Genomic DNA, 57,671 nt, shown 5'->3' with positions numbered 1-57,671 from the left:
GGTCAGAGCGCGGGTCAGGACGCGGGAGGGAGCGCGGCGGGCCGGTCAGGGGCGAACCCGTCCGGCGCGCTCCGCACGGGCAGGACCTGGTCCCTACGCGGCGTAACCCGTTCTGTGCGGGGAGTAGTCGTGTCCTCTCGTGCCCTCTCGTGCTCTCCCGTGATTCCTCGTGATCCGGGCGTACCGCGGTCATCGCCGGTCGTCCGCCCCGACGGCATCACGTCCGCGGGGCCTTTAGACCTATTGGTGCCCGGTGTCAAGTAACGAGATTCAGCGGCATGACGCGAAGGGTGCCGGCCCGGTCCACTGGAGGGGCGGGCGTCAGGAATTCCGCTGTGAAAAACCCGGCGCCACCACGGGTGGAAAAGCCCCCATCCGCGATCACACCGATCACACCGACGACACCGGAGCTCACATGGCCGGGAATTCCACCGATATCCGAGCTGCCGCACCGCCCGGCACTTCCCTGCACCCCGACGAAAACGGCTGCGACAGGACCGACGACAAGTCCGCTGACCAGTGCGCCGACCCGAAGGCTCGTGCCGTGCGGCTCCTGGCGGAGGTCCTGGCCGACGTCGTGGGCGTGGAGCAGGTGTCGGCGGACCACCATTTCTTCCATGATCTGGGCGCGGATTCGCTCGTGATGGCCCGGTTCTGCGCACGCGTCCGCAAGCGGGCGGATCTGCCGTCCGTGTCGATGAAGGACATCTACCGGCATCCCACGGTCGGGAGCCTGGCCGCCGCGCTCACCGGACCCGACGCCGCGGCCCCGGCACCCGCGGCCCCCACGGCCGCCACCGGCGCGGCGACCACGGACGGCACGCCCACGCCCGGCGCCTCGACGGCCACCGTGCCGCCGAGCGGCGCGCCCGCTTCCGCTTCCGTTTCCGTGCCGTCCGGTCCGGCGTCCACCGAGGCATCCGGTCCGGTGTCCGGTCCGGCCTCCGCCGGGGCTTCCGCTCCGGCGGAGGCCGCGGACGTCACCCGGGCGGCGGACGAGGGGCCGGCGCGGGCGGGCACACGGCAGTACCTGCTCTGCGGACTGCTGCAGTTCCTGTTCTTCCTCGGGTACTCCTACCTGACCGCCCTGGCCGCGGTCCGCGGCTACGAGTGGATCAGCGGGGCCTCTTCCCTGACGGACCGCTATGCGCGTTCCGTACTGGTCGGTGGCATCGGCTTCATCAGCCTGTCCGTCATGCCCATCCTGGCCAAATGGACGCTCATCGGCCGGTTCACGCCAGGCCGGTTCCCCGTGTGGAGCCTTGCCTATGTGCGCTGGTGGGTCGTGAAGACCCTGATCCGTACGAGCCCTATGCGCATGTTCACCGCGTCACCGCTGTACGTGCTGTATCTGCGGGCGCTGGGCGCCCGTATCGGACGCAACGTCGCGATCTTCTCCACCCACATTCCCGTGTGCGCCGATCTGCTGACGATCGGAGACGGGACGGTCATCCGCAAGGACGCGCTGTTCTCCTGTTACCGCGCCCATGCCGGTTTCATCCAGACCGGCCCGGTCACGCTCGGCAAGGACGTCGTCGTCGGTGAACAGACCGTCCTCGACATCGGCACCTCCATGGGTGACGCATCCCAGCTCGGACATGCCTCCGCCCTGTACGCCGGGCAGTCCGTGCCCGCCCGGGAGCGCCGGCACGGATCACCGGCGGAGGCCACCACCACGGACTTCCGCGCGGTGGAGGCCGCCGACTGCTCCACCGCCAGGAAGGTCTGCTACAGCGTCGGGCAGCTGCTGGCCCTGCTGCTGGGCTGGCTGCCGCTGACCACGGCCGGCGTGACCCTGCTGCTTGCCGCGGCACCGCAGCTGAACGTGTCCCTCGGCTCCGGGGCGTCGCTGTTCACCGGCTGGACCTTCTGGCTCGGCGCCCTGATCGTGTCCTTCGTGGTGTTCTTCGGCGCCATGCTCGCCGGGCTTCTCCTCCAGGGCATGGTGCCGCGCCTGCTCCACCTGGCCCTCAAGCCGGACAAGGTCTATCCCCTCTACGGCTTCCCCTACGGCCTGCAGAGGGCCATCGCCTTCCTGACCAACAGGAAGTTCTTCCCCACGCTGTTCGGCGACAGCTCGGCGATCGTCCACTACCTGCGCTACATCGGCTACGACCTGCGCCGGGTCGTGCAGACCGGCTCGAACTTCGGCATCGAAGTGAAGCACGACAACCCGTTCTTGAGCGCGGTGGGCAGCGGCACGATGGTCGCCGACGGCCTGTCGGTCATCAACGCCCGCTTCTCCAACTCCTCGTTCTCGCTCTCCCAGGCCTCGGTCGGAGCGCGCAGTTTCCTCGGAAACCAGGTCGTCTATCCGTCGCAGGCCAGGACCGGCGACAACTGCCTGCTGGCCACGAAGGTCATGGTGCCCATCGACGGAGAGGTACGGGAGAACACCGGTCTGCTGGGGTCGCCGCCCTTCGCCATTCCCCGGACGGTGCTGCGGGACACCCGGCTGAGCCACCTCGAGAGCAGTGGTGCGCTGCGCCGCCGGCTCGTCGCCAAGAACCGGCACAACGCCGCCACCGCGGTGCTGTATCTGCTGGCGCGGTGGTTCCACGTCTTCGTCCTCACCCTGCTGACCCTGGGAGTCAAAACCCTCTACCCCGTCGTCGGTGTGCCGGTGATCACGTCGGCCGTCGTCCTCTCCCTCGTCTTCTCCGTCTGCTACTTCGCGCTCCTCGAGCGGGCCGCCGCCGGTTTCAAGGCCCAGAAGCCCCTGAACTGCTCCATCTACGACCCGTCCTTCTGGCGGCACGAACGCTTCTGGAAGATGGCGTCGGTCGAGCCGACCCCGTTCTTCAACGGAACCCCGTTCAAGAACGTGGTCCTGCGGCTGCTGGGTGCCCGTGTCGGCAAGCGGGTCTTCGACGACGGCTCCGTCTTCCCCGAGCGGACGATGGTGACGATCGGGGACGACTGCACCCTCAACGCGGGCACGGTGATCCAGTGCCACTCGCAGGAGGACGGCGCCTTCAAGGCCGACCGCACCACGATCGGCGCCGGCTGCACCCTCGGCGTCGGCGCACTCGTCCACTACGGCGTGACCATGGGCGACCACGTCGACCTCGCCTGCGACTCCTTCCTCATGAAGGGCGAGTACGTCCCGTCGTACGCCCGCTGGGGCGGAAACCCGGCCCGTCAGCTGCCCGACCCCACCCCTCACCCGCACACCTTCGCGGCGGCCCGCGCCTGAGGCCCCGCACACATGCCCCGCCCCCTCATAACCCGAACACTCCGAGCACCCCGAACAACCCGAGCATCCCGAACAACCCGAGCACCCCGAACAACCCGGGCATCCCGAGCACCCCGAGCACAAGGACGGACCCAGATGCCGCTCAACACCCCCCTCGACCGCGACGTCCACCACGATGTCCCGACCGCCTCCGGAGGCTTCACGCCCCTTCCGCGCTGGACCCGCAACCCGGTGGCCGGACTGGCCGAGCACCACGCGCCGATCCCCGCCGACCACGTGACAGCCCTGCGCCGCCTGGCGGACGACCTGGCCCTGCCGCTGAGCTCCGTGCTCCTGGCGGCGCACGCCAAGGTGCTGGCCGCGCTGACCGGCGAACGCGACATCACCACCGGCTGCGTCGCCGCGGACGGCACCCGGCCGCTTCCGTGCCGGCTGACGACGGCTGCCGGCTCATGGCGGGCCCTGCTGACGGACACCCACAAGGCCGTCGCGCAGCTGCTCACCCCTCGCCCCTCCCTGGGGGACGGCCTCGGGTACGGACGCGTTCCGACCGGGCCGCCGTGCGACACCGTGCTCAATGCGACCGGTGTCGACGGCGACCCCGTCGGCACCGGCGACGAGTCGGCGGCCGACCGCGTGGAGCAGGCCCCGGAGACAGTGCTGCGGGTGGCCGTCGTACGCCACGGAGACGGCCGGCTCATGCTGCGGCTGCGCTACCGCACCGACGCCCTCGACGCCGACGGCGCCGCCCGCATCGCCGGCTACCACCTCACCGCGCTCTCCCTCATCGCCGCCGACCCGGACGCGGACCACGCACGGCAGAGCCTGCTGTCGGACGAGGAGCTGCGCTTCCAGATCGAGGGACTCGCCGGGCCGCACCGCCCCCTGCCCGACGCCCGGGTCCATGAGCTGTTCGAGCAGCGCGTACGGCAGCACCCGTACGCGGTCGCGGTCGTGCACGGCGGACAGCAGTGGACGTACCGGGAGCTCAATGCCCGCGCCAACCGGCTGGCCCGCGCGCTGCTGGCGCGAGGACTCGGCCGCGAGGACGTCGTCGCGGTGGTCACGGACAGGAACCTGGACTGGGCGGCCGCCGTTCTGGCGGTCCTCAAGGCGGGCGGCGTGTACCTCCCCGTCGAGCCGCATCTGCCGGCCGAACGGATCAAGGCCATGCTCGCCCGCTCCGGGTGCCGGCTCGTGCTCACCGGCACCGTCGGCAGCGGCACCCTCCGGGCGGCCCTCGCGTCGATGCCCGCGGTCCGGACTCTGCTCACCGACACCGCCTACGAGGAGGGTCACGCCCCGTGCGACCTCGGCATGACCGTCACGCCCGGCCAGTCGGCGTACGTCTACTTCACCTCCGGCTCCACCGGTGAACCCAAGGGCGCCGTGTGCGAGCACGCGGGCATGCTCAACCACCTCTGCGCCAAGATCGACGACCTGGAGATCACCGAGGGGCAGGTGGTCGCCCAGACCGCGCCCCAGTGCTTCGACATCTCGCTGTGGCAACTGCTCTCCGCCCTGCTCGTCGGCGGGCGGACGCTGCTGGTCGAGCAGGAGGTGATCCTCGACGTGGCGCGGTTCGTCGACAAGATCGTCCGCAGCCGGGTCGCCGTCCTGCAGGTCGTGCCCTCGTACCTGGAAGTCGTCCTGACGTATCTGGAGCAGCACCCGCGCGCACTGCCCGACCTGCGGTACGTATCGGTGACCGGCGAGGCGCTGAAGAAGGAACTCGCCCAGCGCTGGTTCGCCGCCCAGCCCGGCATCAGGCTGGTCAACGCCTACGGCCTGACCGAGACCTCCGACGACACCAACCACGAGATCATGGACCGTGCACCGGACGGCGACCGGGTTCCGCTCGGCCGGCCGGTCGGCAATGTGCACCTCTATGTCGTCGACCGGCATCTGAACCCGGTGCCGCTCGGCGCACCGGGCGTGATCGCCTTCTCCGGGATCTGCGTCGGCCGCGGCTATGTCAACGACCCGGAGCGCACCAGCTCCGTCTACCTGCGCGATCCCCACCACGAAGGCCGTCGTCTCTACCTCAGCGGCGATGTCGGCCGCTGGCTGCCCGACGGCAGGCTGGAGTTCCTCGGCCGCCGTGACACCCAGGTCAAGATCCGCGGGTTCAGGATCGAGCTCGGAGAGATCGAGAACACCCTGCTCCGGGTGCCCGGTGTCCGCGACAGCGCCGTGGTGGTCGTCGAACGCCCCGACCGCAGCACCCATCTGGTGGCCTTCTACGCGTCCGCGCGGCCCCTCGACACCGGCGCCCTGCTGGGCCGGCTCGGCGCCGCCCTGCCCGCGTACATGGTCCCCTCGGCCGTCCACTGGAGCGAGAGCCTTCCGCTGACCGCCAACGGCAAGATCGACCGGAAGACCCTGACGGCCCTGGCCACCCGGCTCCACGCCGCCGAGGACACCGAGAATGCCGGGAACGCCGAGGACGCCGAGGACGGCGCCCGGCCGCCCGGTGCACCCGGTACGCCCGCCGAACGGCGGCTGGCGGCGGCATGGGCGGGCGTGCTCGGCATCCCCCAGGACCGGATCGGACGCCACGACCACTTCTTCGACCTGGGCGGCACCTCGCTGACGGCCGTGAAACTCGCCATCAGCCTGGACCGCGCGGTGTCCCTGGCGGACATCACCCGCCACCCCGTCCTCATGGACCTGGCCGGGCTTCTGGAAGCCCCCTCCGGCCGGCAGCCGACCGCACCGTCGCACTCGGCCTGACCGAGGACCGAGGTCCGAGGGCCTTCCCACCCGGGCCCTCTCCCTTCAGACCCTTCTCCCTCAGCCCCTTCTCACCACCACGGAAATCCCACCCCCACCGAAAGGACAAGGACGATGGCGTTCCCCGCCTCCGCCGACCCCAACCCCATCACCCCCGTCACCCCCACGTCCGCCGCCGCACGGCCCGGGACGGACCCGGGCGGGCACCACGGCAGGCTCCCCCTCCTGCACGCCCACCTCCGCGCCCCCGAGGACGCGCCGGGCTGGGCGGCCGAACACCGCCACGCCCTCCGCGGCCTCGTCACCGAACACGGCGCGCTCCTCGTCCGCGGCCTCGGTCTGCGCGACACCGACCAGGTCCGCGCCGTCTTCCAGCACCTGGCTCCCGCCCTCATGACCGAGAGGGAGGCCTTCGCCCCCCGCCACACCCATGCACCGGGCGTCCACTCCTCCACGCCCTGGCCGGCCAACCAGCCCATGTGCATGCACCATGAGCTCAGCTACACCCACGCACCGCCCGGCCTGCTGCTCCTGGCCTGTCTGACACCGCCCCGCACCGGCGGAGCCACCGCCCTCGCCGACGCCTCCGCCGTCCTTGACGCGCTCCCGCCCCGGCTGGTGCGGCGGTTCGAGGAGGAGGGCTGGCTGCTCATACGGACGTACCACGACGAGATAGGGGCCTCCTGGGAGGAGGCGTTCGGCACCGACGACAAAGCCGCCGTCGAGGACTACTGCCGCGCCCACGCGATCGACTTCCGCTGGCAGCCCGACGGGAGCCTGCGCACCCGCCAGCACCGTCGCGCCGTGGTGCGTCACCCGGTCACCGGCCGGCGCTGCTGGTTCAACCAGATCGCGTTCCTGAACGAGTGGACCATGGCTCCGGAGGTACGGGAGTACCTCGTCGACCTCTACGGCCCCGACGGACTGCCCTTCACCACCCGCTTCGGGAACGGCGACCCGGTCGGCGAGGACATCGTCCAGCTGATCAACACGGTGTACGACGACCACACCGTGCGCGAGCCGTGGCAGGCGGGGGACCTGATGCTCGTGGACAACGTCCGCACGGCCCACAACCGGGAGCCCTTCGAGCCACCCCGCGACATCGTCGTCGCCATGGCCGAGCCGCTGCCCCCGTCCCTCTGCACGCCGGCCCCCGAGAGGAGCGCCCGATGACCTTCCACCGCTTTGACGCCCACGCCACGAAGCCCGCAGTGCCCGAGGCATCCGCAGTGCCCGAGGCACCCGCGGTGTCCGAGGTGTCCGAGGTGTCCGCAGTATCCGCGGTGTCCGAGCCGGGCACCGCACCATCGCCGCTCACCGTGCCGCCGTTCGCGGTGATCCCCGGCATCCAGGTCCAGCAGGTCCTGCAAGGCCGGGAACGGCAGATCGTGGACCTTGTCGAGGACACCTACCGGCTGCACGCCGCCGGGGACTCGGTCAACCCGCCGTCGTACTTCCTGCGCTTCCCCGACCGGCCCACGGCGCGGATCATCGCCCTGCCCGCCTCGATCGGCGGCCGGACGCGGGTGGACGGCGTGAAGTGGATCTCCAGCTTCCCCGGCAATGTGCAGGCCGGCATCGCGCGTGCCTCGGCCGTCCTCATCCTCAACGACCATGACACCGGCTATCCGTTCGCCTGTCTGGAGGGCTCCGTCATCAGCGCCGGCAGGACGGCCGCGATGGCCGCGTCGGCGGCCGACCGGCTCAGCCGCCACCGCCGGCGCCCCACCCGCGTCGGATTCTTCGGAACGGGCCTGATCGCCCGGTACATCCACACCTACCTGACCGCGACCGGCTGGTCCTTCGACCAGATCGGCGTGCACGACCTGTCCGCCGACAGCGCGGCCGGCTTCCGCGCCTGCCTGCAACGGACCGCCACGGGCCGGATCACCGTGCACACCAGTCCCGAGCAGCTGATCCGCTCCAGCGACCTGGTCGTCTTCGCCACCGTCGCCGGACGGCCCCATGTCACGGACCCGGCCTGGTTCGACCACAACCCCCTGGTGCTGCACGTGTCGCTGCGCGACCTCGCCCCCGAGATCGTGCTCGCCTCGGCGAACGTCGTCGACGACGTCGACCACTGCCTCAGGGCCGACACCTCACCGCACCTGGCCGAACGGCTCACCGGCAACCGGGACTTCCTCACCGGAACGCTGGACGACGTCATGGCCGGCCGGGTGTCGCTGCCGGACGACCGGCCCGTGGTGTTCTCCCCCTTCGGCCTCGGGGTGCTCGACCTCGCCGTGGGCAAGTACGTGTACGACGAGGTGGCCGGTGCCGGGCAGCTGCACGTCGTCGACGACTTCTTCCACGAGCTGCGCCGCCATGGATGAGGGGCGGCCGGGCGCGGTGGACGGATGCGCCGGACGGGTGCGGCGGCCGGATGCGCCGGGCGGGCATCCGGCCGGAGGCCGCGGGCCCGCGCAGGACGCCAGGGGTACGCGGCTGCCGGCCGGCGGGACGTGCCCCGTCCGGGATCTGTTCACGTCGATTCTCCCCGGAGTGCACCGACCCGGCAGGGAATGTCGACGAGGCGTGTTCTCATGGAGGCATGATCGAAGAGACGGAGACCTGGAGGTCCTCTTTGGACGAAAGACTGGTGGGAGACTTTCTCGGGCGTCACTCGGCCGATGTGGAAGAGGAGATCCGCAAGGCGGCCGCGGTCGAGATCATGCCCCGTTTCCGCAGGCTGGCGGAGCACGAGGTGGACCAGAAGTCCGGGCCGCACGACCTGGTGACGGATGCCGACCGGCTGGCCGAGCGGCACCTCACGAACGCGCTCGGTGCCCTGCTGCCCGGCTCCGTCGTGGTCGGCGAGGAGGCGGTGCACGCCAACCCGCTGGTCTACGAGGCGCTTCAGGGAGAATCCCCCGTCTGGATCATCGACCCCGTGGACGGCACACGGCAGTTCGTGCACGGCGACCCCGGCTTCTGCACCCTGGTCGCCCTCGCCCACCGGGGAGTCGTCCTGGCCTCCTGGACCTACGCACCGGCGCACGACCAACTCGCCACGGCGGTACGGGGCCAGGGCGCCTTCCTCGACGGCACGCGCCTGCGCTCCGGCGCCCCCGAGCCGGACCGTCCCCTCGAAGTCGCCGTTTCCCACCCGGACTTCACGACCGACGAGCAGAAGCGCGCCCTGCTCGGCCTGTGGACCGACGGTGTCGCACCGCGTTCCTGCGGCTCGGCCGGCCTGGAGTATCTCGCCGTCGCCCGTGGTGAGGTGGACGCCACGGCCTTCTCGTGGGAGGCGGCGTGGGACCACGCGGCGGGCCTGCTGCTGGTCGAGGAGGCCGGCGGCGCCCAGCTGACCCTGACCGGCGCTCCGTTCCGCATCACGGGCGGCAACTCCCTGCCGTTCACGGCGGCCCGGGACGCGGCGACGGCACAGAAGGTGGCCGGGCTGCTGTCCGGCACGGCGGGCCCCGGCCCGCACCCCGGGACAGGAGACCCGGCCCCGGCCTCCTGAGCCGGGCCGCCGGACGCCGGCGCCTCCGGCCTCCGCGTCCCTCCCGCGTCCCTCCCCGCTCCGGCCCGTGTCCGGCGTCGGACCACCCGGCTCCGGGCGCCGGGCTCCCGGCCGTCCAGGCGTCCGGCCTCCGGAGTGTCGGTCTCGCGGCATATCCTGACCCTGAGTGGCCATCGGCTGACGAAGGGGTCCGAAGGTGCCGTCGATGCTCGATGCGGTCGTGGTGGGTGCGGGACCGAACGGCCTGACGGCCGCCGTGGAACTCGCCCGCCGCGGCTTCTCCGTCGCCGTGTTCGAGGCGCGTGACACCGTGGGCGGCGGCGCCCGCACCGAGGAGCTCACCCTGCCCGGCTTCCGGCACGACCCGTGCTCCGCCGCGCACCCCCTCGGCATCAACTCACCCGCGTTCCGCGCCCTGCCCCTGGAGCGCTACGGCCTGCAGTGGCTGCACGCCCCGCTGCCCATGGCCCACCCCTTCCCGGACGGCACCGCGGCCGTGCTGTCCCGGTCGGTCGCCGAGACGGCCGCCTCCTTCGGGCCGCGCGACGCGGGGGCGTACCGCAGGCTGGTCGAGCCGTTCCTGCCCCGGTGGGACACCCTGGTCCGCGACTTCATGTCGCTGCCCCTGACCGCGCTGCCCCGCGACCCGGTCACCCTCGCCCGCTTCGGCCTGGTCGGCCTGCCCCCGTCCACCTGGCTGATGCGACGCTTCCGCGACGAGCGTGCCAAGACCCTCTTCGCCGGTCTCGTCGCGCACGTCATTTCCCCGCTCAGCGGCTTCGCCACCAGCGCGATCGGCCTGGTCTTCGCGCTGGCCGCGCACGCCCGCGGCTGGCCGGTCGCCCGCGGCGGCTCCCAGGCGATCTCCGACGCGCTCGCCGCCTACCTGAAGGACCTCGGCGGCGCCCTGCACACCGACTACGAGGTCAAACGCCTCGACGACCTGCCGCCCGCACGGGCGTACGTCTTCGACACCTCGCCCACCGCGCTGGCCCGCATCGCCGGCCTCGGCCGGTACTACGACGGCTACCGCTACGGCGCCGCCGTCTTCAAGATCGACTACGCGCTGGACGGGCCGGTCCCGTGGACCGCGGAGGAGCCCCGCAGCGCCGGCACCGTGCAGATCGGCGCGAACAGCGCCGAGATCGGCGCCGCGCTGCGTGCCGCCTCCCGCGAGGGCCGCGCACCCGACCGGCCCTTCCTCATCACGGTCCAGCCCAGCGTCGCCGACCCCACCCGCGCACCCGCCGGGAAGCAGGTCTTCTGGGTGTACGGCCATGTCCCCAACGGCTGGACCGGGGACCTCACCGACGCCGTGGAACGCCAGCTGGAACGCTACGCCCCCGGCTTCCGCGACCGTGTCCTCGCCCGTGCCGTCGCCGGCCCGCCCGAGATCGCCGCCCGCAACGCCAACTACGTCGGCGGCGACATCGCCACCGGCGCGGCCTCGGGGCTTCAGCTCCTGCTGCGTCCCAAGCCGTCCCTCTTCCCGTACAGCACTCCGCACCCGGCCGTCTTCCTCTGCTCCTCGGCCACCCCGCCGGGCCCCGGAGTGCACGGCATGTCGGGGCACAACGCGGCGAAGGCCGTCTGGCGGAGGCTGCGGCAGTCATGACGTCCACCACCCTCACCCTCGTCCAGGGCGACATCACCCGGCAGCGCGTCGACGCGATCGTCAACGCCGCCAACTCCTCCCTTCTCGGCGGCGGAGGCGTCGACGGCGCCATCCACCGCCGCGGCGGCCCCGCGATCCTCCAGGAGTGCCGTGCCCTGCGCGCCTCCCGCTACGGCAAGGGCCTGCCCACCGGCCAGGCGGTCGCCACGACGGCCGGTGACCTGGACGCCCGATGGGTGATCCACACCGTCGGTCCCGTCCACAGCCGCACCGAGGACCGCTCGCACCTGCTGGCCTCCTGCTACCGCGAGTCCCTTCGCGTCGCCGACGAGCTCGGCGCACGGACGGTCGCCTTCCCGGCCATCTCCACCGGCGTCCACCGCTGGCCGCTGGACGACGCGGCCCGGATCGCGGTGGAGACCGTCCGGCGGACCGGGACCGCCGTCGAGGAGGTGCGATTCGTGCTCTTCGACGACACGGCGTACAGGGCGTTCGCCGCACGGATCGGCTGACCCCGGCCGGCCGTGTGCCGGATGCGTCAGCCGTCGGCGCGGACCGGGGAAGCGGTGTCGGCCCGCAGGAACGCGGACAGCTCCTCCGGGGTGCGCGGAGCGGCCGCGGCATCCGTCAACAGGCCCTGCGCGAGCAGCAGTTCCGCCGCCGCGACGCCCCACGGCAGCCGCAGCCCCGCCTGCCGGAGCAGATCCGTACGGGCCAGCATCGCCGCCGCCGGACCGGTCCGCACCCCGTCCGGGGTGAGCAGGGCCGCGTCGTCGGCCCAGCGCAGGGCGAGGTCGACGTCGTGGGTGGCCATGACGACCGTGGTGCCGCCCGCCCGCAGCTCGCCGAGGGTGACGAGCAGCCGCTCCTGCCCGTCCGGGTCGAGGCCGGCGGTCGGTTCGTCGAGGATGAGCACACGGGGCCGCATGGCAATCGCACCGGCGATGGCGGTGCGTTTGCGCTGCCCGTAGGAGAGCAGATGGGTGGGCCGGTCGGCCAGATGGGTGATGCCGAGGGCGCCGAGGGCCTCGTCGACCCGGGCCCGGACCTCGGTGTCCGGCAGGCCGAGGTTGAGCGGCCCGAACGACACGTCCTGGGCGACGGAGGCGGCGAAGAGCTGGTCGTCGGGGTCCTGGACGACCAGCTGGACGGTGGTCCGCAGCCGGGTCAGCCCCTTGCGGTCGTACGTCACCGGCCGTCCCTCGACGGTCAGCCGGCCGGTGCGGGGCCTCAGCCCCCCGCTGAGCAGCCGCAGCAGGGTGGTCTTGCCGCTGCCGTTGCGGCCGAGCAGAACGAGCGCGCGTCCCTCGCGGATGTCGAAGTCGAGGCCGTCGAGGACGGTGGGGCCGTCCTCGTAGGCGAAGGACGCCCCCCGCAGGGCGACGAGCACCTGCTCACCTGGCTCACTCATGACAAGGGCCCTTTCAGCACGAAGGTGAGAGCGGCGACGCAGCCGAGGAGCACGACGCTGCCGAGGGTGAACCGGACGGAGACCCGGGCCTCGGGCACCAGCACCCGCAGGGTGCCGTCGTAGCCGCGTCCGGCGAGTCCGGCCTGGAGCCGGGAGGCCCGGTCGAAGGCGCGGACGAAGGCGGTGGCGCCGAGTCCGGCCAGGGAGCGCCAGGTCGCGGCCCGGGTGGTGTGCCCGAGCCGGGCGGCCTGGGCCGCACGGACCCGGCGGATCGAGTCCAGCAGCAGAGAGCTCATGCGGTAGGTCACCAGGGCGACGTCCACGACCGGGTCGGGCACCCCGGCCCTGATCAGCCGGGGCAGCAGGTCGGACATCGGGGTGGTGAAGGCGAACAGCAGCACACCGAGGGAGGCGGCCGAGGTGCGCAGCAGCAGTTCACCGGCGCGGCGCGGTCCGTCGTCGGCGAGGGACAGCACTCCCTCCGGGCCGCCGACCTGGACGAGGAGGGTGGCGGCTCCGGTGACGCAGAAGCCCAGAGGCACCCGGTAGGCACGCCACAGCCGCCGGCCCGGCACTCCCGCCGGGCCCAGCAGCACCACGAGGGTGGTGAGGAGCACCAGGGCCGCGCCCGGCCAGGGCGGCAGGGCGATCGCCAGGGCGGTCAGGCCCAGTCCGAGCACGGCCTTGTCCACGGGATGGCGGCAGCGCCAGCGACTGCTGTGCGCCGCCGTGTCGATCGGCAGCACGGGACTCAGGACCCCTGGACCTCGGACTTCTCGGCGGTGCTCCCGGCGTCCTCGGCGGCGGCCTGCCGTGCGCGGGCCCGCTGCTCACCCTGCCGGCGGCCCCGGCGGAGACCGAAGTAGTAGGCGAGCACGCCCGAGCCGAGGGCGGCCTGCACGGCGAACAGCGCAGACTCGATCTCCCCGGAGGGCGGTTCGTACAGCGGGGAGAACCACGGCTCGTAGTCCGGTTCGAGCTCGGTGATCACCGTCTCCGCCTCGGCGTCGGCGCCGGTGAACGGCTCCTCCTTGTGGTCGCCGAGGCCGAGCACCAGGGGCAGCACGGCGAGCGCGACCACGGCGAGCAGCAGCAGGAGGTTGGTCCTCGTGTTCTTCCTCATCACGCCACCGCCCCGGTGCCGGTCGCCTTCGCCTCGGTCCGCCCGCCGGTCACGAGCACCCCCAGCCGGGTCAGTTCACCCTTGCTGGACTGCACCAGCAGCCGCATCACGAGCACCGTGAGCAGCCCCTCGCTCACTGCGAGCGGGATCTGCGTCACGGCGAAGACCGAACCGAACTTGCCGAGCGCTCCCAGGAATCCGCTGCCCGGGTCGGGGAAGGCGAGCGCCAGCTGCACGGAGGTGACGCAGTAGGTGGACAGATCGGCGGCGAACGCGCCGAAGAACACCGCGACCATCAGCGGCACGTCACAGCGGCGCAGCAGCCGGTGGACGCCGTACCCCACCCAGGGCCCGACGACCGCCATGGAGAAGACGTTGGCGCCGAGCGTGGTCAGCCCGCCGTGGGCCAGCAGCAGCGCCTGGAAGAGCAGCGTGATGGTGCCCAGCACCGCCATGACCGGCGGCCGGAACAGGATGGCACCCAGCCCGGTGCCGGTCGGATGGGAACAACTCCCGGTGACCGACGGCAGTTTCAGAGCGGACAGGACGAAGGTGAAGGCACCGGAGGCGCCGAGGAGCAGTGTGCTCTCCGGGTGCTTCCTGACCTCACGGGTGAGTGTCCGTACTCCGTGGACGACGAACGGCGCGGACGCGACGCCCCAGGCGACCGCGTGCGCCGGAGGCAGAAAGCCCTCGGCTATGTGCATGGCTCGGCAGACCCTCTCCAGCACCTCGTGGATGGTTGACGCGCCTCGGCCGGTCTCCTGGCTGACGGGTGAGAGCGCCCGGACTCCGCCTTCCCAGGCCCGCGAAGGCCCAGTGGCTGCCCGCGAGGGGCCGGAGCCGGACTTCCCGATCACAGTGGCGAGGGCCGCACCGGCATCACACCGGATTTCCCGTTCACCGAAGCATGGTGAGCGTAGTGCCCGGCGGAAGCCGCTGACAAGCACGGCGGGAGAGCGCACACGAGCACGGCGGGAGAGCGCGCGAGCGCACCGGAGCCGTCGGCCTCCCGCTGCCGCGTGTCCGCGCCGCCGTCGAGGAGACGCGGTTCGTGCCCCCGGGCGGCGGGGCGTACGAGGCGTTCGCCGCGCGGGCCGGCCGGATCAGTCGACGACGTCGACGCCGTACCGACGGGCGAGGGCGTCCAGACCGTGGTCGTAGCCCTGGCCGACGACGCGAAGCCGCCAGCGGGGGCCGCGACGGTAGATCTCGGTGAGCAGCATGGTGCGCTCGGTGGTCGCGGCGTCCACGGTGGCCTGGACGAACGGCGCGGCACTGGTGCCGGGACCGGAGCTGATCTGGATGGCGCCGACGTCGCCGAAGGTGGGCGTGCCGTCGATGGCGGCCGCGACGACGACGCGCCGGGCCGACGGCGGCAGCGTGGCGAGGTCGATGCTGATGGTCTGCTCGGTCGGTCCGTCGCTGAGCAGCCGTACCGTCCCACCGGGGTTCTCCGGGGCACCGTAGAAGACGAAGTCCTCGTCGAAGGCCACCTGTTCGTCCTCATCGAGCACGAACGCGACCACGTCGATCTCACACGTCGTCTGCTGCGCCCAGGAGGCCGTGACGGTCCACGGGGACGCCGGGGTCCGCTCGTCCGGACCGGGAAGGTCGACGACGCCGCCGCGCGGCAGCACCTGAGGGGCCGGGCGCCGGTCGTCGGCGGCCTGCTCGAGGACCGGGGCGTCGAGCCAGGCCGCGTCGTGCGTGGGCACGGCGAGCGAGGTGATGCGCCGCATACGGCGGTCGGTCTCACCCCTGGGGAGCAGGACGACATCGGTGACGCTCGCGGACAGGTTGATGGCGGCGGCGCCCCCGAGTTCGACGATGCGCGCACGGGCCCTTGCGGCCTGGGGGTGCGTGCCGCCCAGGACGAGCACACGTCGCCCCGCCAGGGGACCGTTCGGTCGCGCGCGGCGCCGGGCAGGCTTCGGTTGGTGCTCCGGCTCGTCGGGGCCGGGCCGTGTTCCTGACCCCGTGGCGGGAGAGGGAGCGGAAACGGGGGCCGGAGGCCGGGGAGCGACGGCATCGACCCGGTCGGGTGACCGCTGCGCGGGCACGGTAGGCGGCTGCGCGGGCGTGCCCGGGGGAGCCGGGGCCGCCGCCTCATGCGGAGTTCCCGGCCGTACGTCGTCCAGCAGTTCCAGGAAGGTCTGTTCGTCGATGACCGGCACGCCGTCCGCCCGTGCCCGCCGGGCCTTGGCGGTGCCGGCGGAGGAGTTGTCGGCGACCAGGACGCTGGTGTGCCGGCTGACGGAGGACACCACGTTCAACCCGGCGGCGACGGCCCGCTCCACCAGCACGGTCCGCGGGGTCCGGGTCTCTCCGGTGACGGCCACTTTCATGCCCTGCACCAGCGGCCCGCCTGCGGTGAGACGCCCGGGGTTGCGGAAGGCGCACGGCGTCTTGGGCGGGCGTGGCGCGAACCGGGAATTCTGCCGCGGCGGGCAGGCCACCAGAGGCAGGGGCAGCTCCAGCCGCGCCGCCTCCCGCAGCGAGGCCCGCAGCACCCCGGCCAGGACCCGGGTGTCGTCGAGTGCGTCGTGCGCCTTCACCCGCGTGACGCCGTAGTGCGCGGCGAGCGTCCCCAGTTTCAGGTCGCGGGTGGGCGGGTCGATCCGCCGGTTCAGCGCCAGCGTGCACAGCCTCCGCGTGACCGGCAGCCGCAGACCGGCCCGTGCGAACTCGTGCGCGAGGAAGTCGTAGTCGAACTGGGCGTTGTGCGCGACCAGCACCCGGCCCTGGAGCATCGCGCCGATCCGCCCGGCCACCTCCTCGAAGCGGGGCGCCCCGCGCAGCCGTTCGGGAGTCAGCCCGTGCACCCGCACGGGCCCGGGATCACAGCCGGGATTCAGCAGCGTCGAATATTCCCCGGTCTGTTCGCCGTCCGGCCCCAGCGTCACCACGGCCACGGACAGCACCCGGTCGCGGCGCGCGACCAGCCCGGAGGTCTCCACATCTACCAAGGCCCAGTCGAAGGCGTAGTCGCGCAGGCTGGACAGGTCGAAGGCAGAGGAAGCAAGAGACATGACAGAAGGATGTTGACCTATACGCCACCCTTCAACCTGGATGCCCTTTCATCCCTGTATGTCCTTCCGGTGTGTCCTTCCGTGCCGACGCCGGATCCTCGTCGGCCCAGGGACGTCCCGCGCCTGAACCGCCCTCGGCGACCCGAGCGCCGCCCGCGCGATCGGCCTCGCCGACGGCAGGAACCCCTGTAGTGCTTCGTCGGATTCCGCCTGCGGCGGCTTCGCGGGCGGGCAGAGACTGCCTGTAGGTGGTAGCGACGCCGCTTGCCCGTGGCCCTTTTGATGCCGGCCCAGCCGCGGCCGGGTCAGGCGGCCTTGCCGAAGCCGGCGGCGGCCAGGTTCTGGTCGCGCGGCGGGGCGTCCGAGAGCGGCGCAGCAGCGGTGAGTGCTGCGGTGGCGGCGGCGAGTGCGGCGGCCCTGGTGACGGTGCGACGCTTCGTGCTCCCCTATTGCGCGTGGTTGCAGGTGGCGGCCCCCGCTGCCATGGGCAAGCGGGGGCCGCGGCCGTGTGCCGGCGGGCGGTGTCAGGAAACGTCGGCGCGGACCGGGTCGCCGAGGAAGCCGTCGGTGTAGGTGACGTACTTCGCGGTGAAGGTGCCCTTGCCGGTGACGGTGCCGGTGATGTTCTCGCCGGGTGCGAGTTCGACCGTGTCGATCTGCTGCTCGTCGACACCGAGTTCGGCGGTGTGCTTGGTGCCGTTGGTGTCGGTGATGGTGAAGTACAGCGGGTTCACGTCGATCGGCTCGTCGCCGTTGTTGGTGATGGTGATGAGCACGCTGGTGTAGTCGCTGCTGCTGGCGAGAATGCTCTTGGAGAAGTCGGTCTTCTTCGCCGTGATCTTCACCGGACCCTCGGAAGCGGCCTCCTCCTTCTCCTTGCCGGGTTTGTTGTCCGCAGGGGCCTTCTGACCGGAGTCCTCGGTCTTGTCGCCCGGGGTCTTCTCGGCGACGGCTGATGTTCCCTTGCTGTCACCGGAGTCGCCGCCGCCGATGACGGCGCCCACAGCGCCCAGCAGGACGAACAGGCCGACGATGCCCAGACACCCGAGGCCGACGATCTTGCCGACGCTGCGCTTCTTCGGCGGCTGCGGCGCCGGGTGGCCATACCCGGGCTGAGGCTGCTGCGGCGGGTAGGGCTGGTACGGGTGCTGCTGGCTCATGTGTTCCTCTCGGAATGTTCGTGCGTTCTCCGTGTGGGACTTGTGGGGAAGCTGTGCGGTTTCCTCATGTCCGGGATATTCACCTGATCGTGACGGACCGGTGATGATGGGGGCGGCCCGTTCAGTCGGTGCTCTTCTGCTCTTCTTTGCTTCTTCGGGGCGCGGCCGGTTGCCGGCAGGCATGGGTCGTCCCGGGGCGGACGGGCCGCGTAGGCGGGCGGCGGATCGAGGTGGATGAGCCGGGAGGCCTGCCATCAGGCGGCGATGGACGAGCCGGTGGACGGCTCCTCGGCGGCGGTCGGAGAAGGGGCCGGATCGATCCGGCGGACACCCTCGTCGGCCCCGCCGGGCGCCTTCGCCTCGGGATGGACGGGGATCTCCGGAAGCGGCCCGCGGAGCACCCCCAACCCGCCAGAACAGACGCCTGTGCGCCCTGAACTGGCCCCACTGACGCAGGTGCCGCCAAGCCGCAGCCCGCAAAAGAGCCGGCTCGGGACGCGAAATCCAATGGAGCACCGGGGCCGGGACACCGGGCCTCCTCCTCGCCCCCGCACCTTCGTGCTGCCACGTTGGCAGTGCTTCGAGGTCGTGAAACGCTGGCTTCAGGGCGTACATGTCCGGCATCTGCACATCGATCTTGACATATCGATCCCGAACGGATGAGGCCGGTCGTCTCTTGAAAGTCCCCGGTTCCAGACTCCCCGTCCGGGACTTCGGGACAAGGAACAGCCATGACGACGACCGACCATGCTCACGGCAGCGGCGACCACAGCGATCCCACCCTGTACCGCACTCCGGCGGACGCTGTCGCCGCACCCCCGGAAAAGCTCGCCTATGTCGTCGGTTTCGACCCGGACGCACAGCGCGCGGACGCGCTGTTCACCGTCGACACCGACCCCGCATCCCCCCTGTACGGCCGTGTGGCCTCCCGGACCGAGCTGCCCGACCCGGGCAACGAACTGCACCACTTCGGCTGGAACGCCTGCTCGAGCGCACTGGCGCATGCCGGTCATCACCACGCCGCGCGGCGCTACCTCATCGTTCCGGGACTGCGCTCCTCCCGGCTGCACATCCTCGACACCGACCCCGACCCCGCCCACCCGCGCCTGGTCAAGGTGATCGAGTCCGGGGAGCTGGCCGCCAAGGCCGGGTACTCGCGCCCGCACACACTCCACTGCGGCCCCGACGGAATGTTCCTGTCCTGCCTGGGCGGCGCGGACGGCGCGGACGGGCCCGGCGGCGTCGCACTGCTGGACCACGAGACCTTCGAAGTGCTGCGCGCCTGGGAGAGCGACCGCGGACCGCAGCGGCTCGCCTACGACCTCTGGTGGCACCTGCGTCAGAACATCGCCGTGACCAGCGAGTGGGGCACCCCCTCGATGATCGAGAACGGTCTCGTCCCCGAACTGCTGCTGGATCGCCAGTACGGCCACTCACTGCACTTCTGGGAGCTGGACTCCGGCCGGCACCTGCAGCGCGCCGACCTGGGAGACGAGAACCAGATGGTGCTGGAGCTGCGTCCCGCGCACGATCCCGGGGCCACGTGGGGATTCACCAGCACCGTGGTCAATGTGGAGGACCTCTCGGCATCGGTGTGGTGGTGGAACAGGGAGGGCGAGAACTTCGTCGTCCACAAGGTGATCACCGTTCCGGCCGAGCCCGCGCGACCGGAGGACCTGCCCCCGGCTCTGCAGCCGTTCGGCGCCGTGCCCCCCTTGATCACCGACATCGACCTGTCGGTGGACGACCAGTGGCTGTACGTATCCGCATGGGGAACCGGCGACCTGCTCCAGTACGACGTGAGCGAGCCGTCCCATCCCCGGCAGACCGCATCCATGCGTCTCGGCGGCATCGCCAGCCGGCAGCCGCACCCCGCCGAGCCGGACACTCCGCTGACGGGCGGAGCACAGATGGTCGAGCTCAGCCGCGACGGGCGGCGCGTGTACCTGACGAACTCCCTGTACGCCGCCTGGGACGCACAGTTCTATCCCGCAGGCATCGATCCATGGATGATCAAACTCGACGCCGACACCTCGCACGGCGGACTCGTTGCCGACAGCCGCTTCTTCCCGCACGGCCCGGACTTCCTCGGCCTGCGCGTGCACCAGGCCCGCCTGCAAGGCGGCGACGCCTCCTCGGACTCGTACTGCTACCGCAGCTGACCGCTTACGCTCCACGAGCACCGGCACCGACGGCCGTCGCCGTCCTCACCCCGGCGAGAACCGGCCGAATGCGCGAAACGCGAAGAAAAGGTACGGAAGATGCACCACGCTCCTGCTTGACGCCCTTTGAGACCGATACGCCGTCGGCCTCGGCGCCTCCGCTACCCCGTTGGCCTAACAGCGGTGGTGGTGTGCAGTCGGCTGCGTCCAAGCTCGTGGAGCGGATCCACGGTGTGTGGGCGCCGAAGTCGGCGGGATCGCCCACCGACATCCCGGCGGCCTGGGCCCCGTCGTGGCCTCGCACAGAACTGTGCACCGCAGCCCGCACCGTACGCACAACGGCTCCCTGCCTGGGCGAGTGCGGCGACAGTGCGGCACGGGCAACGGGCCTTGCGACCACCAGGAGGACAATGTGGCTCTCACTGAGAGTGACCTGCTCGACGCCGGTGATGACGAGCTGGTGGAGCTTTTCGGCAAGAGCCCGGCCGGTGACCTTCCCAAGGGCCCGCTGGAGGGCACCGGCATCGTGCGCTGGGGAGGCAGGTGGCTCGCCCGTCCTTTCGCCTGGCTGGTGCGCGTGGCCGTGTGGCGGGGCAAGGTCTTCGACCCTGAGGGCTACCTGAGCAACCGGATGACCTCGTTCGACGTGCTCGCCATCCTGGCCCAGGTCTACAAGGGCCCGAGCCTGCTGGACGGGCAGGAGTGCATCGTCATCGACTACTCCAGAATCTCCCTCGCCGCCCGCGGGGTACGCGACGAGATGCGCCAGGTCGACCAGGGTCTGTATCTCGGTGTGGTCTGGCTGTACGGGCTCAGGGTCGGCTGGTTCGCTCTCAGGGTGCCGGAGGTCGACCCCACCCTTCCCGAAGCCGGGCAGGCCGCAGCCGGATAGCCGCAGCGATGGACCCGTCCCGTACCTGGCCTGTCCGCGTTCGCCCCGGAAGGGGACCTCGGATCGGCCTTGGAAGAAGCCGAGGGGATGTGGACCATGCCCTCCGTCCGGCCGCCCGAGCCGACCACGCCAGTGAAAGGTTCACCCGTCATGAGTCCTTCCGGCATATCCGTCCGCAGGCCGGCATCCACCAGTCGCCTCCGAGGGCACAGAGGGCACAGAGGGCACAGAAGGAAGAGGATCTCGCTGAGGGCTTCGACAGCCGCAGCAGCCTCGGCGGTCATGGTTCTGGGTGCGGCGTACGTCCCGGTCTCGTCGTCAGGTGCCGCGCCGGGCCCGTTGCACGGCACCGTCACGGGCGCGGGCAAGCCGCTTCGGGGGGCTCAGGTCAGGCTCTTCGCCGGCTCCCGCTCAGGAGTCAGGGAACTGGGCCGGGCGACGACCGACGCCACCGGTTCCTTCGCGATCTCATACGCTCGTCCCGCTGCCGGAGTGCTGTACGTGGAGGCCACGCCGGCCGACGCCCGCCGGCTGCGACTGCGCTCCGTGGTGGCGGTCGGTGAGGGCGGTGCGGTTCCCGCACGCACGATGAGCCACGTACGGGTCAACGAACTCACCACCGTCGCCGCCACCTACGCCCTGGCCCAGTTCAGCGGTCGACACGGTATCGAGGGGCCGAGTCCGGGGCTGCAGAACGCCGCGGCGACGACGTTCAACCTCGCAGACCCGGCCACCGGCAAGCCCGGCGGGGTGGTCACGAACGCCGACAACGGCACCACCAACGAAACCCTCGCCACCCTCAACACGCTTGCCAACCTGGTCTCCCTCTGCGTGGCGGACACCACGCGGTGCGAGAGCCTGCTCCGGCTGGCGACGCCTTCCGGCGGCACGGCTCCCCAGGACACCGTGCAGGTGGTGCTGAACCTGGTCCGCAACCCCACCCTGTCCCCGACGGGGCTCTACAACCTGGCGCGTACCTCGAAGCACTACGCCCCGGCGCTCACCGCGCCTCCCACGGCCTGGATACTGGCGCTGCGCTACACCGACACCAACCTGTACGCCCCCGGACGCATCGCCTTCGACGCCAAGGGCAACGTCTGGGCGTCCAACAACTGGCTGCCCGGCACCCAGAATCCCAGCCCTTACGTCAGCGTGCTCGACCCGACGGGGCGCCCGATTCTGGGCAGCCCGATCCAGGGCGGTGGCATGAAGGGCGGTGACTGGGGCGCCGCCGTCGCCCCCGACGGCTCCGTCTGGGTCAGCAGCTACGGGGGCAACTCGGTTGCGCAGTACTCGGCCACCGGCAAACCGTTGTCGCCTCCCGGGGGGTGGAAGAACGGCGGGCTCATCCACCCGCAGGGAATCGCCGTGGACCAGCGGGGCAATGTGTGGATCGCGAACAACTACGGCCTGGAGACCGCACCGGGCCAGGGCAACGTGGTCGTCTACCCGAAGGGCGACCCGTCCAAGGCGATCACGATCACCGGCGGCGGTCTCAATCACCCGTTCGCCGTCCAGATCGACGGCTTCGGGCGGGCCTGGGTCACCAATGCCGGCCTGGGGGGCGCCCAGCTGGTGAACACACGCCTGGCGCCTCTCATCGGCAAGTTCAGCGGCAGCGTCACCGTGATCGGGCCCGATTTCAAGCCCACGGCGACCTCGCCCATCGAGAGCAGCTCCTTCAAATGGCCTTTGGGCATCGCCATCGACTCCAGGAACAACGTCTGGCTCAACAGCTACCTCAACAGCACGATCACCCGGCTCGCGTCCGACGGGACCGTCGCGGGCGTGTACAAACTGCCCGAGAAGACCTTCCCCTGGTCGGTGGCCGTCGACGGATCCGACCGGGTGTGGGTCGCCGGCTTTCTCACCCCGAGCGTGTGGACGCTGTGCGGTGTCAACACCGCTGCCTGTCCGCCCGGAAGCACCACCGGCACCCTTCTGTCACCCCCGAAGGGCTTCCAGAACAAGGCGATTGAGCACCTCACCGCAGTGCAGATCGACCAGTCCGGCAACGTCTGGCTGGCCAACAACTGGTCACGCGTCGTCCCACCCGCCGGCGGCACGGGGCTGGTGCAGCTCATCGGACTCGCCACCCCCGTCTGCACCCCCCTCACCCCTGTCCCTGTGCGCCCTTCCTCGGCAACCCCCGCCTCCTGCCCCGACCGGACCACGGCGGCCAACCCGCCCACGGGAAAGGGGACCGGCACCAACCTCTACACCGTGCGGCCCGGGGACACCCTCAGCAGCATCGGCCGTGCCCACGGCGAGTCCTGGTCGACGCTGTACCAGAGGAACAAGACCGTCATCGGACGCGACCCGAACCTGATCACTCCGGGGCAGCGCCTCACCCTTCACTGAACAATGAGGCCGGAGTCTCCCTCGTCCACCAGGGGCGCCGGCACTGCCGCGGTAGTCCGGAATGCCGGAGTCGCAAGGTGTGAGCGGATGTCCCACAGGCCACTGGGACGGGTGCGTACAAGGCAGCCGCGAGCGGGTGCTGTGGGAACGGAGCACACCGGGCTCAGCCGCCCATGCCCCACCGCACCGCCGCGATCACTGCGAGCAACAAGGCCGGTCCTGTCCACCACCAGCGCATGACCCGGCGTACCGGCGGCAGTGCCCACAACACCGTCGCCGCACCGGCCGCCCCGATGGTGAGGACGCACGACAGAACGATGCCCGCGTACGCGTCGTCGTCCCACGGTCCGGACGGTTGGATGGCCAGTGCAATCCAGCAGAAATATGCGGCGATGAGGGTGAGCAGGACGAGGGGGACGGCGAGGACCAGGCGGAGGCAGCCGCGGTCGTCGTCCACACGGGAAGGGCTGGTCGTCATCGCGGTGCGTTCCCTGCGCCGTCCGGATCGTTCGTGAAACCACGCCCGTACGCCCGGGCGTCGTCGGTCCGTTCGCACGGACGGACCGCCGTTGTACGAGCGGGCGTCAACTGTCGCTCCCGGTGCTGATCCTGCGCAGCAGTGCGGGCAGTGCGGTGCCGATGGGTTCGCGGACGACCTCGTCGGCGAGGTCGTCGTAGGGGGTCGGTTCGGCGTTGACGATGATGAGGCGGGCGCCGTGGTCGGCGGCGATGCCGACGAGACCGGCGGCGGGCTGGACCTGGAGGCTGGTGCCGACGGCGATGAAGATCTGGCAGGCCTTGGTGATGGCGACGGCCTCGCCGAGGACGTCCGGGTCGAGGCGTTCGCCGAACATGACGGTGGCCGACTTCAGGATGCCGCCGCAGTCCCGGCACGGCGGGTCCTCCTCGCCGGCCTCCACCCGGGCGAGGGCGTCCTCCATCGATCCGCGCGCCCCGCACCGCGTGCACACCACGCTGCGTACGGTGCCGTGCAGTTCGAGGACCTTGCGGGCGGGCATTCCGGCGAGCTGGTGCAGTCCGTCCACGTTCTGCGTGATGACCCGCACCGGCACGCCGGAGCGTTCCAGCTCGGCCACGGCCCGGTGCGCGGCGTTCGGCTCGGCCGTGAGGGCGCGGTTCTTGCGGCGCATCTGCCAGGACCGTCGCCGGATGTCCGGGTCGCTCATGTAGGAGCTGTAGGTCACGAGTTTCTCGGCCTCGGGGTCCTTCCGCCACAGCCCGTTCGGGCCACGGTAGTCCGGAATGCCGGAGTCGGTGGAAATGCCGGCGCCGCTGAGGATGGCGACGAGAGGCTTGGTCATGGGACCGAGCGTAGGGCCGGGGGGTTCGGGTGGGCGAACGGATATCCGTCCGTCATCCGTCCGCCCGCCCGGACACCGGACATCGCGTACCGCGGTGCTTTTCTCCGCGCACGGCCCGGGCCGTCGCGTGGTCAGCCGACGCGGTGGCCGTTCTCCAGTTCGGCCGGGCCCGTGCCGTTGTCCAGGACGTCGAGGGCGGCCAGGACGCGGCGGGCCGTGACGTCCAGCAGATGGGCGGTGAGCTCGTCGCGGGGAACCAGGCGCCAGGACAGCAGCTCCTCCTCCTGCAGGCGGATCGCCTTGAGGTCGTCGTCGGTGAGGACACCGCCGTCGTAGAGGTACGCCACCAGCGGTGGGCGGATCCCGATGCGGGGCACCCAGTCGACCGCGAGAAGCCGGCCGATCCGGCGGTCGAGGCCGATCTCCTCCAGCGTCTCGCGGTGCGCGCCCTGGCGTGGGGTCTCGCCGTCGTCGGACTCCACCGTGCCGCCCGGCAGCGTCCATCCCTCGCGGTAGTTCGGCTCGACGAGAAGCACCCGGCCCTGCTCGTCACGGAGGAGGGCGGCGGCGCCGACGATGACACGAGGGAGTCCGGCGATGTACGCGGCGTAGTCGGAAGTGGTCACCCTGGAAGGGTAACCAGGCGCAGGGTCCGGTCCGCCAGCTCGCTGATGCGCACGCCGTCGAAGCCGAAGACCGCGCTGCGGACCGTGTCCTCCAAGGGGTCCTTCCACTGGGCGGGGATGGCGTCGGCGCCCGTCAGGACGCCGGCCACCGAGCCGGCCGTCGCACCGTTGGAGTCGGTGTCCAGGCCGCCGCGGACGGTGAGCGCGAGGGTGCGGGTGAAGTCGCCGTCGCCGTAGAGCAGGCCTGCCGTGAGGACGGCGGCGTTCGGGACGACGTGGATCCAGTGGAGGCCCGCGGTCTCGTCCGTGAGCGTGGTCAGGGCGTCCTCCCAGGACATGTGCGCCTCGTGCAGGGAGACCACACGGCGCACCGTACGGGCCAGACGGCTGCCCGGCGGGATCACCGTGAGCGCGGTGTCGACGGCGGCGCGGGGCGTCGGGGCGGTGAAGGCCGCCGCGATCAGGGCCGCCGCCCACTGGGCGCCGTAGACGCCGTTGCCGGTGTGGGACAGCACCGCGTCACGACGGGCGAGGTCGGCGGCGCGGCGCGGGGCGCCGGGGTTGGTCCAGCCGTGGATGTCGGCGCGGATCAGGGCGCCGATCCACTCCTGGTACGGGTTGTCGTACGTGGCCGTCAGGGGCGGCCTGAGGCCGTTGGCCAGATTGCGGTACGCCGCTCGCTCCGCGGTGAACGTCTGCAGGTACGGCAGCCGCAGCAGCCACAGATCGCCGACCTGCTCGGTGCTGAAGGCGAAGCCGTGCGTCTCCAGCAGATGCAGGCCGAGGATCGTGTAGTCGATGTCGTCGTCGCGGCAGCTGCCGTGGACACGGCCGCGGACGCAGGCGCGCCACTCGGGGCGCAGGGCCGGGCCGTCGTCGCCGGCGGGCGGCCCGGGCAGGTAGTCGGTGAGTGGCAGCGCGTCCGTCCTGCGCAGGTAGCGGTCGATGCGGTCGCGTGTCCACACCTCGCCCTGCTCGACCGGCTTGCCGAGCATGTTGCCCGCGATACGGCCCAGCCAGCCGCCGAGGACGCGGTCGGCGAGTTCCGCGTCGGTGCGCACAGAGGTCATGGGAACGGTCTACCCGATTCCGGGGCGGTCGCGCGGAGCATGACGGTGGGCGGTGAGGGCCGCCGCCGGTTAGGGTCGCAGCGGCGCGGCCGGCCCTGACGCGTGGACCCGAAGAGCCCTGACGCGCGGGCCCGGAGAGCCCGGAGAGGGAGGGGAAGGCAAGGTGGCGGACGCCGCGGTGCACGACACCCGGAGGGTGCTGGTCGCCCCGGACAAGTTCAAGGGGTCGCTGACCGCCGTGCGGGTGGCCGAGCGCGTGACGGCCGGACTGCGCCGGGTCGTGCCGGACCTGGAGGTGGAGGCGCTGCCGGTGGCCGACGGCGGTGACGGGACCGTGGACGCGGCGGTCGCGGCCGGGTTCGAACGCCGGGAGGTACGGGTCACAGGCCCCCTCGGGGACGAGGTGACGGCCGCGTTCGCGCTGCGCGGCGACACGGCGGTCGTGGAGATGGCCGAGGCCAGCGGGTTGCAGCGGCTGCCGGCGGGTGTGCTCGCGCCGCTTGAGGCATCCACCTGTGGCTCCGGGGAGCTGCTGCGGGCCGCGCTGGACGCGGGTGCGCGGACGATCGTGTTCGGCGTCGGCGGAAGCGCGACGACGGACGGGGGCGCGGGGATGCTGTCCGCGCTCGGGGCGCGGTTCCTGGGCGCGGACGGGAAACCGGTCCCGCCCGGCGGCGGGGGACTGGCGGGGCTGGTCGAGGCGGACTTGTCCGGGCTGGACGGGCGGCTGGGCTCCGTCGAGCTCGTGCTCGCCAGTGACGTCGACAATCCGCTGACCGGACCGAAGGGCGCGGCGGCGGTCTACGGGCCGCAGAAGGGTGCCTCGCCACAGGACGTGAGGACGCTGGACGCGGCGCTCGCGCACTTCGCGAGGGTGCTGGAGGGTGCGGTCGGGGCGCGGGCGGCGGAGTACGCGGTGTCGCCCGGCGCGGGTGCGGCGGGCGGTGTCGGATACGGGGCGCTGCTTCTCGGGGCGCGCTTCCGGCCCGGTATCGAGGTCATGCTCGAGGTGCTGGGCTTCGCCCCGGCACTGCGGCGGGCCTCGCTGGTGATCACCGGTGAGGGCTCGCTGGACGCGCAGACCCTGCACGGCAAGGCCCCGGCGGGGGTCGCCGCGGCGGCGTGTGCCGCGGGCAAGGAGGTCGTCGCGGTCTGCGGCCGTCTGGCCCTCGCACCGGAGGAGCTGGACCGGGCCGGTATCCGCCGGGCCTACGCCCTCACCGAGATTGAACCGGACGTCTCCCGGTGCGTCGCCGACGCCGGTCCCCTCCTGGAGCGGGTGGCCGAGCAGATCGCCCGGGACTTCCTGCGCTGACGCCGCCGCTTGGGGGCTTCACCCGCCCGCCCACCCGACTCAGTGGGTGCAAGGTGACCCTTCCCCGGGGCCCCGCCCCGGACCCCGGCGGGGACTTCGTCCCCTGCACCCCTGCTCGGCGGGGGCTCCGTTTCTTGTGTTGTTGCCGGGGGCTGCCGGGCCCGGCGGGGGTTGATCTCCTGTTCCTTGCCGGAAGGCGAGGTGCTTGGGGCCCTGTCTGGGGCTTTGCCCGCCCGCCCGGCTCGGTGGGTACAAGGCGACCGTGCTCCGGGGCTCCGCCCCGGGCCCCGGCGGGGGCTTCGCCCCCTGTGCCGCTGCCGGGAGGAAGCCGCTAAGGGGTCTGACAGAGGCTTTGTCCCCTGTGCCCTGGTCGGAGTCCTGGCGGGGACTTCGGCGGGGGCTTCCCGCCTTCCGTACCCCTCCCGGGGGCTCCGCCTCAGGCCCCGCGGGGACCGCCTCTCCCTCCCCGGACCCGCCGACCCCCGGTCTCCCGCTCGCCGCCCGCCATACGCCGTACACCGTCCGTCACCGAAGCCGGCCCGACTGGCCGGTCGCGCGCCGGGGCAGGCCGCCCCGCCCGAGCCATACCGCCGACGGCTCCCGCCGCGCACTCGGAAGGCGGCACCCGGAAGGCGCGCGAAAGGCGAAGGGCCCCGACCGCCTCCCAGCGGTTCGGGGCCCTTCGACGCCGTACGGACCCGGCGGAGCGCTACGGCAGCTGCGCCGCCCGCGCCTCGCGGCGGTTGTCGCGGAAGTTGTTCACCCGGCGGGCCGTGGCGAACAGGGGGATCACCGCGCCCATGACCAGCTGCAGGGCGCAGCCGGTCTGCAGCAGCAGCTGGCCGCTCGGGGCGTCGAAGGCCCAGGCCGCCAGCAGGCCCATGGACAGGACGATCCAGGAGAGCATCGCGACCGCCAGACGGCCCCTCGGCTTGGGGTACTCCACCCGGCTCACCATCAGCCAGGCGGTGCCGAGGATGGCCAGCAGCGTCGCCACGAAGGGCAGCTCCAGCAGGACGATGGAGACCACCGTCAGGGCCCCGAAGGGCGAGGGCATGCCCTGGAACATGCCGTTCTTCATCGTCACGCACGAGAACCGTGCGAGCCGTAGGACCACGGCCAGGAGCACCACGACCGCGCCCAGGGCCGCCACTCTCTGGTGGGCGTCGTCCGCGACCATGCCGTAGACGAGGACGAAGTACGCCGGGGCCAGGCCGAAGCTGATCAGGTCGGAGAGGTTGTCCAGCTCCGCGCCCATGGGGGAGGAGCGCAGCTTCCTCGCGACCAGGCCGTCGAACAGGTCGAAGACCGCCGCGCACAGCATCAGGATGACGGCCGTGGCGGCACTGTGCCGGGCCATGCCCGCCGAGTGGTCGCTGCCGGTCAGGTGCGGGATCAGGATGCCGGTGGTGGTGAAGTACACCGCCATGAAGCCGCACGTGGCGTTGCCCAGGGTGAGGGTGTCCGCTATCGACAGGCGCAGCGAGAGAGGCATCTCCTCCTCTTCGTCCTCGCCGTCGGCCCCGGGCACCCAGTCCGCCTGACGTTCTCGATCAATCACGGTCAAGACGAGTCACCCCAGCCACGGTCTTCTGGCCGACCTGAACCGCGACCTCCACGCCCCTGGGCAGGTACAGGTCGACGCGCGAGCCGAAGCGGATCAGGCCGATCCGCTCGCCCTGCTCGACCTTCGTGCCCGACGGGACGTAGGGGACGATGCGGCGGGCCACCGCGCCGGCGATCTGGACCATCTCGATGTCGCCGAGCTCGGTGTCGAAGTGCCACACGACCCGCTCGTTGTTCTCGCTCTCCTTGTTGAACGCCGGAACGAATCCGCCGGGGATGTGCTCGACGGAGGTCACCGTGCCGGCGAGCGGGGCACGGTTGACGTGGACGTTCAGCGGGCTCATGAAGATCGCGACGCGGGTGCGGCCGTCCTTCCACGGCATGATGCTCTGCACCACGCCGTCGGCGGGCGAGAGGACCCTGCCCTGGGCGATCTCACGCTCGGGGTCGCGGAAGAACCACAGCATCCCCGCCGCGAGTGCGGTGGCGGGGACGGCCACGGCCTTGGCCACGCCCGAGCGGCGAGCGCGGACCAGGCTGACGGCTGCGGTGGCGACGGTTGGAAGAAGCCACGGCGATGCTCCGCGGGCGAGGCGGATCCGGCCGCTAGGTGCAGAGGTTTGGCTATGGGGCATGGATGACCTTCGTAGCGGATGATGCCGCGCTTTCGACGGGGGGACGGCGGCTTTTCGGCGATCGTAGCGGTTCGGGGCCGCAACTGGGTAAGCCGAGCTGCCGAGTCGGTCACGGAACACCGCTGACGGGGTGTGATCTTCTTCTCGAAGAAAACACCCCGTACGCGGACAATCATCCCTGGAAGCGGTACTCCTCGAGGAGCCGGCGGCCAATGATCATTTTCTGGATTTCCGCGGTGCCCTCGCCGATGAGCAGCATCGGAGCCTCGCGGTAGAGGCGCTCGATCTCGTACTCCTTGGAGAAGCCGTAGCCTCCGTGGATGCGGAAGGCGTCCTCCACGACCTCCTTGCAGTACTCGGAGGCCAGGTACTTCGCCATGCCGGCCTCGAGGTCGTTGCGCTGACCGGAGTCCTTCTTGCGTGCGGCGTTCACCATCATCGCGTGGGCCGCCTCGACCTTGGTCGCCATCTCCGCCAGCTTGAACTGGATGGCCTGGTGCTGGGCGATCGGCTTGCCGAAGGTCTGGCGCTGCTGGGCGTAGGCGATGGCCAGCTCGAAGGCGCGCTGGGCGACGCCGCAGCCGCGGGCGGCCACGTTGACCCGGCCGACCTCGACGCCGTCCATCATGTGATAGAAGCCACGGCCGGTGACCCCGCCGAGCACGCGGTCGGCGGGCACCCGCAGCCCGTCCATGATCATCTCGGTGGTGTCGACGCCCTTGTAGCCCATTTTGTCGATCTTGCCCGGGATGGTGAGGCCGGGGCGGACCTCGCCGAAACCGGGCTCCTTCTCCACCAGGAAGGTCGTCATGGACTTGTGGGGCGCAGTGCCCTCGGGGTGACCCTCGTCGGTGCGGACCAGGACCGCGACGAGCGAGGAGGTGCCGCCGTTGGTCAGCCACATCTTCTGGCCGGTCAGGACGTACTCGTCGCCGTCCTTCACGGCCTTCGAGGTGATCGCCGAGACGTCCGAGCCCAGGCCCGGCTCGGACATCGAGAAGGCGCCCCGGATGTCACCGGCCGCCATCTTCGGCAGGAAGTACTCCTTCTGCTCCTGCGTGCCGTGCTGCTTGAGCATGTACGCCACGATGAAGTGCGTGTTGATGATGCCGGACACCGACATCCAGCCGCGGGCGATCTCCTCCACGCACAGGGCGTACGTCAGCAGCGACTCGCCCAGCCCCCCGTACTCCTCGGGGATCATCAGACCGAACAGGCCCAGCTCCTTCAGGCCGTCCACGATCTGCTGCGGGTACTCGTCGCGGTGCTCCAGCTCCGTCGCGACCGGGATGATCTCCTTGTCGACGAAGTCCCGGACGGTGGAGACGATCTCCTGCTGGACATCGGTCAGACCGGAGGTCTGGGCGAGTCGCGCCATGACTACTTCTCCTGCTTCAACACCGGGCGGCCGGGCTGTTCGCCGCCGCGTTCCTTGATGTACGTCTCGGTCGGCACCATCACCTTGCGGCGGAAGACGCACACGAGCGTGCCGTCCTGCTTGTAGCCCCTGGTCTCGACATGGACGATCCCGCGGTCGTTCTTCGACTTCGACGGCCACTTGTCCAGCACCGTCGTCTCGCCGTAGATCGTGTCGCCGTGGAAGGTCGGCGCCACGTGCCTCAGCGACTCGATCTCCAGGTTGGCGATCGCCTTGCCGGAGATGTCCGGCACGGACATGCCGAGCAGGAGGGAGTAGACGTAGTTCCCGACGACGACGTTCCTGCCGAAGTCCGTCGTCTTCTCCGCATAGTTGGCGTCCATGTGGAGCGGGTGGTGGTTCATCGTGAGGAGGCAGAACAGGTGGTCGTCGTACTCCGTGACCGTCTTGCCCGGCCAGTGCTTGTACGTCGCCCCGACCTCGAACTCCTCGTAGGTGCGTCCGAACTGCATGCCGCTCAGCCCTCCGGGATCTCGAACTTGCTGGTGCGCCGCATACCGGCCGCACGGCCCTTGGCCGCGATGACCAGCGCCATCTTGCGGCTGGCCTCGTCGATCATCTCGTCGCCGAGCATCGCGGAGCCCTTCTTGCCGCCGGCCTCGGAGGTGTAGTACGCGTACGCGTCCAGGATCAGCTCGGCGTGGTCGTAGTCCTCCTGGGAGGGCGAGTAGACCTCGTTGGCGGCCTCCACCTGGCCGGGGTGCAGCACCCACTTGCCGTCGAAGCCGAGCGCGGCGGAGCGGCGGGCCACCTCGCGGAAGCCGTCGACGTTGCGGATCTGCAGGTAGGGGCCGTCGATCGCCTGGAGGTTGTTGGCGCGGGCGGCCATGAGGATCTTCATCAGGATGTAGTGGTAGGCGTCCGCCGGGTAGCCGGGCGGCTGCTCGCCCACCACCAGCGACTTCATGTTGATCGACGCCATGAAGTCGGCCGGGCCGAAGATGATCGTCTCCAGGCGCGGGGAGGCCTGTGCGATCTCGTTGACGTTGTTCAGGCCCCGGGCGTTCTCGATCTGCGCCTCGATGCCGATGCGGCCGACCTCGAAGCCCATGGTCTTCTCGATCTGGGTCAGCAGCAGGTCCAGGGCGACGACCTGATCGGCGCTCTGCACCTTCGGCAGCATGATGCAGTCGAGGTTCGGGCCGGCGCCCTCGACGACCGTCACGACGTCCCGGTACGTCCACTCGGTCGTCCAGTCGTTGACCCGGACCACCCTGGTCTTGCCCGTCCAGTCGCCCTCGTTGAGGAACTTGACGATGGTGTGCCGCGCCTCCGGCTTGGCCAGCGGCGCGCACGCGTCCTCCAGGTCCAGGAAGACCTGGTCGGCGGGCAGGCCCTGCGCCTTCTCCAGGAAGCGGGGGTTCGAGCCCGGAACGGCCAGACAGGAGCGCCGCGGCCGAAGGCGGTCGGCGGACGGGGCGGGGGCGGCGGAGCCGCTCGCCGAGGGAGCGGCGGACGACGGTTGGGCCGTCATGCGGGGACCTCCAGGGGGTCGAGCTTGTTCGCGATGCGGATCTCGTCGACGATACGGCCGATGATTCCGGTGATGTCGAAGTCCTTCGGGGTGAAGACCGCGGCCACTCCCGCGGCCCTGAGCTGCTCGGCGTCGCCGTTCGGGATGATCCCGCCGGCGATCACCGGGATGTCGGTCGCGCCGGCCTCCCGCAGCCGCCTCAGCACGTCCGGCACCAGCCGGGAGTGCGAGCCGGAGAGGACGGACAGGCCCACCGCGTGCACGTCCTCGGCGAGAGCCGCGTCCACGATCTGCTCGGGCGTCAGCCGGATGCCCTGGTAGACCACCTCGAACCCGGCGTCACGGGCGCGCACGGCGATCTGCTCGGCGCCGTTGGAGTGGCCGTCCAGGCCCGGCTTGCCGACCAGGAAGCGCAGCTTGCCCACGCCGAGCTCCCGGGCCGTCGCCTCCACCTTGCGGCGCACCTCGGCCAGGGCCGAGCCCGCCTCGGCGGTCACGGCCACCGGCGCGGACGACACACCGGTCGGCGCCCGGTACTCGCCGAACACCTCGCGCAGCGCCCCGGCCCACTCCCCGGTCGTGACACCCGAGCGGGCGCACTCCAAGGTGGCCTCCATGAGGTTCTCGGTGCCCCGGGCGGCCTCCTTCAGCCGCTCCAGCGCCTTGCAGGGGCGCGGATGGTTGTAGGGCGGCTGGTACCGCGTGTCGCGCCACTCGCGCAGCGCGGCGACGACGCGTTCCTCGACCGCGGGGTCCACCGTCTGGATCGCGGTGTCCAGGTCGGCCGTGAGCGGGTTCGGCTCGGTGTTCTCGAAGATGTTGACGCCGACGATCTTCTCCTCGCCGGACTCGATCCGGGCCCGGCGCTCGGCGTGCGAGGCGACCAGCTGCGACTTCAGATAGCCGGACTCCACGGCGGCCAGCGCGCCGCCCAGCTGCTGGATGTGGTCGATCTCGGCGAGCGCCGCCTCGACCAGCTCGTCCACCTTCGCCTCGATCACCTTCGAGCCCTCGAAGATGTCGTCGTACTCCAGCAGGTCGGACTCGTACGCCAGCACCTGCTGGATGCGCAGCGACCACTGCTGGTCCCAGGGGCGGGGCAGACCCAGCGCCTCGTTCCAGGCCGGCAGCTGCACGGCGCGGGCGCGGGCGTCCTTGGAGAGGGTGACGGCCAGCATCTCCAGCACGATCCGCTGGACGTTGTTCTCCGGCTGGGCCTCGGTCAGCCCGAGGGAGTTGACCTGGACGCCGTAGCGGAAGCGGCGGTGCTTGGGGTTCTCTATGCCGTACCGCTCACGGGTGATCTTGTCCCAGATGCGGCCGAACGCCCGCATCTTGCACATCTCCTCGATGAAGCGGACGCCCGCGTTCACGAAGAAGGAGATCCGGCCGACCACGTCCCCCATGCGCTCCTGCGGCACCTGGCCGCTGTCGCGCACGGCGTCGAGCACGGCGATCGCGGTGGACATCGCGTACGCGATCTCCTGCACCGGGGTGGCACCCGCCTCCTGCAGGTGGTAGCTGCAGATGTTGATCGGGTTCCACTTGGGCATGTGGGAGACCGTGTACGCGATCAGGTCCGTCGTCAGCCGGAGCGAGGGCCCCGGCGGGAAGACGTGCGTGCCGCGGGACAGGTACTCCTTGACGATGTCGTTCTGGGTCGTGCCCTGGAGCTTGGTGATGTCCGCGCCCTGCTCCTCGGCGACGACCTGGTAGAGCGCCAGCAGCCACATGGCCGTGGCGTTGATCGTCATCGAGGTGTTCATCTGCTCCAGGGGGATGTCCTGGAACAGCCGGCGCATGTCGCCCAGATGGGCGATCGGCACGCCGACCCGGCCGACCTCGCCGCGGGCGAGGACGTGGTCGGGGTCGTAGCCGGTCTGCGTCGGCAGGTCGAAGGCGACCGACAGACCGGTCTGCCCCTTGGCGAGGTTGCGCCGGTACAGCTCGTTGGACGCCTCGGCCGTGGAGTGCCCGGCGTAGGTCCGCATGAGCCACGGCCGGTCCTTCTCCCGCCGTCCCGCGGCGGGCTGACGCTCGCTCATGGACGCCTCTCAGATGTTCCGGAAGCGGTTGATGGCGTCGATGTGCCGGGCGCGCATCTCCTCGTCGCGCACGCCCAGGCCCTCCTCGGGAGCCAGGCACAGCACGCCGACCTTGCCCTGGTGCAGGTTGCGGTGCACGTCGTACGCCGCCTGGCCGGTCTCCTTCAGCGGGTAGACCTTGGACAGCGTCGGGTGGATCCGGCCCTTGGCGACGAGGCGGTTGGCCTCCCAGGCCTCGCGGTAGTTGGCGAAGTGCGAGCCGATGATCCGCTTCAGGGACATCCACAGGTAGCGGTTGTCGTACTCGTGGCGGTACCCGGAGGTGGAGGCGCAGGTGACGATGGTGCCGCCCCTGCGGGTGACGTACACCGAGGCGCCGAAGGTCTCGCGGCCGGGGTGCTCGAAGACGATGTCGACGTCCTCGCCGCCGGTGAGCTCGCGGATGCGCTTGCCGAAGCGCTTCCACTCCTTGGGGTCCTGGGTGTGCTCGTCCTTCCAGAACCGGTAGTCCTCCTCGGTGCGGTTGATGATCGCCTCGGCGCCCATGGAGCGGCAGATCTCCGCCTTCTGCTCGCTGGAGACGACACAGATGGGGTTGGCGCCGCCGGAGAGGGCGAGCTGCGTGGCGTAGCTGCCGAGGCCGCCGCTCGCGCCCCAGATGAGCACGTTGTCGCCCTGCTTCATGCCGGCGCCGTTGTGGGAGACCAGCTGCCGGTAGGCGGTGGAGTTGACCAGGCCCGGGGCGGCGGCCTCCTCCCAGGTGAGGTGGCGGGGCTTGGGCATCAGCTGGTTGGACTTGACGAGGGCGATCTCGGCCAGACCGCCGAAGTTGGTCTCGAAGCCCCAGATGCGCTGCTCCGGGTCGAGCATCGTGTCGTCGTGGCCGTCGGCCGCCTCCAGCTCGACGGACAGGCAGTGCGCGACGACCTCGTCACCGGGCTTCCAGGCGTTGACGCCGGGGCCGGTGCGCAGGACGACGCCCGCGAGGTCGGAGCCGATGATGTGGTACGGCAGGTCGTGGCGCTTGCCGAGCGGGCTGAGCCTGCCGTAGCGCTCCAGGAAGGTGAAGGTCGGCATCGGCTCGAAGATCGAGGTCCACACCGAGTTGTAGTTGACCGAGGAGGCCATGACGGCCACCAGGGCCTCGCCCGGACCCAGCTCGGGCAGCGGCACCTCGTCGAGGTGGAGCGACTTGCGCGGGTCCTTGTCGCGCGTGTCGAGCCCGGCGAACATCTCCGTCTCGTCCTTGTGCACGGTGATCGCGCGATACGACTCGGGGAGCGGGAGGGCGGCGAAGTCGGCGGACGTGGCGTCCGGCGACTGGATCGCCTCCAGGATGTTCTTCACGGTCACGGTTGCCTCCGGCGATGAGCGCCCTGAGGGAGGGGCGCCGAGGGGTACGTCGGTGCTGCTGAGGGTCGGGTGAGGGTGTGCCGTCGGTTCGGCGATGGGGCTTTGGCAGCGCTTTGTGGCGCGGGAGGTGCCTGTGACGCAGGTGTCCGGGCGGGCAGGCCAGTCCTGGCCTGCTGGGACAGCCGGCGTACGTACGGTCCCTGCACGCCGGCCGCCCGGACACCTTCAACGTATGACACCGCGTGTCACCTCGCAAGGCACTGAGTGCCAGAATTTTCGCTCAGACGAAAATTTCTCATCACAAATGAGCGATGATCGATCGAATCGGCCCGCGAGACCGGGTGAAAAGGGGCTCTGACATGCCAAAACGGCCACCCCGCAGGGTGGCCGTCATCACACCGCGCCCAGGGCGCGGCAGGGAATTCTCAGGAGATTCTCAGCGGTTCCTCAGGGCCTCCTCGATGGTCCGCATGACCTCCGGCAGCGGGGCGTCGGTGCGGGCGATCGCCACCAGGACCTCTCCCTGCCGGCTCGCCGAGGAGCTCTCGGAGGACGCCGAGGACCCCAGGGCGCGGCCGGCGCCGATCCCGCTGCCGAAGGTCCTGCGGACGATGGCGAAGGCGTGGTCCAGCTGCGCCTCCACGTCTCCTTGGCCGTTCGCCCGCAGCCAGCGCCGCAGCACATGGTTGTGCGCGGTGACCACGGCCGAGGCGGCGACCTCCGCCAGCAGCGGGTCGTCGTTGGCGTCGTCGGCGTGCGCGCGCTCGTCGAAGTGGCCCAGCAGATAGCGGGTGAACAGCCGCTCGTAGCGGGACACCGAGGCGATCTCCGCCTCGCGCAGCGCGGGAACCTCACGGGTCAGCTTGTAGCGGGCGACCGAGATCTCCGGCTGCGCCGCGTACATCTTCATGACTTCCTTGATGCCCCGGCACACCGCGTCGAGCGGGTGCTCGTGCGCGGGGGCGGCGTTGAGCACCGCCTCGACGCGCAGCAGGGTGTCGTCGTGGTCCGGGAAGATCGCCTCTTCCTTGGAGCGGAAGTGACGGAAGAAGGTGCGGCGGGCGACTCCGGCCGCCGCGGCGATCTCGTCGACCGTGGTCGCCTCGTACCCCTTGGTCGCGAACAGCTCCATCGCGGCGGCCGCCAGCTCCCGGCGCATTTTGAGCCGTTGAGCCGCCGCGCGGGAGCCCGCGGCGCTCTCCGGCGTGTCGGGCGTGGCTGGTGTGTGTGAGGACTTGGCGGGCTGGGACATGCCCCGAACGTACTGCATTCGTGCAGCGTGGCGCGTCCCTGCCCGCTTTCCGTCCGCCTCTCCGCCGGCCTTTCCGCCCGCCGCGGCGGGCGGGGGAGCGGCCGCCGGGTCCAGCAGGCCGCCCCACTCCCGCCCCGCCGGGAGCCAGTCGCCCGGCCGGTCAGCGCCGGGCATATTCGCGGAAGCCGCGGCCCGTCTTGCGGCCGAGGCAGCCCGCGGCCACCAGGTGCTCCAGCAGCGGAGCCGGGGCCAGACCCGGCTCGCGGAACTCGCGGTGCAGCACCTTCTCGATGGCCAGCGAGACGTCCAGGCCGACGACGTCCAGCAGCTCGAAGGGACCCATCGGATAACCGCCGCCGAGCTTCATCGCCGCGTCGATGTCGTCCAGGGACGCGTAGTGGTCCTGCACCATCTTGATCGCGTTGTTGAGGTACGGGAACAGCAGGGCGTTGACGATGAAGCCGGCGCGGTCCCCGCAGTCGACGGGGTGCTTTTTGATCCTGCCGCAGACCTCGTGGACCGTCGCGTGGACGTCGTCCGCCGTCAGCACCGTCCGCACGACCTCGACCAGCTTCATCGCCGGCGCCGGGTTGAAGAAGTGCATGCCGATGACGTCCTGCGGGCGCGAGGTGGCGCGGGCACAGGCGATCACGGGGAGCGAGGAGGTGGTGGTGGCCAGCACCGCGCCCGGCTTGCAGACCTTGTCCAGCGTCGCGAACAGCTGCTGCTTGACCGTCAGGTCCTCGGCGACGGCCTCCACGGCCAGGTCCACGTCGGAAAGGTCGTCCCAGGAGGCGGTCGCCCTGATCCGGTCCAGGGTCTGTGCGGCGGCCTCGGCGGTCAGCCGCCCCCTGTCGACGGAACGGGACAGGGACTTGCCGATCCGGGCCTTGGCGGCCTGTGTCTTCTCCTCGCTCCGGGCGACGAGCACGACCTCGTACCCGGCCTTGGCGAACACCTCGGCGATGCCGGAGGCCATGGTGCCCGAGCCGGCGACGCCCACGGAGCGGACCGGACGGCCGGGGGGAAGGGCGTTCTCCTCCGGCGGGGTCAGGGCGTCCCGCACCACGGTGCCGCTGCCCGGGGCCTCGTAGGTGTAGAAGCCCCGGCCCGCCTTGCGGCCGGTCAGACCGGCCTCGCTGAGCTGCTTGAGGATCGGCGCGGGGGCGTGCAGCCGGTCGTGGGACTCGGCGTACATGGCCTCCAGGACCGTCCGCGCGGTGTCGATGCCGATCAGGTCGAGCAGCGCCAGCGGGCCCATCGGCAGACCGCAGCCGAGCCGCATCGCGGCGTCGATGTCCTCGCGGGTGGCGTACTTCGCCTCGTACATCGCGGCGGCCTGGTTGAGATAGCCGAACAGCAGCCCGTCGGCGATGAAACCGGGCCGGTCGCCGATCGTGACGGGCTCCTTGCCGAGCTCCAGGGCGAGGTCGGTGACGGCGGCGACGGCCTGCGGGGCGGTCAGCACCGAGGAGACCACCTCGACCAGCTTCATGGCCTGCGCCGGGTTGAAGAAGTGCAGCCCGAGGACGCGCTCGGGACGGGCCGATCCGGAGGCCAGGCGGGTCACCGACAGGGCGTTGGTGCCGGTGGCCAGGATGGTCTCCGGGCGGACGATGCCGTCCAGCTCCTGGAAGATCTGCTGCTTGATCTCGTACGACTCCGGTGCCACCTCGATGACCAGGTCGGCGTCCGCCGCGGCGGTCAGGGCGGTGGAGGTGCGCACCCGCGCGAGAAGGGCCGCGCGCTCCTGCTCGGTGAGACGGCCGCGCTCGACGGCGCGGGCGGTGGAGGACTCCAGGGTCGCCATGGACCTGGCGGCCGCGGCCTCGCTGATGTCGATGCCGATGACCTCGCGGCCGGACCGGGCGAGGACCTCGGTGATTCCGGTGCCCATGGTGCCGAGGCCGACGACGGCGATCGTCTTCAGCGGGGACGGGGAGGTGTCGGAGAGGGGAGTGGCCATCGCGGGACTCCAGAAATGAGGGTGACGACGGGGAGCACGCCCGGTGCGCCGAAGGACGCACCGGACGCGCGGGAAACGAGTGCGGGTGTTTGCCGGGCTTCCAAGCGCACACGCCCGGTGCCGGCCGTCACGGGCGCACAAGCGCACATGCACCCGGCGGGCGGCGGGAACCGACCGGCTCTGTCCCGAAGCCGGCCGTACTGCGGTACCTGGGGTACCGAACCGACAGCACTCGCGGTGGCTGCGTCACCAGGCCACTGCGAAGTCATACGAGTGGGTGAACTCGCTCGTCTGAGCGTAACTCGCGGGTAATGAGCGCGCCACCCCTTGGGTTTGTGATGCAGATCCCATACGGGTGGCCGCGCCTCTAGGCTGGCCGCCGTGAACGAGGACGAAGAAGAAGACGAAGTGGTGCGCTCGCTCACGGAACGCTTACGGCGGGAGTCGGGCGGATCGGCGGCGTACGGCCATCTGGCCGCCACCCCGGACACGGACGAGCTGGCCGAGGTCCTCACGGCGCCCGGGCAGCCGCTGTGGGCCAGAGAGCTGGCCGCGTTCCGGCTGGGCCTGGCCGGCGACCGGCGGGCCTTCGAGTCACTGGTCCTGCTGCTGAACCACCGCGACCCGCAGCGCTGCGCCGGTGCGGCCCACGCCCTGGCCCGCCTCGGCGACCCCCGCACCGCCCGCGCGGCGGCGGCCCTGGCCACCAATGAACTCCGTGTCGCCTACGCCCTGCACCCGGTACGGCTCCTGGTGAAACTCCGCGCCCCCGAGGCCGTTCCCGCCCTGGTCACCACCCTGGAACGCCGCCTGCGCCCCCACGACCCCCACCACCGCGTGGCCCTCGCCTGCGTGGAGGGCCTGGGCGTCCTGGGCGACCCCCGGGCACGCCGGGTCCTCACCGAGGCCCTGGCCCACCCGGCCCTGGCCGAGGCGGCGGCTCGGGCGCTGGCACGGATCCCGAAGCAGCGGTGACCGCCCGGGCCGGCAGATTCACGACGTACCGCACCTCGGGCACGGCGGTCCCGTCCGCCTCGAAGGACTGCTCGGTCCCGTCCGCGCTGAAGCCCGCCCGTTCACAGAAGCGCCGGGCCCCGGCGTTCTCCTTCAGGACCCACAGGAACATGCGGGCGGGCCCGGAGGCCACGCACCGGCGCACGGCCTCCGTCAGCAGCGCACGGCCGATGCCGCCGCCGCGGCGGACCGGATCCACGTAGAGCGCATGCAACTCGGCGTCCCGCGTGCGGACTTCGCCGTCCCGGTACGGGCCGTGGCAGGCCCAGCCGACGACCTCGCCACCGTACTCGGCGACCAGGTTCACCACGCTGCCGTCGTTCTGCGCGAGGCGCATGCGCCAGGCCTCGGCGTCCCGTTCCACGCTGAGCGCGTCGAGGTACGACTGCGGGACGAGGCCCCGACAGGCGGTCTGCCGGCCGCGCACACGGATCTCGGAGACCCGGTCGCAGTCCGCGAGGGTCATCCGCCGATATGTAAGTCCCTCATTCGGGCACCACCGCGAATGCCTCGATCTCCATCAGGAACTCCGGGCGGACCAGAGCGGCGACCTGGACGGCGGAGGAGGCGGGGAGGCGGTCGTCGGGAATGTGGGCGGCCCGGGCCGCGCGGATGGCCGGGAGGTGGGCCATGTCCGTGACGAAATAGGTGAGTTTGACGACGTGCTCGAAGGTCGCTCCCGCCGCGGCCAGACAGCGGCGCAGGTTCTCGAAGACCTGACGCGCCTGCGCGGCCGGGTCGCCCTCGCCGACGAGTCTGCCGTCCTCGTCCAGGGGAAGCTGGCCGGAGACCGCGACCAAACGGCCGGTGCCCATGACGACATGGGCGTACTGCGCGGCGGGGGCGACCCCGGCAGGGGCGGGAATTCTGGTCGGCTCGCTCATGCGTCCATGGTGGACCACGGGCCCGGCGCCGCCCGCCCCAGGGGACGGCTCAGCCGCGGAAGCGGACGATGTCGTGCAGCGCCGCGCCGCGTGCGGTGCCGGGAGCGGAAGAGGCTTTCGAAGGGGACGCCTTCGCGTCCTGCGGCTTCGGATCGGGCAGTCTCGGGCACACCGCGTCCACGACGCCCCGCCCGCGCGGCACCGTGCCGTCGGTCAGATACGCGGCCAGGTGCCTGTCCAGGCAGCCGTTCCCGCTCAGCGTGATGCCGTGGTTGCCGCCGCCCTGCTCGACGACCAGGCTGGAGCCGGCCAGCAGACGGTGCATCGTGACGCCGCCCGCGTACGGGGTGGCCGCGTCGTCGGTCGCCTGGAACAGCAGCACCGGCGGCAGCTTGCTGTTGGCGACGTCCACCGGGCGCTGCGAGGGGACCGGCCAGAAGGCGCAGGGCGCGTTGTACCAGGTGTTGTTCCAGGTCATGAACGGCGCCTTGCGGTGCACGTCCCAGGTCTCCTCGCGCCACTGCTGCCAGTCGCGCGGCCAGGAGGCGTCACGGCACTGCACCGCCGTGTAGACGCTGTAGTTGTTGTCGCCGGCGGCGTCGATGGCGGCGAGGTCCTCGTACGCCTCGACGAGCGGCTCGGTCCTCCCGTCGCGCACATACGCCGCGAACGCCTGGGCCAGGCGGGGCCAGTGGCCGTCGTAGTAGCCGCCCGGGACGAAGGTGTCCTCCAGTTCGGAGGGGCCGACCTTGCCGCCCGCGGGCTTTCTGGCGAGCGCCGCCCGCATCGCGTACCACGTGGCCTCGACCCCGGCAGGGTCGGTGCCCAGCCCGTACGTCGAGTGGTGCTTGGCGATCCACGCCATGAAGGCCTGGTGACGGCTCTCGAAGGCGTGGTTCTGCTGGATGTTGGAGTCGTGCCAGACGCCGGTCGGGTCGACGACCGAGTCCAGGACGAGCCGGCGCACCCGCTCCGGATGGAGCTTGGCGTACACCGCGCCCAGATAGGTGCCGTAGGAGTAACCGAGGTAGCTGATCTTCTCGGCGCCGAGTGCCTGCCGGATCACGTCCAGGTCGGCCGCCGAGTCGGCCGTGCTCATGTACGGCAGCACGCTCGCGTACTTCCTGCCGCAGGCGGCGGCGAAGGCCTGCACGCGTGCGAGGTTGGCCTGCTCGAGGGCGGACGTGCTCGGCACCGAGTCGGGGCGCACCGGCTGGAAGTGGCCCGGCCGGCAGTCCAGGGCGGGGTAACTCTCGCCCACCCCGCGCGGATCGAAGCCGATGATGTCGTACTGGGCCGCGACCGCCTTGGGCAGGGAGGAGGCGACGACCCCGGCCAGCGACAGCCCGCTGCCACCGGGGCCGCCGGGGTTGACCAGCAGAGGACCCTGATAGGTCTTCGCGGTGTGCGGGATGCGGGACAGCGCCAGAGTGATCCGCCGTCCGGACGGATCCTTGTGGTCCAGCGGTACCTCCACCGTTCCGCACTGGAGGGTCGGGTGCTCCGTGGTGCCGCACTTCTTCCACACGATCTTGGCGGCCTTCGCGGCGGCTGCGGGGTACGGTGTGCTCGCCTCGGCGGGGACGGCCGTGAGGGATCCGGCCAGGACGGCGGCACCGCACAGCACGGCAGCGCTTCTTCTCATACGTTCTCCCAGGACGGAGAGGCTGCGGACCGCGGTCTCGCGGCCCTCGCCGCATCGTCCCGGAAAGCGCCTCCGAAAGAACGCGTTCTGACGGTCCTTGACCCGATCGGGTCGAGTGAAGCGCTCGAACGATCTCAGACGAGCGTGTGGTGAACCGGTTCGGGTGGCGCGTGCGGTACCGTCCCGGACGGCCGGACGTGCCGCGGCGTCCCCGAGGGCGGGGGAGCCGATGCCGTACTTCCGTGCGACTCCTGTGCGACTTTTGTGCGACTCCCGTGCGCGGGCGTCCATCTGACGGGCGATACGGCGCTGGTAGCCGCCCTCGGAGGGCGGGCGCCCTCCGTGGACGACCGCCCGGGGCGGCGCGCCCGGTGCGGGGCTGTCCCGGCGCATGACGCCTCCCGGGGGCACCGCCCGGAGAACCACCCGAAGAACCACCCGAAGAAGGGGACAGGCGTTCCCATGATCGTGCGGGTGATCGGACGAGCGTCGTTCCCGATCATCCGCGGTTCCGGGTTCGATCACTTGCGAAGGTCCGATTTGGGGTCCGGGCAGGGGGGTGGTTGGCTTGCCCCAAGCCCGAGAACGCATGTCCTGGAGGAAGCCATGGCGCAGGTCGAGGCCACTACGGAACGGGTCGTCGCCGCCGGCGCGGAGAAGGTGTTCGACGCGCTCGCCGACTACCGTGACATTCGCCCGAAGGTGTTGCCCGGGCAGTTCAGCGAGTACGAGGTGCGCGAGGGCGGGGACGGCGAGGGCACGCTTGTCCACTGGAAGCTCCAGGCCACCAGCAAGCGGGTCCGCGACTGTCTGATGGAGGTCAGCGAGCCGACCGACGGCGAGCTCGTCGAGAAGGACCGCAACTCCTCCATGGTCACCACCTGGCGTGTCACCCCGGCCGGTGAGGGCAGGTCCCGGATCGTCGTCACCACCACCTGGAAGGGCGCCGGCGGCATCGGCGGCTTCTTCGAGAAGATGTTCGCCCCCAAGGGCCTCAGCCGGATCTACGACGCCCTGCTCGCCAGGTTCGCCGCCGAGGTCGAGAAGGACGAGAAGGACGAGAAAGGCGAGAAATAGGCACCTGTGAGCAACTCGCCGGAGTACGGGCCCTGTTGACCCTTCACTGGTTCGAGTGGATCTCCTCCCGCGGGCCGGCGGTGTGCCGTGGCTCGTGTGTCCGCTCGCGGGTGCCGGTCCATGCGGGAATTCCGCGGGAGTCGTGCGACGGACACGCCGAACGGACAAGCCGGGGGGTGCGTGGGCGGGATCCCTCCCGTACGGGACGCGCCGGTCGCGGCACCCCGGGTGCTTCCCGCTGCCGGAGATTCCCTTCCACCGTCGGCGACTTCCTCCGTCAAGGACTCCCGTCGTGCCCGCCGCCCCCGTCCTTCTCTCTCTTCCGTTTCTCCTGGTCCCGCCGGACGTCATCGGGAGGACACGTCCCGCCGGCCCGGCCGCCGGGAGGACACCGTCGAACCGCGCCTCGCCCGCCGCTGATGCGACGGTGCGTTCCGCCGTGTCGCAGGGTGTCCGGCAGTGCCCGGCAGGGCCAGGACGCACGACGAGACCGCGGGCCGGGCGGAGCATGAAGGCCCGGCCCGCCCGGTTCCGGGGCGGGCCGGGCGGGTCCGCCACGGGCAGCCGCCGGTGGGGGCGGAACCGGGGATGTGACGACGATCCCGGAACCGTTGCCCGGCCCGAGCGCATCCTCCAGGTCGGGGGACGTCGTCGGCGGCGCGGTGCGCAACCGGCTGCGCGCAACCGGTCCACCGTTCTCGCCGTGGGTGAAGTCCCCCTCATCATCAGCGAGTTCACCCCAATGGAGCCCGGATCGTGCTGCCGCCGAAGCGGGTTGCGGCCGGGCACGCCCGGTGAGCTTCGGCCCTTGGCTGCCCTGCGTGTCAGCAGGGCGGCGTATTGTCGCATTGGCGTAGTTTGGGAGGAGGGTGGGGGACTTTGCCGATCCCTACAAGCTGTAGGGTTGAGTTCACTCCACCGCACTCCCCTGTACAGAGACGAGAGGTGGCCGTGTGACCGTCGAGCCCGAACCGGACGTCAGCGTCGTCGTCATCGTCTACAACGACGAAGAGCGGCTTCCGACGGCTGTGGGTTCCGTTCTCGAGCAAACGCTTCGCAATGTCGAATTGATCATCGCCGACGACTGCTCGACGGACGGCTCCTACCAGGTCGCGCGGAAACTCGCCGAGGCCCACCCCGGCCGGGTCCGCGCGATCCGGCTCCCCGAGAACAGCGGCGGCTGCGGTGAGCCCCGCAACCAGGGCGTCAAGGTGGCCCGCGGCCGGTACGTGATGTTCCTGGACAGCGACGACACCCTGGAACGCAACGCGTGCCGCAACATGGTCGAGGCCGCCGACCGCACCGGCGCCGACCTCGTCTCCGGTCTGTGCGTCCGGGTCCACCTCGACAGCCGGCACGGCAAACGCACCCCCTGGTACCCCTGGCTCTACCGGCGCACCCGCACCCTGGACTCCGCCGCCGACCTGCCGGACCTGCTGGTCTTCGACACCCTGTCGACCAACAAGTGCTACCGGCGGGAGTTCCTCCTCGACAACGGGCTCACCTTCCCCCGCGGCATCCACTACGAGGACCTGCTCTTCTCCGCGCAGGCCTACCTGGCCGCCCGGCGGATCACCCTGATCCCCAACACGGTCTACCACTGGAACGTCGTCGAGAAGACCGCCGTCAAGTCGATCAGCAACCGGCGCGGCGAGATCCGCAACTTCGCCGACCGGGTCGAGATCCACCGCCGTATCGACGCCATCCTGGCCCGCCAGGGCCAGGACCGGCTGAAGCTGTGCAAGGACATCAAGTTCCTCAAGCACGACCTCGTGCTGTACCTGCGGGAGCTGCCCTTCCTCGACGACGACTACCGTCACCGCTTCGCCGAGCTGGCCCGCGGCTACATCCAGGACTTCCCCGAGGAGGCCTACGCCGAGCTCGACCGCATCCACGCCATCTGCGCCCGGCTGCTGCTGCGCGAGGACTGGGACGGTCTGATGCCCGCCATCGACACGCTCCTCAACCGGCACAAGATCTCCACGCCGCTGGCCGAGCGGGACGGCCGGATCTACTGGACCGACCGCCATCTCGACGACCCCGAGATGCGCACCGTCCTGGACGTCACCGCGTTCGGCTACCACACCCGGCCGCTGAACCAGATGGCCCTGCGCAACAGGCTCACCGAGTACACGGTGCACGGCGGCGACGTGGTCCTGGCCGGCGAGCTCGTCAACCCGCTGGGCGTCATCGCCGCCGACGCGCACCTCAGCGCCGAGCTGGAGTTCCGCGCCCGCCGCCGCAGCCTGCAGACCTTCCGCTTCCCGGTGCCCGCCCCGCGCCACCAGGGCGACACGATCGCCTGGCGGGCCAGGGTCCCGCTGGCCCGGCGGCTGAGGCCGCTCGGCATCGTCGACGACGTCTGGGACGTCCGGCTGCACCTCACCGCGGACGGCAAGCGCACCACCAGCCGGCTCACCGTCGGCACGGTCGACCTGGAACACGCCGGGCCCGTGCCCGTACGGCCGCGTCTGACGCGGCTCCTGGCCGACCGGATCGAGGCCCAGGTGTCCGCCAAGGGCCACCTGGCCTTCCGTCTCACCCAGCACGGCCGGGCCGCCCGCGCCGGCCGCGCCGCCGTGGAACGCCGCCTGCACAGCCGCCCCGTGCGGGCCGCCAAGGGCGCCTACCGCACCCTGCGGGCCGTGCGCCGGGACCTGAACTCCGGCACCCGCAAGCTCCAGGTCTACGACCGCGTGCTGTGCAAACTGCCCATCCGCAAGGGGACGGTCGTCTTCGAGAGCCACCTCGGCAAGCAGTACAGCGACAGCCCGCGCGCCATCTTCGAGGAGCTGCGCCGCCGCAAGGCGCCGATCACCCCCATCTGGTCGTACGCCGGTGAGCGTCCCGAGGGCTTCCCCCAGGACGTGGAACTGGTACGCCGCTGGTCCTGGCGCTACCTCAAGGCGCTCGCCCAGGCCGAGTTCTGGATCGACAACCAGGGCTACCCGCTGCGGCTGGCCAAGCGCCCCGAGACGACGTACATCCAGACCTGGCACGGCTCGGCGCTGAAGCGGATGGGCTTCGACGAGCCCTCCCGGCGGATGCTCTCCGCGCAGGAGCAGAGCTTCTACCAGCAGGCCCTGGACCGCTTCGACCACTTCGTGGTCCGCAGTGAGCACGATGTGCGCACCCTCGCACGCGCGTACCGCATCCCCGAGGAGAAGCTGCTGCGCACCGGCTACCCGCGCAACGACGCCCTGGTACGGGTCCGGGAGGGCGCACCGCTGCCGCCCGAGGCGCGGCGGACGGCCGAGCGGCTCGGCCTCGACCCCGGCCGGCGCGTCCTGCTGTACGCGCCCACGTTCCGCGCCCACCCCGACGGCCGCGTACGGGACTTCTCCTTCCCCTTCGACCTCGACGCCTTCGCCGCCCGCTTCGGCGACGACCACACCCTGCTCGTCCGGGCGCACTACCTGAACCGGGTCACCCTGCCGCCGTCGGTGGCGGGGCGCGTGATCGACGTCACCGCCGAACCCGACATCACCCCGCTGCTGCTGCTCGCCGACTGCCTGATCACCGACTACTCCTCGGTGATGTTCGACTACGCCCTGCTCCAGCGCCCCATCGTGTTCTACGCCTACGACTGGGAGGAGTACGCCGAGGACACCCGCGGCACCTACTTCGACCTCCTCGCCGAGGCCCCGGGCCCCGTCCCGCGCACCGAGGAGGAGCTGTTCGCCGCGATCGAGGACCTGAACACCGTACGGACGACGTACGAGGCGCGGCTGAAGGAGTTCGTGGACAAGTACGGCGAGTACGACCGCGGGGACGCCGCGGCGCAGATCGTGGACCGTTTCTTCGGCACCGCGGGAGAGGCCCGATGACCCAGCGCGACATCTTCCTCGTGGGCAACGAGGTCAACGAGCTCGGCGGAGTGGGACGCTGGCAGATCCAGATGGCCGGGCTGCTGGCCGGGCGCGGCCACCGGGTCACCGTCGTCGGCATCGCCCCGCCCCACCACCCGATGGACCTCGGTGACCGGCCGCCGTTCCGGACCGTCACGCTGTACGCCCGCCGTCCGCCGGGCCGCCCCAGGCCGCGCCGTCTGCTCGGCTCCCTCGACCCGGCCGTGCGCCGCCACGAGGCGCACATGCGGAGTGCCGCGAGCCGGCTCTCGGCGCTGTTCCGGGCCGCCCGGCCCGGCGCGGTGATCATCGTTACCCAGGTGTGGGCCATGGAGTGGGTGGCCCTCGCGGACACCGCCGGGCACACCGTCATCGGCATGACCCACGAGTCCTTCGACACGGCCCGCAAGTCGTCCCGCTTCGCGCGCGTGAAGAAGTACTACAAGGACGTCGACCGGCTGCTGGCCCTCACCCAGGAGGACGCCGACCGCTGGGCGACCGAGGGCATGAACAACGTCGGCTTCATGCCCAACCCGCTGCCCCTCACGCCCGGCACCCCGTCGCCGCGCACCGAGAAGGTCGTCGTGAGCATCGGCCGGCTCTCCCACGAGAAGGGCGTCGACCTGCTCCTGGACGCCTGGGCCGAGGCCGCGCCGCGGCAGCCCGGCTGGACCCTGCGCATCCACGGCACGGGAGAGGCCGAGGAACAGCTCCGGCAGCAGTGCGCCGACCTGGGCCTGGAGGACTCCGTGGACTTCGCCGGGCAGACCGACGACGTGCCCGGAGCACTGCGCGCCTCCTCCGTCTTCGTCCTGTCCTCCCGCGGCGAGGGCTTCCCGCTGGTCCTGCTGGAGGCCATGGCGACCGGTGTGCCCTGCGTGGCGTTCGACTGCGCGCCCGGCATCCGCGAGATCATCACCCATGAGGAGGACGGCCTGCTGGCCCGCCCCGGCAACACCTCCGAACTCGCCCGCCACCTCGTCCGTCTGATGTCCGACGAACGCCTGCGCGACACCATGGGCGAGCAGGCCCAGCGCAGCGTCCGCCGCTTCGACCCCGACGTCATCACCCGGCGGTGGGAAGACCTCTTCGACTTCCTGGAGCGCTGAGAGCCCCGGCCGTACGGGGCAGGGACACCGCCGGCTCCGGGCGGGTCGTGGCCGGCCGGAGCCGGCGACGCGTAACGTGACACGGCATGAAGATCCTCATCAGCGCCGACATGGAGGGCGCCACCGGCGTCACCTGGCCCGCCGACGTGCTGCCGGGGACGCCGCAGTGGGAGCGCTGCCGGGTGATGTTCACCTCGGACGTGAACGCCGCCGTGCAGGGTTTCTTCGACGGGGGCGCCGACGAGGTGCTCATCAACGAGGCCCACTGGACCATGCGCAACCTGCTGCTGGAGCGGCTGGACGAGCGGGCGCAGCTGCTCACCGGGCGGCACAAGGCGCTGTCCATGGTGGAGGGCGTGCAGCACGGCGACGTGGACGGGCTCGCCTTCGTCGGCTACCACGCGGGCGCCGGCATGGAGGGGGTCCTCGCCCACACCTACCTCGCCAACCAGATCACCGGGGTGTGGCTGAACGACGTACGGGCGAGCGAGGGGTTGCTCAACGCACGGGTGGCCGCCGAGTACGGGGTGCCGGTGGTGCTGTTCACCGGGGACGACGTGGCCTGCGAGGACGCGCTCGGCTATGCGCCCGAGGCACTGAAGGTGGCCGTCAAGGACCATGTGTCCCGGTACGCGGCCGTCTGCCGCCCGCCCGCCCGCACCGCCGCCGAGATCCGGGCCGCCGCCAAGAAGGCGGCCGCCCTGGCGGTGCGTCACGAACCCCGTAGCGACGGCCCGTTCACCATCGCCGTGGAGTTCGACGCCGAACACCTCGCCATGGCCGTCACCGTCGTGCCCGGAGTGAGCCGGATCGGGGAGCGCAAGGTGGCGTACACCGGCACCACCATGTACGAGTCGATCCGCGCCTTCAAGGCGATCACCACGATCGCCTCGGCCGCAGTGGAGGAAGCGTATGGCTGACGCGCAGGCACTGGACGAGGTCGTCGACTTCACGTCCGGCCTGATCCGCATCGACACCACCAACCGGGGCGGCGGGGACTGCCGGGAGCGCCCGGCCGCCGAGTACGCCGCCGAGCGGCTGGCCGGGGCCGGTCTGGAGCCGCTGCTGCTGGAGCGCACCCCCGGGCGGACCAATGTCGTCGCCCGGGTGGAGGGCACCGACCCGTCGGCCCCCGCACTGCTCGTGCACGGTCACCTGGACGTGGTGCCGGCGCGCGCGGAGGACTGGAGCGTGCACCCGTTCTCCGGCGAGGTGCGCGACGGGGTCGTCTGGGGCCGGGGCGCGGTCGACATGAAGAACATGGACGCGATGATCCTCGCCGTGGTCCGCTCCTGGGCCCGGCAGGGCGTACGGCCCCGGCGCGATGTGGTGATCGCCTTCACCGCCGACGAGGAGGACAGCGCCGAGGACGGGGCCGGCTTTCTCGCCGACCGGCACGCCGAGCTGTTCGAGGGCTGCACCGAGGGCATCGGCGAGTCCGGGGCGTTCACCTTCCACGACGGGGCCGGCCACCAGATCTACCCCGTCGCCGCCGGTGAGCGTGGCACCGCCTGGCTGCGGCTGTCCGCGCGCGGACGGGCGGGCCACGGCTCCCGGGTCAACCGGGAGAACGCGGTGACCCGGCTCGCCGCCGCCGTCGCCCGGATCGGCTCCCACGAGTGGCCGGTGCGGCTCACCCCCACCGTGCGCGCGGCCCTCACCGAACTCGCCGCCCTCCACGGCATCGAGACGGACCTGCAGGACGTCGACGCGCTGCTGGACAAGCTCGGCCCGGCGGCCCGGCTGGTCGAGGCGACGCTGCGCAACAGCGCCAACCCCACCATGTTCGAGGCCGGCTACAAGATCAATGTGATCCCGGGGCAGGCCGTCGCCCATGTCGACGGACGCTGTCTGCCCGGCGGCGAGGAGGAGTTCCGCACCACCCTCGACGAGCTGACCGGCCCGGACGTGGACTGGGAGTTCGAGCACCACGAGGTGGCGCTCCAGTCGCCGGTCGACGCACCGGTGTTCGCGGCGATGCGGGCCGCCCTGAAGGAGTTCGCGCCCGAGGGGCACGTGATCCCGTACTGCATGGCGGGCGGCACCGACGCCAAGCAGTTCTCGCGGCTCGGCATCACCGGCTACGGGTTCTCGCCGCTGAAACTGCCCGAGGGCTTCGACTACCACCATCTGTTCCACGGAGTCGACGAGCGCGTCCCCGTCGAGGCGCTGCACTTCGGCGTCCGCGTCCTGGACCGGTTCCTGCGGACTGCCTAGGGACACCCGCTCGGGGCACGGCCGGACGGAGCTGCCCGGACGGCCGGCGCCCATGGCGGTGACCGTATCGTGCACCGCCGTGGGCGCCGCCGCTTCCCCGCATGCATCCGGCCGCGGCACGCGGCGCGGCCCCGGCCGGCTCGGACGGCGTGGTGCGTCCGGTCGTCGGCCGGGGCCGGTTTCGGGTCCGCGACGTGCGGCTACGCCGCGAGCCAGGCCGCCTGGTCCGGGGCGAGCATGTCGTTCTCGAGGGGGCCGCTGGCCAGGAGGACCGCGGAGTGCGGCGGCAGCGGGCAGGGCTCGGCGGAGAGGTTGAGCACGCAGACGAAGCCGGGGTCCCGGCGGAAGCACAGCACGCCGTCCGGGGCGTCCAGCCAGGTCAGCGTGCCGTCGCCGAGTGCGGGGTGCTCGCGGCGCAGGCGCAGGGCGGTGCGGTAGAGCTCCAGCATGGAGGTCTCGTCGCCGGTCTGCGCCTCCACGCTGAGTCTTCCCCAGTCGGCCGGCTGAGGAAGCCAGGGGGCGGCGGTGGCGCCCTCGGGGCTGAAGCCGTACGGCGCGGACCGGCCGGACCAGGGGATCGGCACCCGGCAGCCGTCACGGCCGCGGTCGGTGTGTCCGGAGCGCTCCCAGATGGGGTCCTGGAGCACGGCCTCGGGCAGGTCCTCGACCTCCGGGAGGCCCAGTTCCTCGCCCTGGTAGATGTAGGCGCCGCCGGGCAGGGCGAACATCAGCAGGGCGGCCGCGCGGGCGCGCCGGGTGCCCAGTTCCAGGTCGGCCGGGCCCTCCGGTTCGTAGCGCTCGCTGGGCGCCCACCCCTTGACGTTCCTGCGTCCGTAGCGGCTGAGGTGGCGCATGACGTCGTGGTTGGAGAGCACCCAGGTGGCCGGCGCCCCCACCGCGCCGAGCATGGCGAGGGAGTCGTCGATGACCGACCGGAGGTCCTTGGCGTCCCAGCCGGTCATGAGGAAATTGAAGTTGAACGCGGTGTGCAGGCCGCCCGCGCGGACGTAGGCGGCCAGCCGCTCCGGGGTGTCCGCCCACGCCTCGGCGACGAAGGACCGGTTGCCGGGGAATTCGTCGGCCACCTTGCGCCAGGCGCGGTAGATGTCGTGGACCTCGTCACGGTCCCAGTGCGGGTGCGGTGTGCGCTGCCCGGCCTCCCCGTCCCGCGGGCCCTGGACCGGGGGCAGGTCGGGCAGTTCCGGGTGCTTGACGAGGCCGTGCGCCACATCGATGCGGAAGCCGTCCACGCCCCGGGAGAACCAGAACCGCAGGATCGACTCGAACTCCGCGTGCACGTCCGGGTGCTGCCAGTTGAGGTCGGGCTGCTCCGGCGCGAACAGGTGCAGGTACCACTCGCCGTCGGGCAGCCGGGTCCAGGCCGGCCCGCCGAAGCAGGAGACCCAGTCGTTGGGCGGTTCGCTGCCGTCGCTTCCGCGGCCGGGCCGGAAGATGTAGCGCTCCCGCTCCAGGCTGCCCGGTCCCGCCTCCACCGCCGCCTGGAACCAGGGGTGCTGGTCCGAGGTGTGGTTGGGCACGATGTCGGGGATGACGCGCAGGCCGTGGCGGTGGGCTTCCTCGATCAGCTGCTCGGCCTCCTCCAGGGTGCCGAACAGCGGGTCGATGTCCCGGTAGTCCGCCACGTCGTAACCGTGGTCCGCCATGGGCGACTTGTACCAGGGGTTGATCCAGACGGCGTCGACGCCGAGCTCCTTGAGGTAGGGCAGACGGGAGCGGAGGCCGGCGATGTCGCCGACGCCGTCACCGTTCCCGTCGGCGAAACTGCGGATGTAGACCTGGTAGATGACGGCGCTGCGCCACCACGGTGCGGTACCGGACATGCTGATGCTGTGTTCCTTTCAGGGAGGGGAGGGGCGGCGGAGCCGCCCCGGTTCACTTGGCGGCGCCCGCGGTGAGTCCGGCGACGATACGGCGCTGGAAGAGCAGCACCATGATCACCAGGGGCACGGTGACAAGAACGCCCGCCGCCATCTGGCTGCCGAAGGGAGCCTCGTAGGTCGTGGTGCCGGTGAACTTGGAGATGGCGACCGGGGCGGTCTGCATGGCGGGCTTGTTGGTCATGGACAGGGCGATGAGGAATTCGTTCCAGGCGGCGATGAAGGTGATGATCGCGGTGGTGAAGATGCCCGGTGCCGCGAGGGGGATGATGACCTTCCGGAACGCCTGGCCGCGGGTGCAGCCGTCGACCATGGCGGCGTGCTCCAGTTCCTCCGGCAGCTGCCGGAAGAACGTCGTCAGGTTCCACACCGCCAGGGGCAGCGCGAAGGACATGCTGGGCACGATCATGGCCTGGTAGGTGTTGATCCAGCCGATGTCGGTGAACAGCTTCAGCAGCGGGACCACGATCGACACGACGGGGAACATCGAGGTGGCGATGATCAGCGTGAGGATCAGCCGCTTGAAGCGGAACTCCAGGCGGGCCATCGCATAGGCGGTGAGGGTGGCCAGCAGCAGGGCCAGCGCGGTGGTGACGCCCGCCACGACCAGGCTGTTGAGCAGCGCGCGCGAGAATCCCTGGGAGGGGTCGAACACCGCCTGGTAGTTGGCGAACGACACCCGGGGCGGCACGAGCGAGGTGTCGAAGAGGTCGGTGGTGGGCCGCAGACTGGAGACCACCATCCAGTAGAACGGGGCCAGGCAGTAGGCCACCACCGCGGCGACCCCCGCGTACAGCAGCCAGTGGCGCCACTTCGCTGTGCCGGTCATGCCGTCACCTCCGCACGGCGGAAGAGGACGATCCCGCGTCGCCTGCCGCGCCTGCCCCCGCCCTCGCCGTCGCCGACGAGATCGGTGCCGAGCAGCCGGACGAAGGCCAGGGCGATCAGGAAGACGTAGACGAAGAGGAGCATCGCGTAGGCGGACGCGGGTCCGAAGCGGACGTTGGACGCCTCGTGCTGCGCCAGCATGGACAGGGTCTCCACCGAGTTCTTCTGCGCGCCGATGAGGATGTACGGCAGGTCGAACATGCGCAGGGCGTCCAGGCAGCGGAAGAGGACCGCCACCAGCAGCGCGGGCTTCACCAGGGGCAGGGTGATGTGCCGGAACTGGCGCAGCGGGCCGGCGCCGTCGAGCCGGGCGGCCTCGTACACCTCCTTGCTGATCACCTGGAGGCCGGCCAGGACCAGCAGTCCGATGAACGGGGCGGTCTTCCACACCTCGGCGATGATGACCGCGACCTTGGCCTGGAAGCCCTCCGAGGTCCACAGGACCTGGCGGCCGATGAGCTCGTTGGCGATGCCGTTGCTGTTGAAGATCCACCGCCACAGCAGACCGGAGATCGCGGTGGGGACCGCCCAGGGGATCAGGATGGAGGCCCGCACCAGCGCCCGCCCCTTGAGCGCCCTGTGCATGATCAGTGCCATCGCCACGCCGATCACCGTCTCCAGCGTGACGGTGACGACGGTGAGGAAGGTGGTGTTCCAGAAGGCGTTCCAGAACCTGCCGCCGGCCTCGCCGAAGATGTCGGCGTAGTTCTGGAGTCCCACGAACGGCTCGGTGGTGCGGACGAAACCGGTGCGGGGATCCAGGCCCTTGGGCCCGTACAGCGATTCCGTCAGCGCCATGATCGTCGGATAGAGCACGACGACCGTCAGTACCAGCAGCGTCGGAGAGACCAGGAGTGCCGCCATGCGCCCGGTGCCGGCGGTGGCGCGGGCCGCCTTGGCGCGGCGGCCCGCCGGTGCCGGGGACCGCCCCGCCCGGCGGCCGGCCGTGCCGCCGGGCGGGCGCACAGTGGCCCGGGCCGGTGTCCTGATGTCGGCCATGGTCGTGTCCCTCACCGCCCCATGGCCTTCTGCAGGTCCTTCTGCAGGTCCGTCAGCGCCTGAGCGCTGCTCTTGCCGCCGTTCAGGGCGGCGTACGCCTCCCGCTGGATCACCGAGGTCACGTCGCCGTACTGCACGACGCGCGGGCGCGGCACGGCCCGCAGGACGGACTGCTTCAGCACGGGCAGGTACGGGTACTGCTTCACCAGCGCCGGGTCGTCGTACAGGCGCGCGTACGGCGGGGCGAGCGAGGCGTCCTGCAGGAAGTACTTCGCGTTCTGCTCACTGGTGAAGAACTTCATGAAGTCCAGCGCCGTGGCCTTGTTCTTGGCGAAGGACGACAGGGCGAGGTTGTGGCCTCCCAGGCTGGAGGCACCGGGCCCGTTCAGACCGGGCAGCGGGGCGACCTCGAACTTTCCGGCCACCTTGCTCTTCTGTGCCAGGGAGTACACATACGGCCAGTTCCGCAGGAAGATCAGCTTGCCGGACTGGAACGCCTGACGGCTCTCCTCCTCCTGGTAGGTGATGGCCTCCTTGGCGATCGTCCCGTCCTGGAAGGAACCGGTGAGGAAGTCCAGGCCCTTCCTGGCGGCGGGGGTGTCGACGTCGGGAACACCGTTCGCGTCGGTGATCACACCGCCCGCGGAGTTCACGGCCTCGGCGAAGTTCACCGTGAGGCCCTCGTACTTCTGGAACTGCCCGGCGTAGCAGGACATGCCCTTGCCCTCGGGCAGCTTCCTCACCTTGGCGCAGGCCTCCTTCAGCTCCGCCCAGGTCTTCGGCGGGCCCGCCACGCCGGCCTTCTTCAGCAGATCGGCGCGGTAGTACAGCATGCCGCCGTCCGAACTGGACGGGACCGCGTACAGGCCGTCGCGGTACTTCGCCGTCTCCACCACCGGCTTCAGCATCCTCTGCAGCGGGAACTCCTTCTCCGGCAGCCGGTCGATCCACCGGTGGGCGGCGAACTCCGACGTCCACACGACGTCGAGGGACAGCACCGTGTAGGCGTCGGACTTCGTTTCCGCGTTCTGGATCATCTGCTGCCGCTGGGAGTCCGCGTCGGTCGGCAGCTGAATGAAGGTCACCTTCTCCTTGGGGTGGAGCTTGTTCCAGCGGTCGAGCACCGGCTGGACGGTCCCGGTGGTGTCCTTGGGCGCCACATACGTGATGGGGCCGCGGCCCTCGAACGACGCCGGCCCGGCCTGCCCCGAGCCGCTGTCGCCGGAGGAGCCGCACGCCGTGAGGACGAGGCCGGCCGCGGCGAGCGCGGCCGCGTACGGGAACGCTCTGGTGACCCTGGTCTTCACTGTTTCTCCTGATGGTCGGGACCGAAGCGTCGCGGGTTCCGAGGGGGGAAGGTCGCTGCGGCTCCGGATGAGTCCGGGCCACCCAAGATTGCGCTGTCTCAGATCAAGAACCCAGTTCAGCAGCTTGTGCGCGCAGCCATGAGGGTGGCCTCGCCCTGGTTGGGACAACGCTTGCACGCTAGGGGGGTCGATGTCAGGCGTCAATGCGTTACGCGCCGGTAATTCAGAGGGGAAGTGGGGAATTATTGCCGCTATATTGGGGCATACAGGGCATTGATCTGTGTGACAGCGTTTTCAAGAGGGGGTGCGATGGCCGGTTTCTCTGCTATCGTCCCGGCCATGCCACCAGCTCAGCGACACCCCACGATGGCTGACGTCGCCGAACGGGCCGGGGTCTCCACGTCCACGGTTTCGCGCACCCTGCGCGGCCTGTCCACGGTCTCTCCCGAAATCCGTGCCCGCGTCGAACAAGCCGCCAGGGAACTGGACTTCGCGATATCGCGGCGGGCCTCGAGTCTGGTCACGGGGAAGACGGGGACCGTGGCGGTGCTCGTCTACACGCTCAACTCCTGGTTCATGGGCTCCGCCCTCTCCGCCCTGGGCCCCATGCTGCGCGCCGCGGACCTGGAACTGAACCTCTACGTGGTTCCCGACATGACCGAGCGCGCCTCCTTCTTCAAGCGCCTCCCGGCCCGCCGGAACGCCGACGCGCTGCTGGTGTTCTCCTTCGACCTCACCAAGGAGGAGACCGACCGGCTCGACGACCTGGGCATGCCGGTCATCTACGTCAGCCAGCACGTCGACGGGCGTCCCAGCGTGTACGTGGACGACGTGGCCGGCGCCCTCAACGGCACACGGCACCTGCTCAACCTCGGCCACCGCAGGATCGCCTTCCTCCAGGCCGTGGGCACCAGCGGCTTCTCCTTCAGTTCCAGCGAACGGCTGCTCGGCTACCAGCAGGCGCTCACCGAGGCGGGCATCCCCCTCGACGAGGACCTGGTCGTCACCACCCCCTTCCCCGACAAGCACGGCACCGCCAGGGCACTGGGACAACTGCTCAGCCTGCGCGAGCCGCCCACCGCCGTCTTCGCCGAGCACGACGAGGCGGCCGTCGCCGCCATCCGCGCCCTGCGCGCGGCCCAGATCGGTGTCCCCGAGCAGATGTCCGTCCTCGGCTTCGACGATCACCCGGTCGCCGACCTGTTCGACCTGTCCACCGTGGCCCAGTCGCCCTCGGACATCGGCCGTACGGCCGGCGAACTGGCCCTGAAGCTCATCAACGACGAGGACGCGGACCGCGCCCAGCACATCGTCCTGCCCAGCCACGTCATACCCCGCGCCACCACGGCTCCGCTGCTCCAGACCCAGAACCGCGGGCAGGAGCAAGCCGGATCGCCGTAGGGGGACGGCCGAGAGGGAAGGCCGAGAGGGAAGGCCGAGTAGAGAAGGAGAGGGGCGGGCGGCCGGGAACGGCGGCCGCCGAGAGCCGTCCCGGCGCGGCCTCGCTCACGCTCCGTTCCGCCGCCCTCGGGCACCGGCCGCGCCGGCCTTCTTCACGGCACCGGCCCA

The 57,671-nt window shown here is 71.1% G+C and carries 45 protein-coding genes and 1 riboswitch; of the genes, 18 read left to right on the top strand and 27 right to left on the bottom strand.

Features of this window, described 5'->3' with window-relative positions; translation table 11 throughout:
- The first annotated feature begins 415 nt into the window (after positions 1 to 415).
- From ABD224_RS08305 to ABD224_RS08275, 7 genes are all read left to right on the top strand, one after another.
- The gene (locus tag ABD224_RS08305; RefSeq protein ID WP_344048508.1) at positions 416 to 3,196 is read left to right on the top strand and encodes a Pls/PosA family non-ribosomal peptide synthetase; all 2,781 of its coding nucleotides are present in this window, start codon (positions 416 to 418) and stop codon (positions 3,194 to 3,196) included.
- Positions 3,197 to 3,331: 135 nt separating this feature from the next.
- Positions 3,332 to 5,929 (top strand): non-ribosomal peptide synthetase, encoded by a 2,598-nt coding sequence (locus ABD224_RS08300; protein ID WP_344048506.1) that lies wholly within the window; start codon positions 3,332 to 3,334, stop codon positions 5,927 to 5,929.
- A gap of 114 nt (positions 5,930 to 6,043) precedes the next feature.
- Positions 6,044 to 7,102 (top strand): TauD/TfdA family dioxygenase, encoded by a 1,059-nt coding sequence (locus ABD224_RS08295; protein WP_344048504.1) that lies wholly within the window; start codon positions 6,044 to 6,046, stop codon positions 7,100 to 7,102.
- Positions 7,103 to 7,194: 92 nt separating this feature from the next.
- Positions 7,195 to 8,262 (top strand): 2,3-diaminopropionate biosynthesis protein SbnB, encoded by a 1,068-nt coding sequence (gene sbnB / locus ABD224_RS08290; protein WP_344048502.1) that lies wholly within the window; start codon positions 7,195 to 7,197, stop codon positions 8,260 to 8,262.
- Between the two features lie 218 nt (positions 8,263 to 8,480).
- Positions 8,481 to 9,398 carry an inositol monophosphatase family protein gene (locus ABD224_RS08285; RefSeq protein ID WP_344048500.1) on the top strand — a complete coding sequence of 306 codons (918 nt, stop codon included), beginning with the start codon at positions 8,481 to 8,483 and terminating at the stop codon, positions 9,396 to 9,398.
- 205 nt (positions 9,399 to 9,603) lie between these two features.
- Positions 9,604 to 11,013 (top strand): phytoene desaturase family protein, encoded by a 1,410-nt coding sequence (locus ABD224_RS08280; protein ID WP_344048498.1) that lies wholly within the window; start codon positions 9,604 to 9,606, stop codon positions 11,011 to 11,013.
- Positions 11,010 to 11,525, top strand: coding sequence for an O-acetyl-ADP-ribose deacetylase (locus tag ABD224_RS08275; protein WP_344048496.1), 516 nt, complete (start codon positions 11,010 to 11,012; stop codon positions 11,523 to 11,525). The genes ABD224_RS08280 and ABD224_RS08275 overlap by 4 nt, the downstream gene beginning before the upstream one ends.
- A gap of 26 nt (positions 11,526 to 11,551) precedes the next feature.
- Here ABD224_RS08275 and ABD224_RS08270 read toward each other — a convergent pair whose 3' ends face one another.
- From ABD224_RS08270 to ABD224_RS08240, 7 genes are all read right to left on the bottom strand, one after another.
- Positions 11,552 to 12,424 (bottom strand): energy-coupling factor ABC transporter ATP-binding protein, encoded by an 873-nt coding sequence (locus tag ABD224_RS08270; RefSeq protein ID WP_344048494.1) that lies wholly within the window; start codon positions 12,422 to 12,424, stop codon positions 11,552 to 11,554.
- On the bottom strand, positions 12,421 to 13,170 hold the full coding sequence (gene cbiQ, locus ABD224_RS08265; protein WP_344048492.1) for a cobalt ECF transporter T component CbiQ: 750 nt from the start codon (positions 13,168 to 13,170) through the stop codon (positions 12,421 to 12,423). Before cbiQ ends, ABD224_RS08270 begins: the two co-directional genes overlap by 4 nt.
- A gap of 5 nt (positions 13,171 to 13,175) precedes the next feature.
- Positions 13,176 to 13,547, bottom strand: coding sequence for an energy-coupling factor ABC transporter substrate-binding protein (locus ABD224_RS08260; protein WP_344048490.1), 372 nt, complete (start codon positions 13,545 to 13,547; stop codon positions 13,176 to 13,178).
- The gene (locus ABD224_RS08255; protein WP_344048488.1) at positions 13,547 to 14,254 is read right to left on the bottom strand and encodes an energy-coupling factor ABC transporter permease; all 708 of its coding nucleotides are present in this window, start codon (positions 14,252 to 14,254) and stop codon (positions 13,547 to 13,549) included. The genes ABD224_RS08260 and ABD224_RS08255 overlap by 1 nt, the downstream gene beginning before the upstream one ends.
- A gap of 30 nt (positions 14,255 to 14,284) precedes the next feature.
- A riboswitch (cobalamin riboswitch) is annotated at positions 14,285 to 14,470 on the bottom strand.
- Between the two features lie 183 nt (positions 14,471 to 14,653).
- Complete coding sequence (locus ABD224_RS08250) at positions 14,654 to 16,579, bottom strand: TerD family protein (RefSeq protein ID WP_344048486.1); 1,926 nt, start codon at positions 16,577 to 16,579, stop codon at positions 14,654 to 14,656.
- A gap of 524 nt (positions 16,580 to 17,103) precedes the next feature.
- Positions 17,104 to 17,739 (bottom strand): DUF4352 domain-containing protein, encoded by a 636-nt coding sequence (locus ABD224_RS08245; RefSeq protein ID WP_344048484.1) that lies wholly within the window; start codon positions 17,737 to 17,739, stop codon positions 17,104 to 17,106.
- Positions 17,740 to 17,993: 254 nt separating this feature from the next.
- Complete coding sequence (locus tag ABD224_RS08240) at positions 17,994 to 18,146, bottom strand: hypothetical protein (RefSeq protein ID WP_344048482.1); 153 nt, start codon at positions 18,144 to 18,146, stop codon at positions 17,994 to 17,996.
- A gap of 324 nt (positions 18,147 to 18,470) precedes the next feature.
- On the opposite strand from ABD224_RS08240, the gene ABD224_RS08235 reads away from it, so the two are divergent.
- The 3 genes from ABD224_RS08235 (at position 18,471) to ABD224_RS08225 (ending at position 23,154) form a co-directional block, all read left to right on the top strand.
- Positions 18,471 to 19,901, top strand: a complete 1,431-nt coding sequence (locus ABD224_RS08235; RefSeq protein ID WP_344048480.1) for a selenium-binding protein SBP56-related protein — start codon at positions 18,471 to 18,473, stop codon at positions 19,899 to 19,901.
- A 412-nt stretch (positions 19,902 to 20,313) separates the two neighbouring features.
- Positions 20,314 to 20,793, top strand: coding sequence for a hypothetical protein (locus ABD224_RS08230; protein WP_344048477.1), 480 nt, complete (start codon positions 20,314 to 20,316; stop codon positions 20,791 to 20,793).
- A 282-nt stretch (positions 20,794 to 21,075) separates the two neighbouring features.
- Positions 21,076 to 23,154 carry a LysM peptidoglycan-binding domain-containing protein gene (locus ABD224_RS08225; protein WP_344048475.1) on the top strand — a complete coding sequence of 693 codons (2,079 nt, stop codon included), beginning with the start codon at positions 21,076 to 21,078 and terminating at the stop codon, positions 23,152 to 23,154.
- 163 nt (positions 23,155 to 23,317) lie between these two features.
- Here ABD224_RS08225 and ABD224_RS08220 read toward each other — a convergent pair whose 3' ends face one another.
- The 4 genes from ABD224_RS08220 to ABD224_RS08205 form a co-directional block, all read right to left on the bottom strand.
- Positions 23,318 to 23,632, bottom strand: a complete 315-nt coding sequence (locus tag ABD224_RS08220) for a hypothetical protein (RefSeq protein ID WP_344048473.1) — start codon at positions 23,630 to 23,632, stop codon at positions 23,318 to 23,320.
- 106 nt (positions 23,633 to 23,738) lie between these two features.
- Complete coding sequence (locus ABD224_RS08215) at positions 23,739 to 24,476, bottom strand: SIR2 family NAD-dependent protein deacylase (RefSeq protein ID WP_344048471.1); 738 nt, start codon at positions 24,474 to 24,476, stop codon at positions 23,739 to 23,741.
- 131 nt (positions 24,477 to 24,607) lie between these two features.
- Complete coding sequence (locus ABD224_RS08210) at positions 24,608 to 25,102, bottom strand: NUDIX domain-containing protein (protein WP_344048469.1); 495 nt, start codon at positions 25,100 to 25,102, stop codon at positions 24,608 to 24,610.
- Positions 25,099 to 26,172 carry an ADP-ribosylglycohydrolase family protein gene (locus ABD224_RS08205; RefSeq protein WP_344048467.1) on the bottom strand — a complete coding sequence of 358 codons (1,074 nt, stop codon included), beginning with the start codon at positions 26,170 to 26,172 and terminating at the stop codon, positions 25,099 to 25,101. The genes ABD224_RS08210 and ABD224_RS08205 overlap by 4 nt, the downstream gene beginning before the upstream one ends.
- A gap of 178 nt (positions 26,173 to 26,350) precedes the next feature.
- On the opposite strand from ABD224_RS08205, the gene ABD224_RS08200 reads away from it, so the two are divergent.
- Positions 26,351 to 27,487: a glycerate kinase gene (locus ABD224_RS08200; protein WP_344048590.1), complete on the top strand. Its 1,137-nt coding sequence runs from the start codon at positions 26,351 to 26,353 to the stop codon at positions 27,485 to 27,487.
- Between the two features lie 709 nt (positions 27,488 to 28,196).
- Here ABD224_RS08200 and pssA read toward each other — a convergent pair.
- The 9 genes from pssA to ABD224_RS08155 all read right to left on the bottom strand — a co-directional run bounded on the left by pssA (position 28,197) and on the right by ABD224_RS08155 (position 39,216).
- Positions 28,197 to 29,018, bottom strand: a complete 822-nt coding sequence (pssA, locus tag ABD224_RS08195) for a CDP-diacylglycerol--serine O-phosphatidyltransferase (protein ID WP_344048588.1) — start codon at positions 29,016 to 29,018, stop codon at positions 28,197 to 28,199.
- Between the two features lie 22 nt (positions 29,019 to 29,040).
- The gene (locus ABD224_RS08190) at positions 29,041 to 29,688 is read right to left on the bottom strand and encodes a phosphatidylserine decarboxylase (RefSeq protein WP_344048465.1); all 648 of its coding nucleotides are present in this window, start codon (positions 29,686 to 29,688) and stop codon (positions 29,041 to 29,043) included.
- A gap of 172 nt (positions 29,689 to 29,860) precedes the next feature.
- On the bottom strand, positions 29,861 to 31,066 hold the full coding sequence (locus tag ABD224_RS08185) for an acyl-CoA dehydrogenase family protein (protein ID WP_344048463.1): 1,206 nt from the start codon (positions 31,064 to 31,066) through the stop codon (positions 29,861 to 29,863).
- A 2-nt stretch (positions 31,067 to 31,068) separates the two neighbouring features.
- Positions 31,069 to 31,578 (bottom strand): MaoC family dehydratase, encoded by a 510-nt coding sequence (locus ABD224_RS08180; protein WP_344048461.1) that lies wholly within the window; start codon positions 31,576 to 31,578, stop codon positions 31,069 to 31,071.
- Positions 31,579 to 31,583: 5 nt separating this feature from the next.
- Positions 31,584 to 32,600 carry an HpcH/HpaI aldolase/citrate lyase family protein gene (locus tag ABD224_RS08175; protein ID WP_344048459.1) on the bottom strand — a complete coding sequence of 339 codons (1,017 nt, stop codon included), beginning with the start codon at positions 32,598 to 32,600 and terminating at the stop codon, positions 31,584 to 31,586.
- Positions 32,597 to 34,645 (bottom strand): protein meaA, encoded by a 2,049-nt coding sequence (locus ABD224_RS08170; RefSeq protein WP_344048457.1) that lies wholly within the window; start codon positions 34,643 to 34,645, stop codon positions 32,597 to 32,599. The genes ABD224_RS08175 and ABD224_RS08170 overlap by 4 nt, the downstream gene beginning before the upstream one ends.
- A gap of 9 nt (positions 34,646 to 34,654) precedes the next feature.
- A complete protein-coding gene (ccrA, locus tag ABD224_RS08165) occupies positions 34,655 to 35,992 on the bottom strand; it encodes a crotonyl-CoA carboxylase/reductase (protein WP_344048585.1) in 1,338 nt (445 codons plus the stop codon).
- A 442-nt stretch (positions 35,993 to 36,434) separates the two neighbouring features.
- Entirely contained in the window at positions 36,435 to 37,250 is an 816-nt protein-coding gene (locus tag ABD224_RS08160) for a TetR family transcriptional regulator (RefSeq protein ID WP_344048455.1), read from the bottom strand.
- Between the two features lie 160 nt (positions 37,251 to 37,410).
- The gene (locus ABD224_RS08155) at positions 37,411 to 39,216 is read right to left on the bottom strand and encodes a 3-hydroxyacyl-CoA dehydrogenase family protein (protein WP_344048453.1); all 1,806 of its coding nucleotides are present in this window, start codon (positions 39,214 to 39,216) and stop codon (positions 37,411 to 37,413) included.
- Between the two features lie 381 nt (positions 39,217 to 39,597).
- On the opposite strand from ABD224_RS08155, the gene ABD224_RS08150 reads away from it, so the two are divergent.
- On the top strand, positions 39,598 to 40,191 hold the full coding sequence (locus tag ABD224_RS08150; RefSeq protein WP_344048451.1) for an adenylosuccinate lyase: 594 nt from the start codon (positions 39,598 to 39,600) through the stop codon (positions 40,189 to 40,191).
- Here ABD224_RS08150 and ABD224_RS08145 read toward each other — a convergent pair.
- The 3 genes from ABD224_RS08145 to ABD224_RS08135 are packed head-to-tail and all read right to left on the bottom strand — an operon-like array spanning position 40,115 to position 42,759.
- Positions 40,115 to 40,696, bottom strand: a complete 582-nt coding sequence (locus ABD224_RS08145) for a GNAT family N-acetyltransferase (RefSeq protein WP_344048448.1) — start codon at positions 40,694 to 40,696, stop codon at positions 40,115 to 40,117. The two genes, ABD224_RS08150 and ABD224_RS08145, sit on opposite strands and share 77 nt — an antisense overlap.
- 19 nt (positions 40,697 to 40,715) lie before the next feature.
- Positions 40,716 to 41,114, bottom strand: coding sequence for a RidA family protein (locus ABD224_RS08140; protein ID WP_344048446.1), 399 nt, complete (start codon positions 41,112 to 41,114; stop codon positions 40,716 to 40,718).
- Between the two features lie 49 nt (positions 41,115 to 41,163).
- Positions 41,164 to 42,759, bottom strand: a complete 1,596-nt coding sequence (locus tag ABD224_RS08135; protein ID WP_344048443.1) for an alpha/beta hydrolase — start codon at positions 42,757 to 42,759, stop codon at positions 41,164 to 41,166.
- A 606-nt stretch (positions 42,760 to 43,365) separates the two neighbouring features.
- Here ABD224_RS08135 and ABD224_RS08130 point away from each other — a divergent pair.
- From ABD224_RS08130 to ABD224_RS08110, 5 genes are all read left to right on the top strand, one after another.
- Positions 43,366 to 43,836: an SRPBCC family protein gene (locus ABD224_RS08130; protein ID WP_344048441.1), complete on the top strand. Its 471-nt coding sequence runs from the start codon at positions 43,366 to 43,368 to the stop codon at positions 43,834 to 43,836.
- Between the two features lie 953 nt (positions 43,837 to 44,789).
- Positions 44,790 to 47,663 (top strand): bifunctional glycosyltransferase/CDP-glycerol:glycerophosphate glycerophosphotransferase, encoded by a 2,874-nt coding sequence (locus tag ABD224_RS08125; protein ID WP_344048439.1) that lies wholly within the window; start codon positions 44,790 to 44,792, stop codon positions 47,661 to 47,663.
- Positions 47,660 to 48,793: a glycosyltransferase gene (locus ABD224_RS08120; RefSeq protein WP_344048437.1), complete on the top strand. Its 1,134-nt coding sequence runs from the start codon at positions 47,660 to 47,662 to the stop codon at positions 48,791 to 48,793. The genes ABD224_RS08125 and ABD224_RS08120 overlap by 4 nt, the downstream gene beginning before the upstream one ends.
- Positions 48,794 to 48,879: 86 nt before the next feature.
- Positions 48,880 to 49,713, top strand: a complete 834-nt coding sequence (locus ABD224_RS08115; RefSeq protein WP_344048435.1) for a M55 family metallopeptidase — start codon at positions 48,880 to 48,882, stop codon at positions 49,711 to 49,713.
- Positions 49,706 to 51,010, top strand: coding sequence for a M20/M25/M40 family metallo-hydrolase (locus ABD224_RS08110; protein ID WP_344048433.1), 1,305 nt, complete (start codon positions 49,706 to 49,708; stop codon positions 51,008 to 51,010). Before ABD224_RS08115 ends, ABD224_RS08110 begins: the two co-directional genes overlap by 8 nt.
- A gap of 200 nt (positions 51,011 to 51,210) precedes the next feature.
- Here ABD224_RS08110 and ABD224_RS08105 read toward each other — a convergent pair whose 3' ends face one another.
- Genes ABD224_RS08105 through ABD224_RS08090 form a run of 4 tightly spaced genes read right to left on the bottom strand, consistent with a single transcriptional unit; the run spans position 51,211 to position 56,102 of the window.
- Positions 51,211 to 52,851, bottom strand: coding sequence for a glycoside hydrolase family 13 protein (locus ABD224_RS08105; RefSeq protein ID WP_344048431.1), 1,641 nt, complete (start codon positions 52,849 to 52,851; stop codon positions 51,211 to 51,213).
- A 52-nt stretch (positions 52,852 to 52,903) separates the two neighbouring features.
- On the bottom strand, positions 52,904 to 53,737 hold the full coding sequence (locus ABD224_RS08100; protein WP_344048429.1) for a carbohydrate ABC transporter permease: 834 nt from the start codon (positions 53,735 to 53,737) through the stop codon (positions 52,904 to 52,906).
- Positions 53,734 to 54,795 carry a carbohydrate ABC transporter permease gene (locus tag ABD224_RS08095; protein ID WP_344048427.1) on the bottom strand — a complete coding sequence of 354 codons (1,062 nt, stop codon included), beginning with the start codon at positions 54,793 to 54,795 and terminating at the stop codon, positions 53,734 to 53,736. Before ABD224_RS08095 ends, ABD224_RS08100 begins: the two co-directional genes overlap by 4 nt.
- Positions 54,796 to 54,806: 11 nt before the next feature.
- Positions 54,807 to 56,102, bottom strand: a complete 1,296-nt coding sequence (locus ABD224_RS08090; protein WP_344048425.1) for an ABC transporter substrate-binding protein — start codon at positions 56,100 to 56,102, stop codon at positions 54,807 to 54,809.
- Positions 56,103 to 56,441: 339 nt separating this feature from the next.
- Here ABD224_RS08090 and ABD224_RS08085 point away from each other — a divergent pair, with 339 nt between their 5' ends.
- Positions 56,442 to 57,503 (top strand): LacI family DNA-binding transcriptional regulator, encoded by a 1,062-nt coding sequence (locus tag ABD224_RS08085; protein ID WP_344048423.1) that lies wholly within the window; start codon positions 56,442 to 56,444, stop codon positions 57,501 to 57,503.
- Positions 57,504 to 57,671: the final 168 nt, after the last annotated feature.

Origin of the sequence: Streptomyces thermoalcalitolerans (genome assembly GCF_039525155.1) — a bacterium.
Lineage (GTDB): Bacteria > Actinomycetota > Actinomycetes > Streptomycetales > Streptomycetaceae > Streptomyces > Streptomyces thermovulgaris.
The sequence above is the reverse complement of the archived record's forward strand: the minus strand, read 5'-3'. Positions and strand labels throughout refer to the sequence as shown.

Coding starts and splice junctions, on each gene's coding strand:
- ABD224_RS08305 (WP_344048508.1), top strand. CDS start 416: ATGGCCGGGAATTCCACCGATATCCGAGCTGCCGCACCGCCCGGCACT.
- ABD224_RS08300 (WP_344048506.1), top strand. CDS start 3,332: ATGCCGCTCAACACCCCCCTCGACCGCGACGTCCACCACGATGTCCCG.
- ABD224_RS08295 (WP_344048504.1), top strand. CDS start 6,044: ATGGCGTTCCCCGCCTCCGCCGACCCCAACCCCATCACCCCCGTCACC.
- ABD224_RS08285 (WP_344048500.1), top strand. CDS start 8,481: ATGATCGAAGAGACGGAGACCTGGAGGTCCTCTTTGGACGAAAGACTG.
- ABD224_RS08280 (WP_344048498.1), top strand. CDS start 9,604: ATGCTCGATGCGGTCGTGGTGGGTGCGGGACCGAACGGCCTGACGGCC.
- ABD224_RS08275 (WP_344048496.1), top strand. CDS start 11,010: ATGACGTCCACCACCCTCACCCTCGTCCAGGGCGACATCACCCGGCAG.
- ABD224_RS08270 (WP_344048494.1), bottom strand. CDS start 12,424: ATGAGTGAGCCAGGTGAGCAGGTGCTCGTCGCCCTGCGGGGGGCGTCC.
- ABD224_RS08260 (WP_344048490.1), bottom strand. CDS start 13,547: ATGAGGAAGAACACGAGGACCAACCTCCTGCTGCTGCTCGCCGTGGTC.
- ABD224_RS08255 (WP_344048488.1), bottom strand. CDS start 14,254: ATGCACATAGCCGAGGGCTTTCTGCCTCCGGCGCACGCGGTCGCCTGG.
- ABD224_RS08250 (WP_344048486.1), bottom strand. CDS start 16,579: ATGTCTCTTGCTTCCTCTGCCTTCGACCTGTCCAGCCTGCGCGACTAC.
- ABD224_RS08245 (WP_344048484.1), bottom strand. CDS start 17,739: ATGAGCCAGCAGCACCCGTACCAGCCCTACCCGCCGCAGCAGCCTCAG.
- ABD224_RS08235 (WP_344048480.1), top strand. CDS start 18,471: ATGACGACGACCGACCATGCTCACGGCAGCGGCGACCACAGCGATCCC.
- ABD224_RS08225 (WP_344048475.1), top strand. CDS start 21,076: ATGGTTCTGGGTGCGGCGTACGTCCCGGTCTCGTCGTCAGGTGCCGCG.
- ABD224_RS08220 (WP_344048473.1), bottom strand. CDS start 23,632: ATGACGACCAGCCCTTCCCGTGTGGACGACGACCGCGGCTGCCTCCGC.
- ABD224_RS08215 (WP_344048471.1), bottom strand. CDS start 24,476: ATGACCAAGCCTCTCGTCGCCATCCTCAGCGGCGCCGGCATTTCCACC.
- ABD224_RS08205 (WP_344048467.1), bottom strand. CDS start 26,172: ATGACCTCTGTGCGCACCGACGCGGAACTCGCCGACCGCGTCCTCGGC.
- ABD224_RS08190 (WP_344048465.1), bottom strand. CDS start 29,688: ATGCCCCATAGCCAAACCTCTGCACCTAGCGGCCGGATCCGCCTCGCC.
- ABD224_RS08185 (WP_344048463.1), bottom strand. CDS start 31,066: ATGGCGCGACTCGCCCAGACCTCCGGTCTGACCGATGTCCAGCAGGAG.
- ABD224_RS08180 (WP_344048461.1), bottom strand. CDS start 31,578: ATGCAGTTCGGACGCACCTACGAGGAGTTCGAGGTCGGGGCGACGTAC.
- ABD224_RS08175 (WP_344048459.1), bottom strand. CDS start 32,600: ATGACGGCCCAACCGTCGTCCGCCGCTCCCTCGGCGAGCGGCTCCGCC.
- ABD224_RS08170 (WP_344048457.1), bottom strand. CDS start 34,645: ATGAGCGAGCGTCAGCCCGCCGCGGGACGGCGGGAGAAGGACCGGCCG.
- ABD224_RS08160 (WP_344048455.1), bottom strand. CDS start 37,250: ATGTCCCAGCCCGCCAAGTCCTCACACACACCAGCCACGCCCGACACG.
- ABD224_RS08155 (WP_344048453.1), bottom strand. CDS start 39,216: ATGGCCACTCCCCTCTCCGACACCTCCCCGTCCCCGCTGAAGACGATC.
- ABD224_RS08145 (WP_344048448.1), bottom strand. CDS start 40,696: ATGACCCTCGCGGACTGCGACCGGGTCTCCGAGATCCGTGTGCGCGGC.
- ABD224_RS08140 (WP_344048446.1), bottom strand. CDS start 41,114: ATGAGCGAGCCGACCAGAATTCCCGCCCCTGCCGGGGTCGCCCCCGCC.
- ABD224_RS08135 (WP_344048443.1), bottom strand. CDS start 42,759: ATGAGAAGAAGCGCTGCCGTGCTGTGCGGTGCCGCCGTCCTGGCCGGA.
- ABD224_RS08130 (WP_344048441.1), top strand. CDS start 43,366: ATGGCGCAGGTCGAGGCCACTACGGAACGGGTCGTCGCCGCCGGCGCG.
- ABD224_RS08120 (WP_344048437.1), top strand. CDS start 47,660: ATGACCCAGCGCGACATCTTCCTCGTGGGCAACGAGGTCAACGAGCTC.
- ABD224_RS08115 (WP_344048435.1), top strand. CDS start 48,880: ATGAAGATCCTCATCAGCGCCGACATGGAGGGCGCCACCGGCGTCACC.
- ABD224_RS08110 (WP_344048433.1), top strand. CDS start 49,706: ATGGCTGACGCGCAGGCACTGGACGAGGTCGTCGACTTCACGTCCGGC.
- ABD224_RS08105 (WP_344048431.1), bottom strand. CDS start 52,851: ATGTCCGGTACCGCACCGTGGTGGCGCAGCGCCGTCATCTACCAGGTC.
- ABD224_RS08100 (WP_344048429.1), bottom strand. CDS start 53,737: ATGACCGGCACAGCGAAGTGGCGCCACTGGCTGCTGTACGCGGGGGTC.
- ABD224_RS08095 (WP_344048427.1), bottom strand. CDS start 54,795: ATGGCCGACATCAGGACACCGGCCCGGGCCACTGTGCGCCCGCCCGGC.
- ABD224_RS08085 (WP_344048423.1), top strand. CDS start 56,442: ATGCCACCAGCTCAGCGACACCCCACGATGGCTGACGTCGCCGAACGG.